Source organism: Streptomyces sp. NPDC001339 (genome assembly GCF_042895955.1).
In the GTDB taxonomy this organism is placed as follows: Bacteria; Actinomycetota; Actinomycetes; order Streptomycetales; family Streptomycetaceae; genus Streptomyces.
The window spans coordinates 118,874-175,304 of record NZ_JBIAWT010000001.1; the positions used below are offsets into that span (position 1 = coordinate 118,874).

Consider the following 56,431-nt stretch of genomic DNA (forward strand, 5'->3'; position numbering starts at 1 on the left):
CTGCGGGCTGCGGGCTGCGGGCTGCGGGCTGCGGGCTGCGGGCTGCGGGCTGCGGGCTGCGGGCTGCGGGCTGCGGGCTGCGGGCTGCGGGCTGCGGGCTGCGGCGCTAACGAGGGGTGGGGGTGGAGGTGGGAGGGCGGGGGGGGAGGCCCCCCGGGTCAGGGGTGGGTGACGCCGTGGAGGGCCATCGCGACCGCCGCCTCCGTGATCTCGCTCGGGTCTTCCGCGGCACCCAGCTCGATCCGCCGGACCGCGGCATCGACGACACCCTGAAGGAGCATCGCCGCGAGCCGGGGCTGTTCGTGGCCGAGGGCGGCGAGCGCTTCGACGATCATGGCGATGAGTCCGCCGTGCGCGGCGCGGATCTTCTCGCGGGCACCGGCGTCCAGCTCGCCGGCCGAGATGGCGACGACGGCGCGGTGGCGCCGGTCGCCGACCAGCGCCAGCTGCCGGCGTACGTACGCCTCGACCTTCTGCTCGGGCGTGTCGACGCGTTCCATCGCCGCCTCGACCTCGGCGGCCCATACGGGGAAGTCGACCGCGCACAGCTCTTCGACGACGGCCGCGCGCGAGCGGAAGTACTCGTAGACGGATGAACGCGCGAGACCCGTGCGCTCGGCGAGGGCGGGGAAGGTCAGCGCTTCCGTTCCGCCCTCGGACAGCAGGGTGCGGGCGGCGTCCAACAGGGCGCCGCGCTGCATCGTCCGGTGCTCGGCCACAGAGGCCGCTCGAATCCTGGGCACGGCACCACTCTACGGATGGCGTACCGGTCGCGGCACTCCGCATGCGACACGACGTGGATCGGCAGGGCCTCCGGGCGGTGGATCAGCGGCCGACGTCGGCGAGCTTCGCCCTGAGCTGCAGTACGGACTTGGTGTGGATCTGACTGACCCTGCTCTCTGTGACGCCGAGCACATTGCCGATCTCGGCGAGCGTGAGGCCCTCGTAGTAGTAGAGCGTGACCACGGTCTTCTCGCGGTCGGGGAGGGTGTTGATGGCGCGGGCGAGCAGCCGGCGCAGTTCGCGGTCCTCGGCGATCTCTACGGGGTTGTCGGCGGCGGTGTCCTCAAGGGTGTCCATCAGGCTCAGCCGTTCGCCGCCCTCGCCGCCGACGTGCAGCAGTTCCTCCAGTGCCACCACATTCGCCAGGGACAGCTGGCTGAACACTCCGTGCAGCTCCTCGAGCGCGATGCCCATCTCCGCGGCGACCTCCGCCTCGGACGGGGTGCGCCGCAGCTGGGCTTCGAGCGTGGCGTAGGCGCGTTCTACGGCGCGGGCCTTCTGCCGTACGGATCGCGGGATCCAGTCCAGCGCGCGGAGCTCGTCGATCATCGCGCCGCGAATACGGGTGATGGCGTAGGTTTCGAACTTGATGGAGCGTTCGGGGTCGAACTTCTCGATTGCGTCGATGAGTCCGAAGACTCCGGACGAGACGAAGTCGGCCTGCTCGACATTCGGCGGCAGGCCGACGCTGACGCGGCCGGCGACGTACTTGACCAGCGGGGAGTAGTGCAGGATCAGCTGCTCCCGCAGCCGCCCGTCGCCCGATGCCTTGTAGGAGCGCCACAGTTCATCGAGCGAGCTGGGCGGGGCGGGGCGCACGCTGCCGCGCGCGGCGGGTGGTACTGCCGCACGGTCAGACCCGGAGGTGTGCTGGGGCATTCGTCGCCTTGAGCCGTTCTGCCGAGACATGGGTGGATGGATGTATGGGGGTTGAATGTGGCTGTGAGCGTAGCGTGACCGGAGTGTCGCGGTGCGCGAGGAGACAGGTTCGGGCGTGCGCAGATACGTTCCGCTGCCCGCACCCCAGGGTTACCTCGCACGGCGTGTCGACACCCGCAAGCGGTACCGGGTGCGGGGCGGGCCGTGCGGATGGACGCGGTGGCGCGGCGGACGGGCGCCCGTGTCTCCGCTGCGCCACATCGCCGTCTCCTCACGGTCAGGACTCCCGCGCCAAAGCACGGCAAACCTGGATTCTGCGGTCATTCCCCTCACCCTTTCACCCGTTCGCTCCAGGTCAAGTACCGCCTCGCCGGGAACCGTCGGCCGACGCGGCGCGTCGCGCCAACTCCCAGCGGTCGCCGCACCTTTGAACGAATCCGAGGGACTGCAGCTCGAGGAGTTTGACGTGCGTGGCATCGCGGGGTGTGCCCGCTTCGCGCGCCAGGTGGGTGGTGTCCGCGCTGCCGCGTGCGGGCAGCGCTTCCAGCACGCGGGTCGCGACGGGGTCCAGGAGGTCGCGGACGAGGGTCGGCCCGCGGTGCTGCGGGGCCAGCTCGCCGATGCTGCCGACGAGTTCGATGACCTCGTCGGCGTCGGTGACCAGCGCGGCCTCCCCACGCAGGAGTTGGTGGACGCCGGCGGACAGGCCGCTGGTGACGGGTCCGGGCACGCCCATCGTGAAGCGTCCGAGGGAGAGCGCCCTCCGCGCGGTGACCAGGGAGCCGCTGCGGAGTTCGGCCTCCACGACAACGGTGCCTCTGGTGAGCGCGGCGATCACGCGGTTGCGTTGGATGAAGCGGCTGCGGGTGGGGTGGTCGCCGGGCGGTAACTCGGCTACCACCAGACCTTGTTCGGCGATGCGTCCGATCAACTCGGTGTGACCGCTGGGGTAGACGCGGTCGACGCCGGAGGCGAGGACGGCGACGGTGGCGCCGTCCGCGGCCAGTGCGCCGCGGTGGGCCGCGCCGTCAACTCCGTAGGCGGCTCCGGAGATGACGGTCCAGCCGCGGTCGGTGAGTCCGGCGCTGAGGGTGGTGGCGAGATGGGCGCCGTACTCGGTGCAGGCCCGGGCGCCCACGACGGCGACCGAACGCAGTGCCCAGAGCCGGAGGTCGGCTTTCCCGCGCACCCAGAGTCCGATGGGCCGGGCGTCGCCGAGGTCGTCGAGCTGGCGCGGCCATTCGCCGTCGCCGGGGCAGACGAACCGGCCGCCGAGCGCGCTGACGGCGGCGAGGTCCTCGGCGGGGCGGGCCCGGGCGGCGCGCAGCCTCAGGCCCGCCAGCTTGGCGGGGGTGGCCCCCACGGGCGGGTCCGCCGCCTCGTCGGAGAGTGCGTGCCACAGGGCCACCGGGCCCATCTCGCGCAGCCAGCGGCCGGCCGTTTCGTCGCCCGGTTCGAGGATCCGGGTGAGGGCGGCGCGGGCCGTACGCTGCGGTTCGTACGTCCGGCGGGACGGCGCCGTCGGCCGGCCGGGTGGGGTGTGCGTTCCGGGGTGCGGTCCGGCCTCGGCCCGTTCGGGGCCGGCGGGTTCGTCGGTGGGCCCGGGCGGGCGGCCGCGCTGGTGGTGGCCGTTGCGGTGGTCCGGGGCCTCGGCCGGCTCGCTGGCGGCGAAGCCCCACTCGTCGACTCCGTTCATGGCTCACCTCCCCTTGCCGGGCGGCCGCGTGGTAGCGGTCTCGCGCGCGTTGTCGGCTGTGCCCGGGCCGATCGGCGGCACCGCTCCGCGCCGTACGCCGGTGCGCAGTTCCAGCGCCCAGTTGACGTCCTCTTTGGTGGGCCGGTCGCGGCCGGCCAGGTCGGCGGCCGTCCAGGCGACGCGGAGGACGCGGTCAAGGCCACGGGCCGTCAGGAGGCCGCATTCCAGGTCGCTTTCGGCCTGGGCCAGTGCGCCGGGGTGGACCTGCCACCGGGTTCTGAGTTCGTGGCCCGGCACCTCGCTGTTGGTGTGCCAGGGAGTGCCGGCGAGGCGGGCCTCGGCGCGTTCCCGGGCGGCCCGAACCCGTGCGGCGACGGTGGCGGTGGTTTCGCCGCCGCCGAGGGCGATCAGTTCGGAGCGGGCGACCGGTTCGACGGCGATCCGCAGGTCCACGCGGTCCATCAGCGGCCCGGAGAGGCGGGAGCGGTAGCGGCGGATCGTGGACGGCCGGCATTCGCAGCCGCCGATGGTGGTGCCGTGTCTTCCGCACGGGCACGGGTTTGCGGCGAGGGCGAGGAGGAAGCGGGCGGGCATCCGCAGCATGCCGGCGGCCCGGGCGACGATGACATGGCCTGATTCCAGTGGCTGGCGTAACGCGTCCAGGACGGTGGGGCTGCATTCGGCGGCCTCGTCCAGGAAGAGCACGCCGTGGTGGGCGAGGGATACGGCCCCGGGGCGGGGCAGTCCGGGCCCGCCTCCTACGAGGGAGGCCATGGTCGCGGAGTGGTGCGGGGCGCAGTAGGGCGGGCGGTGCACCAGGGGCTGTCCCGGCGGGAGGGTCCCGGCGACCGAGTGGACGGCGGTGACCTCCAGGGATTCCTTGGGGGACAGCGGCGGCAGCAGGCCCGGGAGGCGCTCGGCGAGCAAGGTCTTGCCGGCTCCGGGCGGGCCTTTGAAAAAGATGTGGTGGCGTCCCGCGGCGGCCACTTCCAGGGCGCGGCGGGCGGTGTGCTGGCCGGCGACATCGGCGAGGTCGGGCGCGTGGTCGCCGCGTGGCAGGCCGGCGCTGATGCCGGTTCCGGGCACGACCAGACCGGCCAGGAGGGGGTCGGGGCGGCCTTCCTCCGTCGGCTCCTCCTCGTCGGGCACCGGTTCGTCGGCGAGGACAGCGATCAGCTGGCGCAGACTGCGGACGCCGAGGACGGAGATGCCGGGGACGAGTGAGGCCTCGGCGGCGGTGCGTTCCGGGACGACGACCTGGCGGTATCCGGCATCGGCGGCGGCCAGGACGGCCGGCAGCACTCCGCGTACGGGGCGGACGCGGCCGTCCAGGCCCAGTTCGCCGATCATCATCAGGTCGGTGAGCTCGCGGGGGTCGAGGCGCTCGGCGGCGCCGAGTACGGCGCAGGCGACGGCCAGGTCGAATCCGCTGCCGCTCTTGGGTACGGAGGCGGGGCTGAGACCCACCGTGAGCTTCTTCTGCGGCCACTCGGCACCGGAGTTCACCACGGCGGCGCGGACCCTGTCCCTGGATTCGATCAGGCTCTTGTCGGGGAGGCCGACGAGGGTGAAGGCCGCGACGCCGGGTTCGAGGTCGGCCTGGACCTCGACGACGACGCCTTCGACACCGACCAGGGCGACGGAGCAGGTGCGGGCGAATCCCATCAGGCCACCCCCCGTACGTGCTGCACGACGGGGGCGCCGCGGGCCGGCAGGAGGACACCGATGACGTCGATCCGTACGCCGCCGGGTGGTGGGCCGCCGTGGCGTTCCAGCCAGCGTTCCGCGAGTCGCCGCAGCCGGGCGGCTTTTTCGGGGCGTACGGCGGCCATGGGGTGTTCGTAGCGGCCGGCGCGGCGGGTTTTGACCTCGCACATCACCACGGCGTCACCGTCGGCGGCGACGATGTCGACCTCACCCTCCTGGCACCGCCAGTTGCGGTCCAGGATCCGCATGCCGGTGTCGGCGAGGCGTCGGGCGGCCAGATCTTCGCCGTAGCGGCCGAGGGCGCGTCGCCGGACGTCCTTGATCCGTGCCCCGCGGCCGGTCCGGGCTCGGCCTCCGGCTCGTACGTCGGCGGTCTTCGCCGTGTGTGCGGCGTTCGTGGTGCTCGGGGCAGGCCTGGCGCTCCGGCTGCGCGTCGGGCTCTGACTGTGCGTGGCACCCCGACGATGGGTAGCGCTCCGGCGACTCGTGGCGCCGGGGGTATTCGTAGCGCCGGGGATATTCGTAGTGCCAGGGGTATTCGTGCTGCTCGTGGCGTTCATGCGGTACCACCTCCGGCACCGACTGTGACGCCCCCGCACGCACCTGTTGGATCTTGGTGGATAAGGAGCCGGGTGTGGATAACTTGGTCACCCACACGAGTGACAAAGGCCCTCGATGGCAAAGGCCCTGAACGCCCGGGGTGACGACCGCCGCAGGTGACCGGCCGACTGCGGCAGCCGCCCCGGCTCAGCTCCCCGGAACCTCCAGATCGCTCTTGTTGAGCTCCTCGATGTTCACGTCCTTGAACGTGAGCACGCGCACCTGTTTGACGAAACGGGCCGGCCGGTACATGTCCCAGACCCAGGCGTCGGCCATCGAGACCTCGAAGAAGACCTCGCCCTGGACCGAGTGCACCTGCATTTCGTAATCGTTGGTGAGGTAGAAGCGACGCTCGGTCTCGATCACGTATTTGAACAGCCCGACGACGTCGCGGTACTCCCGGTAGAGCTTCAGCTCCATCTCGGTCTCGTACTTCTCGAGGTCCTCGGCGCTCATGGCAGATCCCCTTCAGCCGTGCGTCCCCCCATTGTGCGTCAGACCCGCTCGGTCTCCAGGCGCACCGGCGCGTTGGGGGGCCCTTCGTCGAGCAGTGTGCGCAGCAGCTCGGCGAGTCTGGTTGGATACACCGTCTCATGTGAGGCGGAGAGTTCCTCCGAAGTCCACCACCTCAGCCCCGAGACGCTGCGTCGCTCCAGGTCGGTGTGCCCGGCCAGGTGGGTGTCCGTCCGGTCGGTCCTGCCCAGGTAGTACCACTCGTCCTGCTCCCAGCGCCGCCCGTCGAAGGGGAAGGCACAGCGGCGTTTCCACAGGACGGGGCCGAGGACGGCGTCGGTGATCCCGGTCTCCTCGGCGAGTTCGCGGCGGGCGGCCTCTTCGTGGGTCTCGCCGCCTTCCAGGCCGCCACCGGGGGTGAACCACCAGGTGTCCGCGGGGTTGTCCGGCTCGAAGCCGTGCAGCAGCAGGATCCGGTCGTCGGGGTCGAGCAGCACGATGCGGGAGACCTGGCGTACCTCCGCCGGATCCGCCCCGGAACCGCCCTGCCAGGAGCCCTTCCCCGAGCCCCGCCCATGCCGCTCAGCCATGGGTACGCCCCTTCCGCCGGGCGATCGGTCCGTAGGCCGCGCCGCCCAGGACGAGGACCGCACCGGTGATCACGCAGAGGGTGAGGAGCCGCAGCGGGCCGGGCTCGGAGATGCCGCCGGGGAGGGCGGAGAAGGCGGCGGGGCGCTCCACGATGCCGATGCTGCCGAGCGGCCAGGCGCGGGCGTCGACCCGGGCGCTGACGGCGCTGCGGGGTACCGCCCCGCGGCCGCCGTCGGTGAGGTGGCCGCGGGAGTCGAGGGAGTCGCCGCGGTGGTCACCGAGCAGGAAGAGCCGGCCGGCCGGAACGGCGGCGGTGAAACCGACGGGCGAGGCGGGCCCGCTGCCCTGGAGGTAGGGCTCCTCGACGGGGGTGCCGTTGACCGTCAGCCGCCCGTCCCGGGTACAACAGGAGATCTTGTCGCCGCCGACGCCGACCACGCGCTTGACCATCGGCAGGTCGCCCCACGCGGAGTCCTGGAAGACGACGATGTCGCCGCGGCGTATCTCGGAGCCGTCGACCTGCTGGGCGAGGACCCGGGCCCCGGCCTCGATCGTCGGCGTCATCGAATCGGTCGGCACCGTGTACGGGCGGTAGACCAGCGCCGCCCAGAGGAAGCCGCCCAGGAACAGCACACAGCCGACGGCCACGGTCAGACCGGACAGCACTCTGCCCGTCGTCCGGCCGTGGCCGTCGGTCCCGCCTTCCGTACTGCCGCTCATCCCAGCTCCCGCCCCGCGGACCGGCCCGCGTCGAAGATCCGGGACGGCACCTTACCCGGGGTTGCGCGATCCGGTCAGCCTCCGGCGACGCCACAGCACGATCGGCACCGCGCCGGCCAGTCCGAGGGCTGCCGGGGCCGCCGCCATCGCCTTGTCGATCCCGGGCTGGTCGAAGGTGTCCGGCACGGGCAGGGTCGACCAGCGGTTGACGGGCCAGGCGATGGTGAACGCCCGGCCGACGACCTCGTCCTCCGAGACCGTGCCGTTGCCCTCGAGGTTCTGGTGGTAGCGGGAGTCGAGGGAGTCGTCACGGTGGTCGCCCATCACCCAGATCCGGCCTTCGGGGACGTGGATCGGGCCGAAGGCGCGGTCACCGCAGGGAGTGGCACCGGGGAAGATGTACGAGTCCTCTTTGAGCGCCTTGCCGTTGACCATGACCGGGCCGCTGCCGTGGCACTCGACGGTGTCGCCGCCGACCGCGATGACCCGCTTGATCAGGTCCTTCTCCTCGGCCGACGGCATCAGGCCGATGAAGCTGAGCACCTTCTGGACGGGGTTGGGCTCCGGCGTCGGGGTCTCGTTCAGCCAGCCGCCCGGGTCGTGGAAGACGACGACCTCGCCGCGCTGCGGCTTGGAGCCGAACCACGGCGTCAGCTTGTCGACCAGTACCCGGTCGCCGCGCTGCAGGGTGTCCTGCATCGAGTCGGACGGGATGGAGAACGCCTGCACCAGGAACGTCTTGATCAGCAGGGCGAGGAGCAGGGCGATGCCGATCAGGATCGGCAGCTCCTTCCAGAAGGCGCGCGGCTTCTTGCCCTTCTTCACGCCGCTCGTCCCTTCCCCCGCTGCCGCGTCCGGCGTACCGGGCTCGCCGGGGCTCCCGGGCTTGTCCAGCGACACGGAGCGCTGTGCCTCCGCCCGTGGCTCAGCCGGTGTCCGTGATCGTGACTGTGGCTGTGACTGATGCGCGGAGCTCGCCGCCGGCTGCGGGGTGTCACCGCTATGTGCCGGCTCTTCGGGCTCTTCGGTTCCGGACCGCGCGCCGACCGCCAAGTCCCCCACATCTGCTCCTCACTCCACGCACTCGCCCACCCGTCAACCGGTGCAGGCCCACCACTCCCATAACGAGCGGGAGTTCCGCAGGGGTCGGGAGTACGGTCAAACTGTCGGGTGACACCCTATGCGGCACAGCCGCTGCGGACGCCTTGGCGCCCGGCGCGTCGCGAACGGCCGCGAACGTGTCCGGCTCCCCGAGACGACGCCAGTGGCCGAACGGCCAGGCGATCACCACGGCCCGGCCCACGACGTCGTCCTCCGAGATCGTGCCACGGTACGGCCCGTTCAGGTGGAAGCGCGAATCGGCGGAGTTCGAGCGGTGGTCGCCCATCACGAAGATCCGCCCGGTGGGGACGTTCACGGTGAACTTCATCAGGGACGGCGGGTTGCCCGGACGGACGTACGGTTCGGTCAGCGGGGTTCCGTTGACCGTGACCCGCCCCTGCTTGTCGCAGCACGCGACGGTGTCGCCGCCAACCGCGATGACCCGCTTGATCAGGTCCTGTTCATCGGCCGACGGGAGCAGCCCTATGGCAGCCATGGCGTCCTTGACGGGCTGCAGGGCGCCCCCGTCGTCGGCGGGCCGGTGCTGTTCCCCTCTGAGCCAGTTGCCCGGGTCCTTGAAGACGACGACGTCGCCGCGCTCCGGCTTCGAGCCGAACCACGGCGTCAGCTTGTCGACCAGCACCCGGTCGCCGATCTTGATCGTCTGCTCCATGGAGCCGGACGGAATGACGAACGCCTGGACCAGGAAGGTCTTCAGGACGAGGGCGATGGCCAGCGCCACGCCGATGAGGATCGGGATTTCCTTGAGGTAGGAGCGGCGCCTGCGCCGCTTGATGCGCTTGGCCTGGCGCCGCCGCTCGGCGCGTCCGCCGGTCGCCGGCCGACGGGGGCTTGGCGCACCGCCGCCGGACTCCCGCGTACCGCCATGCCGCGGACGTCCGCGGCTACCCACGGGAGCCTGCCGCGGCGGGTATCCGGTCGAAGGACCCGGGTGCGCCGATCGTGCGCCAGCGGCTCACCGGCCAGGTGATCAGGTCCGCGCGGCCGATGACCTTGTCGACGGGGACCGTGCCGCCACCCGGGTCGCCGAGGTGGTCGCGGGAGTCTCGTGACCTGCTGCGGTGATCTCCCATGACCCACAGCTTCCCCTCCGGCACCACGATGTCGAAGTCCGCCGAGGACGGCGCGTCCCCTGGGTGGAGGTAGCCCTCGTCCACCGGCTCACCGTTCACTTCGATCCGCCCCCGTTTGTCGCAGCAGGCCACATGGTCACCACCGATGCCGATCACGCGCTTGACGTAGTCGGTGCCGGCGGGCCGGGCCAGTCCCAGCGCCGCGCCGGCTCCGCGCAGCAGCCCGGTGACGGGATTCTCCCCCTGTTCCCTGTGAACGAAGGAGCCGGTGCCGTCGAACACCACCACATCACCGCGCGCCGGCTCGGTGCCGAAACGGTACGCCAGTTTGTTGACCAGCACCCGGTCCCCGATCTGCAGGGTGTTCTCCATGGAGGAGCTGGGGATCAGAAAGGGCTGTGCGACGAACGCGCTGAGCAGCAGGAGGAACGCCAGGCACAGCGCGAGCAGGGCGACCGGACGGCGGCGCAGGCGGGCCGCACGGGCGCGGAAACGCGCGGAGCGCGACCCCTGCTCCGGCCCCGTGACGGGGGTGGGAGAGCGGTCGCGCTCCGTGTGGTGTGCGTCGGTGTCCATGGGGCCCTGAGCCTATCCGGACGCGTCCGGACACCGGCCGCGAGAGGCGCGTTGCGTTGCGCGGGCGCAAGAAACCGCGCCCGGCGGAACCGCTCAGCTCTCGCGCTTCTCCTTGATCTTGGCGGCCTTGCCGCGCAGGTCGCGGAGGTAGTACAGCTTGGCGCGACGGACGTCACCGCGGGTCACGACCTCGATCTTCTCGACGATCGGGGTGTGCACCGGGAAGGTGCGCTCGACGCCGACGGAGAAGCTGACCTTGCGGACCGTGAAGGTCTCGCGCACGCCGGAGCCCTGACGGCGGATGACGACGCCCTTGAACTGCTGCACACGGGAGCGGTTGCCCTCGATGACGCGGACGTGGACGTTGACGGTGTCACCCGGGCGGAAGGCCGGGACGTCGCTGCGCAGCGACGCGGAGTCGACGGTGTCGAGCAGGTGAGACATTTCGTCTGCTTTCTTCGCTGATGCCACAGGTCATCAACGGGATATCGGAAGAGGATCGTTCGGTTGCCGTTCCGTCGGGCGGGCGTCGTTCCCCCTGTGGCAGGGGCGCACGCCGGACGCACACAGCAGCGGCCTATTCTTCCACGGCCTCGCTCGTACGCCCAAATCGGCCGTCCTCACCCTGCGACCAGCCCAGGGCGGCGAGGATCGCCCGGTCCTTCTTGTCGAACGCGGCGGGGTCGGCTCGCTCGATCAGATCGGGGCGGTTGCGGTCGGTGCGGCGGAAGGCCTCGTCGCGGCGCCAGCGGGCGATCTTGCCGTGGTGGCCGCTGACCAGCACCTCGGGGATCGTCCGGCCGCGCCACTCGGGAGGCTTGGTGTAGACGGGCCCCTCCAGGAGGTCGGCCATCGCTCCGGGGGCGAAGGAGTCGTCCTGGTGGGAGGCGGCGTTGCCGAGGACTCCGGGCAGCAGCCGGGCCACCGCCTCGACCATGACCAGCACCGGGGCCTCGCCGCCGGCCAGGACGTAGTCGCCGATGGAGACCTCGCGGACGTCCAGCCGGTCGCCGTACTCCTCGATGACCCGGCGGTCGATGCCCTCGTACCGGGCCGGGGTGAACACCAGCCAGGGCTTGGCGGAGAGCTCGACGGCGAGCTGCTGGGTGAACGGCACACCGCTCGGCGTGGGCACGACGACGACCGGCTCGCCCTCGCCGGAGGCCAGGACCGCGTCGAGCGCCTCGCCCCACGGCTCGGGCTTCATGACCATGCCGGGGCCGCCGCCGTAGGGGGTGTCGTCGACGGTGTGGTGCTTGTCGTGGGCCCACTGCCGCAGGTCGTGCACGCGTACGTCGAGCAGGCCGCCGGCCCGGGCCTTGCCGACGAGGGAGACGTTCAGCGGTTCCAGGTACTCGGGGAAGATCGTGACGACGTCGAGCCGCATCAGCTGTCCTCGCGGCTCGAGTCGATCTCTGCCTGGCTGTCGTCGAGGAGGCCCGGCGGCGGGTCGATGACCGCGCGCTGCTCCTCCAGGTCGATCTCCGGGACGATCTCGGCGACGAACGGGATCATGACCTCGCTCCCGTCGGGCCGCTCGACCACCAGCAGGTCGTGGTAGGGCAGGTGGGAGACCTCGGAGATCCGGCCGACGGCGGTGCCGTCACGGGTGACGACGTCGAGGTCGATCAGCTGGTGGTCGTAGAACTCCTCGGGATCCTCGGGGACCTCGTCGGGGTCGACCTCGGCGATCAGGAGGGTGTTGCGCAGCGCCTCGGCGGCGTTGCGGTCCGCGACGCCCTCGAAGCGCAGCAGCAGACGGCCGCTGTGCACCCGGCCGGTGGCGATGGTCAGCGGCCCGACGGACGACGGGTCGGTGGCGAGGACGGCGCCCGGGGCGAGCCGGAGTTCGGGCTCGTCGGTGCGTACCTCGACGGTGACCTCGCCCTTGATGCCGTGGGCGCGCCCGATTCGGGCAACTACCAGCTGCACTGCGCGATTCCTTCTGTACGGTCCACGGCAACGGGCCGGGGACGGCTCGAAAGCCCTCCCCGGCCCGAGCCGGTGTTCAACGTGTCAGCGGACCTGGTCCACGTCGACGAGGTCGACGCGGATCCCCCGGCCGCCGATGGCGCCGACGACGGTCCGCAGGGCACGGGCGGTGCGGCCGTTGCGGCCGATCACCTTGCCGAGGTCTTCGGGGTGGACCCGGACCTCCAGCACCCGTCCACGGCGCAGGTTGCGCGAGGCCACCTGCACGTCATCGGGGTTGTCGACGATGCCCTTGACGAGGTGCTCGAGGGCTTCCTCGAGCATGCTCAGGCCTCGGTCGACTCGGAGGTGGACTCAGCCGCGGCCTCGTCCGCCTTCTTGTCGGCCTTCTTCGCCTTCGGGGTGATGGCCTCACCCTTCGGCTCGTTGCCGGAGTCCTTGGCGGCGGCCTCGAAGAGGGCGCGCTTGTCGGCCTTCGGCTCGGCGACCAGCAGCGGCGCCGGGGCGGGCTCGCCCTTGAACTTCTGCCAGTCGCCGGTCTTCTTCAGGATGGCGAGAACCGGCTCGGTCGGCTGTGCGCCGACGCTCAGCCAGTAGGCCACGCGCTCGGCGTTGACCTCCATGCGCGAGGGGTTCTGCACCGGGTGGTACAGACCGATCTCCTCGATGGCCCGGCCGTCACGGCGGGTACGGGAGTCGGCGACGACGATGCGGTAGTGAGGCGCACGGATCTTGCCCAGACGCTTCAGCTTGATCTTGACTGCCACGGGAGTGGTGTCTCCTGGTCTTGACGTGGTGGGGCACAACGAGATGCCACGTGGGGTTGCGGTACTCGGGGCCCCGATGGACGCGTCAGCCGGAGGAGAGAGGGGTCCTGTGCGACTGTCGAGTACAGCTAGCCATTGTGCCACACGCCCTGCGGTCAGCCGACCGCGGCCACCTCGGGGATCCGGAACGGCTTGCCGCAGCCGCCGCAGACGATCGGCGCCTGGGCGAGCACGGACGGTACGACCCGGACATTGCGCCCGCAGTCGCAGACGGCCTTGACGCGGACGCCTCCACCCGAGGAGCCGTGCCGAGCGGCCGGTCCCCGGAAGCTGCGGGCGGTGTCGGTGGCCGTGGCGGCGGTATGCGCCTTGAGCGCTCTGGCGAGGCGTTCGATGGTCGGGCGGTAGCGCCTCCTGGCTTCCGGACTGAGGGTGACCAGCGAGAAGCCGCTGCTGGGGTGCGGCTCGTCGGAGTGGTCCAGGCCCAGCTCCTCGGCGATCGCCAGGAACCGGCGGTTGTGGTAGCGGCCAGCCCTGGAGGTGTCGCGGATGCCGCGGGCGGCGGCGATGCCGTGGACTGCCTCATGGAGCAGCCGTTCGAAGGAGAGCTCGGCGCCACAGGCGGACGAGGACTCTCCGATCAGGGACTCGGGCGCGGCCAGGTCGGGCAGCTCGGGGTGGTGCCGTTGAATGTCGGCCCACGCGAGTGCCAGCTCGGCGGCGAGAACAGGCGGTGTCGTGCTCACGTCGTGACAACGAGCAGGGGCCGTCCAGTGTTCCGATTCCGGGGCATCCCAAATAATTTGCACGTACCGGTCAGTTTCCGGTCATGGGCCGCGCCCGGGGCGGGTGCGCTGATCTGCACAGAAGACGCCCAGTGCACCGCAAGCCGGTACGTATCCCCGCGTACGCCGCACGGCCCCCGGCGCACACCGCATGATCCGCGCTCCGCATGGCCGCGCCCGTACGCCGCATGGCGTAGTGCACCGTATGCGCCCGTACGCCACGGAACGATCACCGCGGCGATGGTATGGCGGAAACCTGTGCCCGGCCGCACCGGCCCGTACCCCACCGTAGGGGCTCGCGGACAGGGCGGCCGAGCGGGGACCAGGGGGCGCGCGGAGCATCCACGTGGCGGGTGTTGCCATGGCGCCACGGCGCGGGCCGGGGCACGCTGGAACGGCGCTCCGGGGAGCGGGCCCGGCGCATACGGGGCGCTCGGGAGGCATCCCCGGCGCACCCCCTGGACGCCCGGACGGTTGCGCAGTTGTCTGGATTCCGGGGGCGCACCACGCGCGGACACGGGGGCGATCGGTACGGAACAGCTTCGGGTTCTCGGCGAATAGGGGCACTTTCGATGTCACCCACGCTCGTGCGGCACCAGCTTCCGGACTCCGCTTCCCCGCACCGCACCGGTCCGCCCGCGCACGCCGGTTCGCGCTCCCGCACCCGGGACTGGGCCGAGATCCAGGAGCGGATGCTCGTACCGCTCTACGAGGCCGCGTACGACCGCCTGGGCGTCGGACCCGGCACCCGGCTGCTCGGGCTGGGCTGCGGCACCGGTCTGGCGCTGCTGCTCGCGGCGGCCCGCGGGGCGCAGGTGAGCGGGGTGGACGCGGACGAGTGCCGGCTGGAGCTGGCACGCGAGCGGCTCACGCCGGACGAGGTGCCGGAGCACACCCGGGTGGTCAGCGGCGGCCCGGAGGCCGCGGCGTCCGGGGGCACGGCGTTCAACGTGATCACCGCCTTCCACCCGGTGGGGTGCGTGAGCACCGTCGAGGGACTGGCAGCGTCGCTCACCGCGGCGGTGGAGCTGGCGGAGCGCGGCAGCGCGGTGGTGCTGGGCGGCTGGGGCCCGGTGGAGCGGTGCGCCACGGCCGGGGCGCTACGGGTGGCGCAGCGGCTGGCGGCATCCGGAGAGGGCCCGGAGCACGTCCCCTCCAGCTGGCGCCCGGCCGGACGGGACGACCTGGAGGAACTGGCGGACCGGGCCGGGCTGCGGCCGGACGGCTCGGGACGGGTGGCCTGCCCGTTCGGGTACGCGGATCTGGCGAGCGCGGTGCGCGGGCTGATGTCGACGGGGCTGTTCGACGCGGCGCTGGAGGCCGCCGGGCAGCGCCAGGTGGAGAAGGAACTCGCGGAGGCACTGCATCCGTATCAGCGGGCGGATGGCGCGGTGTGGATGCCGAATGTGTTCCGGTACGTGATCGCGCGGACCCGGTGACGGCGCGCGGACCCGGTAGCGGCGGAACGGACGCCCGGACCCGGTGGCGGCGGAACAGCGGACCCCGGTAGCGGCGGGCCGACGGCCCCGGGCGCGCCCGAGCCCCCGGCCATGGTGGTGGCCAGGGGCTCGGGAAGCCGGGTGTCGCAGCCGGCTCAGTTCATGAACTTCTTGAATTCATCGGGAAGTTCGAAGTTCTGCGGGCTCTGCTCGCCGCCCTGCGGCAGACCCAGCGGGTTGCCGGACTGAGCGGCCTCGCGGCGGGCGGCCGCGGCCTCCTCCTCGGCCTTGCGCTTCATCGGGTTGCCGCTCTTGCGCTTGCCCTTGGCCTGCTTGACCTGCTTCTTCTTGCGGGAACCGCCTCCCATGCCCGGCATGCCGGGCATCCCGGGGATGCCGCCGCCCTGGGCCATCTTCGACATCATCTTGCGGGCGTCGAAGAACCGCTCGACGAGGTTCTTGACCATGCTGACGTCGACACCGGAACCCCGGGCGATACGAGCCCGCCGCGAGCCGTTGATGATCGTCGGGTCCTGGCGCTCGCCCGGCGTCATCGACTTGATGATGGCGGCGGTGCGGTCCACCTCGCGCTCATCGAGGTTGTTGATCTGCTCCTTCATCTGGCCCATGCCGGGCAGCATGCCGAGCAGCTTGGAGATGGAGCCCATCTTGCGGACCTGCTCCATCTGGGCCAGGAAGTCGTCGAGGGTGAACTCCTTGGGGCCCTTCGCCAGCTTGGCCGCCATCTTCTCGGCCTCTTGCTGGCTGAAGGTCTGCTCGGCCTTCTCGATGAGGCTGAGCATGTCGCCCATGCCGAGGATGCGGGACGCCATGCGGTCCGGGTGGAACGCGTCGAAGTCGTCCAGCTTCTCGCCGTTGGAGGCGAACATGATCTGCTTGCCGGTGACGTGCGCGATGGAGAGCGCGGCACCACCGCGGGCGTCGCCGTCGAGCTTGGAGAGGACCACACCGTCGAAGCCGACGCCGTCGCGGAACGCCTCGGCGGTGTTGACCGCGTCCTGACCGATCATCGCGTCGACGACGAACAGGACCTCGTCGGGGCCGACGGCGTCGCGGATGTCCGCGGCCTGCTGCATCATCTCGGCGTCGATACCGAGGCGGCCGGCGGTGTCGACGATGACGATGTCGTACTGCTTGGTGCGCGCGTACTCGATCGAGTCCTTGGCGACCTGGACCGGGTCGCCGACGCCGTTGCCCGGCTGGGGCCCGTAGAAGGCGACGTCGGCGCGCTCGGAGACGACCTGGAGCTGGTTGACGGCGTTCGGGCGCTGGAGGTCGCAGGCGACCAGCAGCGGGCTGTGGCCCTGGCTCTTGAGCCAGCGGCCGAGCTTTCCGGCCAGGGTGGTCTTACCGGCACCCTGGAGACCCGCGAGCATGATCACCGTCGGCGCCTGCTTGGCGAAGCGGAGCCGGCGGGTCTCGCCGCCGAGGATGCCGATGAGCTCCTCGTTGACGATCTTGATGACCTGCTGGGCGGGGTTCAGCGCCTGGGAGACCTCGGCGCCCATGGCGCGCGTCTTGACCTGCTTGATGAAGGCCCGGACGACGGGGAGGGCGACATCCGCCTCCAGCAGCGCGATGCGGATCTCGCGCGCCGTGGCGTCGATGTCCGCCTCGCTCAGGCGGCCCTTGCCCCGGAGGTTTTTGAAAGTACTCGCCAAGCGGTCGGAAAGCGTATCGAACACGGCGGTCGTCGATCCTCGGGGTCGGGGGCAGGTGCAGTCGGGTTCTAGGGTATCCGGCCGGGCAAGCGAACCGGTCCGGGGCGGCCGGGCCGGCGGCGGGCGGGCCGGCGAGCCGGCTGGGGGAGGCGTGCCCCTAGGGGGTGGTCGAACAGATCCCCTAGGGGGAGCGGGGGCCCCTTGCAGGCCACAAGGTGAGGATGACGGGAAGTATTCCCACTGCTACGTCAGCATTCCCGCGGCATTCCCGCGGCATTCCCGCAGCATTCCCGCTGCTAGGTCAGCGCGGCCTCCACCGCTGACGCCACCTCGTGCGCTGCCGCCTCCGTCAGAGGCTTCCCGTCGGGCGACGTGACGTAGAAGGCGTCCACCGCGTTCGCCCCCAGCGTGCTGATGTGCGCGCTGCGGACCATGACACCGGCCGTCTCCAGGGCGCGGCCGATGCGGTGCAGCAGGCCGTGCGCGTCCTGGGCGCGGACCTCGATGACGGTGGCGGTGCGGGAGCTGCCGGTGGCGACGGTGACCTGGGGCGGCGGGGCGAGGGCGGCGCGGGAGCGGCGGGCGTAGGCGCGTTCGCGTTCGGCGAGGCGGGCCGGGACGTCCAGGGAGCCGTCGAGGGCGCGGACCAGGTCGGCGCGGAGCCGGCCGGCCTCGGGCAGCGATCCGTACTCGGCGGCCACCCGCCAGCTCAGCAGCAGTACCGGGCCCGCACCGAGGGGGTCGAGGAAGAGCAGGTCGGCGGCGCGTACGGTCAGGCGGTGCAGGGCCAGCACACCGGCCGCGGCGGGCAGCACACCGGGCCGGTCCGGTACGGCCATCACCAGCTCGACACCGACCGGCTCCTGGTCGGGTGCGCCGTCCCCGGCCGCCCCGCTCCCCGCTGCCCCGCTCCGGGCCCCGGCGGGCGGCTCGGCGCCGGTGTGCGGCGCCAGGACGCCGGTGTGCAGGGCCAGGACCGGGCCTCCGGTGCGGCCGGCCTCGACCGCCAGCCGTTCCTGCTCGGCGGTCGGCCCGGCGGCGCGCGCCGCCGGCTCCGGTTCCCCCGCGAGCCGGGCGCCGACCCGTTTGACCAGGTCGGCGACGAGCCCGGCGCGCCAGGCGCTCCAGGCGGCGGGCCCGGTGGCCAGCGCGTCGGCTTCGGTCAGGGCGTGCAGGAGCTCCAGGGTTCCGGTGTTGCCGACCGCCTCGGCGACCGCGCCGACGCTCTCCGGGTCGTCCAGGTCGCGCCGGGTGGCGGTCTCGACGAGCAGCAGGTGGTGCCGTACGAGGGTGGCGATCACCTCAGTGTCATGGGTGCCGAAACCGAGCCGGGCCGCCATATCGCGGGCGAGGGTCTCGCCGGCCACCGAGTGGTCGCCGGGCCGGCCCTTGCCGATGTCGTGCAGCAGGGCGGCGATCAGCAGCAGGTCGGGGCGGTGCACCCGGCGGGTGAGGGCGGCGGCGCGTACCGCCGTCTCGACGAGGTGGCGGTCGACGGTCCAGGTGTGGACGGGGTTGCGCTGCGGGCGGCAGCGGACCCGCTCCCATTCGGGCAGCAGCCGGGTGACGATCCCCTCGGCCTCCAGGGCCTCCCATACGGGCACGGTGCACGGGCCGGCGCCCAGGAGGGTCACCAGTTGTTCCCGGGCCTCGGCGGGCCACGGTACGGGCAGCGGACGGGCGGCGTACGCGGTGGCGCAGCGGCGGATGGCGTGGGTGGCCAGCGGCAGCCCGGCCTGGGCGGCGGCGGCCGCGGCGCGCAGCACCAGCACCGGGTCCCGCTCGGGCCGCGCGGTGCGGGCCAGCACCGCCTCGCCGTCGAGCTCGACGACGCCGTCGGCGAGCGGTGAGCGCTCTCCCCCGGCCATGCCGGAGGTACCGGTGGCGCGGCGGGTGAGCAGGCCGCGCAGTACGGGCCGGACGGAGCGGGCGCGCAGTACCCGGCCGACCTCGCGCCAGGTGACGTCGGCCGCGTAGGAGATCGTGCGGGCGGCTTCGTAGACCTGCCGCAGCAGGGCGTCCGCGTCCGGCAGGCCGAGGGCCTCGGCGACCTGGGCCTGTTCCTGGAGGGCGAGCCGGTCCGTGGCGCGTCCGGTGGCCAGGTGCAGGGCGTCGCGGGTGTCGAGCAGGCGGGTACGGGCGGCTTCCAGGCCTTCGCGGGGGGCGTCGGCGAGCCAGGACGCGGCGACGGCGCGGAGCGCGGTGGCGTCGCGCAGGCCTCCCCTGGCCTCCTTGAGGTCCGGTTCGAGAAGGTACGGGAGTTCGCCCTGCCGCTCGGCGCGCTCCTGGCACAGGGCGTGCAGCTCCGGCAGCCGCTTGGGGGCGCTCGCGCGCCAGTCGGCGTACGCCGCGGCGCGCAGTCCGGCGCTGAGCCCGGGGTCGCCGGCCAGGTGGCGGGCGTCGAGCAGGCCCAGCTGGACCTTCAGGTCGTCGCGGGCGGCCTTGCGGGCCTCGGCGACGGTGCGTACGGAGTGGTCGAGGGCGAGGCCGAGGTCCCAGACGGGGTACCAGAGGTGATCGGCGAGCGCGGCGAGGGCGCGCGGGTCGGCGTGTCCGTCGTGCAGCAGCACCAGGTCGAGGTCGCTGCGCGGGGAGAGTTCGCCGCGCCCGTAGCCGCCGACGGCGACCAGGGCGGTGCCGGACAGCCCGGGCGCGGTGGCATGCCGGGTCAGCAGGCCGGCCAGCCAGTCGTCGGTCAGCCGGGCGAGGGCGGCGCGGCGCTCGGGTCCGGTGGGCGCCGGATCCTGGAGGAGCCGCAGCCGGGCCGCGGGGTAGCCGCCTTCCGGGGCGGGCTCGTCCTCCGGGCGCGGCGCTCCGGCCGGTTCTGCCGTTTCCTCGACGCTCTCCGTCAACTCCGGTGCTCCTTGGTCGTGTTGTCCCCCGCGTCGTTGGGTCGTTCCCCCGCTGCCAGGGCTCCGGCCTCCGGGGCTGCCGCCACGGGACCGGAGCCTCGCTTCGGCTACAGGGCGTCCGGCCCGCGCTCGCCGGTCCGCACGCGTACCGCGTTCTCGACGGGCAGGGTCCACACCTTCCCGTCGCCGATCTTGCCGGTGCGGGCCGTCTCGACGATGAGGTCCACCAGCTGCTCGGCGTCCGCGTCCTCGGCCAGGACCTCGATGCGGATCTTGGGCACCAGGTCGACGGTGTACTCGGCGCCGCGGTACACCTCCGTGTGCCCGTGCTGCCGGCCGTAGCCACTGGCCTCGGTGACGGTCAGACCGTGCACCCCGAAGCCCTGCAGGGCGTTCTTCACCTCGTCCAGCCGGTGCGGCTTGATTACCGCCGTGATGAGCTTCACGCGTCCACCTTCTTCGTCAGGGCCTCGCCGAGTGCCGGTCCCTTGCGGGCGGCGCTGCCGCCGCCGGCACCGGTGAAGTCGTACGCGGTCTCCGCGTGCGCGGCCTGGTCGATACCGGAGATCTCGTCGTCCTCGCTGACCCGGAAGCCCATCACCAGGTCGATGGCCTTGGCAAGGACATACGAGACGACCAGGGAGTACAGCAGCACGCAGACCACACCGACGCTCTGCTTGCCGAGCTGGGCGAACCCGCCCCCGTAGAACAGGCCCTTGGCCTCGCTCTGCACCCCGCCGGTGGCGAACAGGCCGATCAGCAGCGATCCGGCGACCCCGCCGACGAGGTGGACTCCGATCACGTCGAGGGAGTCGTCGTAGCCGAGCCGGTACTTCAGGTTGACGGCCATCGCGCAGAGCACACCGGCGATCACCCCGATCGCGAGGGCGCCCAGGGGGCTGACCGAGCCGCAGGCCGGGGTGATGGCGACCAGTCCGGCGACCGCGCCGGAAGCCGCGCCGAGCGTGGTGAAGGAGCCGTGCCGGAGCTTCTCGTACGCCAGCCAGCCGAGCATCGCGGCGGCGGTGGCGGCCTGGGTGTTGACGAAGGCGACCGCGCCGACGCCGTCGTCGTTGCCGAGCCAGGAGCCGGCGTTGAAGCCGAACCAGCCGAACCACAGCAGTCCGGCGCCGAGCATCACCAGGGGCAGGCTGTGCGGCCGCATCGGGTCCCGCTTGAAGCCGATGCGCTTGCCGACGACGAGGAGCACGCCGAGGGCCGCCGCGCCGGCGTTGATGTGGACGGCCGTCCCGCCGGCGAAGTCGATGACCTCCAGCTTGAAGAGCCAGCCGCCCTCGCCCCACACCCAGTGGGCGACGGGGAAGTAGACGACGGTGACCCACAGGGCGATGAACAGCGCCCAGGCGGTGAACTTCACCCGGTCCGCGAGGGCGCCGCTGATCAGTGCGGGGGTGATGATCGCGAACATCAGCTGGAAGGCCGCGAAGACGTAGACGGGGATGGTGCTGGTGCCCCACAGCTGGGTCAGGCCGATGCCGCTGAGGCCGGCGAAGTCCCCGTCCCAGCCGATGAAGCCGCCCTTGTCGGTCCCGAAGGCGAGACCGAAGCCGTACAGGATCCACAGGACGGTGACGATGCCCAGGCTGATGAAGCTCATCATCAGCATGTTGAGCACGCTCTTGACCCGGACCATACCGCCGTAGAAGAAGGCGAGCCCGGGGGTCATGACCATCACCAGTGCGGAGGCGATCAGCATGAACCCGGTGTTGGCCGGACTCAGCTCCGCCTTGTCTGCTGCGAGCATCAGGATGCCTGGGGGCATCGGCGTCTCCTCGTCGTCGATGCGGCCCGTGCGGGCGTGATTCTGGTGGGCCGACTTCGCGAAGAGGTTGTCGCAGGGTGGTTTCGGCCAAACCTTGCCGGTGTTTCAGCGCAGTGACGAACCCGCCGCCGGTGTTACGCCGCGGTGAATTCCCCGCTCGCCGCCACACCACCCGGACACCCCACGGAAACCCCTCCATTCGCCCACCCCACAGCAACCGTCAATCGAGCCCCCCACGGCGGCCGGCCACCTCCGCGAGAGCGGCGCCGGTTCAGGCGCAAAAGACAGCCCGGCCGCGGCTGCCCGCCCGTGCGACCTGGCAGGGGGGGAGCCGAGTCGGGCTGTACGGGGCGGCGGCCGCGGCCGGGGGTCTTGGGGCCGTCGGGCGGCGAGCGTCGGGGCCTGGGGTACGTGGGGATACGGGTGCCCGGGGGTACGGGGTGCGGTCAGACGGCCTCCGCGGTCTCCGGCATCTGACGGGCGAGTGCCTCGGTGAGCCGGCCGACCTCGGCGACACCGCCGAACTCCCGGGCGGCGGTGTCCACGGTCTTGCGCAGCCGGGTGTTGACCCGCTCCGAACGCACCTGCCGGGCGAACGGGATGGCCTTCTGCGCCATCTCCGCGCAGGCCTCCGGCTCCTTCTGGAGCAGCCGTACGGTGGCCATCCCGATCAGGTTGAGCGCATACGACCGCTGGTGCTCGGGGTCCTTGCCGAACAGTTCCACGGCCCGCGCCATGACCGGCTCGGCGAGCGAGGCGTAGGTGGGGCTGCGGCCCGCGACGTAGGCGAGATCGCGGTAGGAGTGGGCGTTCTCGGCGTTCAGCTCGGCCTCGGAGAAGAAGCGGATCCAGTCCGGCTCGGGCTCGCCGGGCGCGACGTCGGAGAAGGTGTCCTCGGCCATCCGGACGGCCCGCTTGACCTTGCTCGGCTGGCCCATCCCGGCGTAGGCGCGGGCCTCCATCGCATACAACATCGCCTGGGTACGGGCGGTGGCGGTCTCCCGGCCGCCGTACTGGGCGAGGTGGATCAGCTCCAGCGCGTCGTCCGGCCGGCCGAGGTGGATCATCTGCCGGCTCATGCTGGAGAGGATGTACGAGCCCAGGGGGCGGTCGCCGGCCTCCTTGGAGGCGTGCAGCGCCAGCACGAAGTACTTCTGCGCGGTCGGCTGGAGCCCGATGTCGTAGCTCATCCAGCCGGCGAGCTGGGCGAGTTCGGCGGCGACCTTGAAGAGCCGCCGGGAGACCTCCGAGGGGTGCGACTCCTGGAGGAGGTCGGTGACCTCGTGGAGCTGGCCGACGACCGCCTTGCGCCGCAGCCCGCCGCCGCACTGGGCGTCCCACTGGCGGAACATCGCGGTCGTCGACTCCAGGAGGTCCAGCTCGGGCTTGGAGAGCCGGGTGTGCCGCCGGACACGGTCGGGCTCCTCCGGACCGCCCCGGCCCGCGGGGACCGGCACCAGCCAGCGCTGCATCGGCTCGATGAGGCTGGGCCCGGCGGCCAGCGCGAGGGAGGTACCGAGGAAGCCGCGGCGCGCCAGCATCAGGTCGCTGCGGGAGAACTCGCTGATGAGACTGACGGTTTGGGAGCCGGCCCAGGGCAGGTCGACGCCGGAGACGGAGGGCGACTGGCGTGCGGGGCGCAGCCCCAGCTCCTCGATGCCGACCACGCAGCCGAAGCGCTCGGAGAACAGCTCGGACAGGATCCGGGGGATGGGTTCGCGGGGCTGCTCGCCGTCGAGCCAGCGGCGCACCCGCGAGGTGTCGGTGCTGATGTGATGGGCGCCCATCTGGCGCGCCCGGCGGTTGACCTGTCGCGCCAGCTCGCCCTTGGACCAGCCGCTGCGCATGAACCACGAACCCAACTGCGCGTTGGGCTGCTTGACGGCGTCCGTGCCGTCGGTGCCGCCGCCGTTCCCGCCCACTGGAAGCCCCTCCCGGTCGCTGCCTCGGTGTGATGCCCGGTGCCCGCTCGGCACCGCTCGCCGTGAACCCCCCGCGGACCGGCGCCCGTTGCCACGCCTGCCCGGGGTACATCTACCCGATCACGGATTCCGGGCACACCTTTTGGCCTGCGCTCGACCGGTGCGTTGCCATCGGCATAACCGTGCGAATGATGCCTCTTCAGAGTTCGTGCACCGAAAGTAATCCTACGATCACGCCCCCCGCGAGGGCGATTACGGAAACGCCACCATTCGCCACCCCTTCGAATGAACTCCCGGGCCGGGACTCGCGATTGACTTGACACAGGTCGAGCACGGCCGGGCGGAACAGAGCACTCGGGGGCTCATGACGTGCACCGCACCACCCCGGCACACCACGTCGCACCACCGCCACCGCGGGCCGTCGACGGAGCGTGAACGGCGCCCGTCGTCAACCCGCCGACTCGTAACCACCGGCACACACCACCCGTTGGAGGGGGCATGGGCTTCACGATCGGCGGCATCCGGGAGATGCGATCCGCCTCCCGGCGGCGCGGCCGCTCGACCGAGATCACGGCGGTGGCGGAGTACACCGGACTGTGGGGCTGGGACGTCGTCCCCGGCGCACGCGCGGTGCGCGCCGGCAGCGGCCGTACGGAGTGTTCCTGCGGCGCCGCCGGCTGCGCGTCCCCCGGCGCCCACCCGCTGGCCTTCGCCACGGAGCTGCCGGCCGGCGCCACGCTGGAGAAGGCCGCCGCGGTCTGGGCGGAGACCCCGGGCGCCGCGGTCCTCCTCCCGGTGGGCCGGTCCTTCGACGTCCTCGACGTACCGGAGGCCGCGGGCCGCAACGCGCTGGCGCGCCTGGAACGGATGGGCCTGCCGCTCGGCCCGGTGGCCGCCGCCCCGACCGGGCGCGCGCTCTTCTTCGTCGCGCCGGGCGCGGCCGCCGAGCTCCCCGCACTGCTCTACCGGACGGGCTGGGACGACGCCACGCTCGACCTGCGCCCGCTGGGCCCGGGCGACCACCTCACCGCGCCCCCGTCCGACCACGGCGGCAGGGGCCCGATGCGCTGGCTGCGCCCGCCCACCCTGGACACGGCGGGCCGCCCGCCGCAGGCACGGCTGGTCGTCGGCACCCTCGCCTATGTGTGCGCGCGGCTGTGCGCCTGACCACGTACGCCGTGGCTGTGCGCCTGATGACGTGCGCCGCGGCTCCGTGTGCTCTGCCGCTGTCGTCGGCATGCCCTGGGTCGACATGCCGCTGTGTCGACATGCCGCTGTTCCGAGGCCTCCCGTCTCGACCGGGGGCCCGTCCCGGGTGACGGGCGCCTCCCCCGCCCGTCCCCCTCCGCGTACGACATCGGCCCCTGGTACCCGCGTGCGGGCGGGACCGGGGGCCGAGGGTGGCCGAGCGGGACCGGGCTCAGTCGATAAGGGCGTCAATGAACGCCTTCGGCTCGAACGGGGCCAGGTCGTCCGCGCCCTCGCCCAGGCCGACCAGCTTGACCGGGACGCCCAGTTCACGCTGGACGGCGATGATGATGCCGCCCTTGGCGGTGCCGTCGAGCTTGGTGAGCACCACACCGGTGATGTCCACGACCTCGGCGAACACCCGGGCCTGCACCAGACCGTTCTGACCGGTGGTGGCGTCGAGGACGAGCAGCACCTCGCCGACCGGACCGTGCTTCTCGACGACCCGCTTGACCTTGCCGAGCTCGTCCATCAGACCGGTCTTGGTGTGCAGCCGGCCCGCGGTGTCGATCAGCACGACATCGGCGGACTCGGCGATACCTTCCTTCACCGCGTCGAAGGCGATCGACGCCGGGTCGCCGCCCTCGGGCCCACGGACGGTACGGGCGCCGACGCGCTCGCCCCAGGTCTGCAGCTGGTCCGCGGCCGCGGCACGGAAGGTGTCGGCGGCACCGAGGACCACGGACTTGCCGTCGGCGACCAGGACCCGGGCGAGCTTGCCGGTGGTGGTGGTCTTGCCGGTGCCGTTGACGCCGACGACCATGACGACGCCGGGGATCTCGTCGCCGCCGTTGCCGATGCCGTTGGCGGTGTGCACGGTGCGGTCGAAGTCCGGGCCGATCAGGGCGAGCAGCTCCTCGCGGAGCAGTTCGCGCAGGTCATCGGGGGTGCGGGTGCCGAGGACCTTGACCCGCTCGCGCAGCCGGTCGACCAGCTCCTGGGTGGGCGTGACGCCGACGTCGGCGGTGAGCAGGATGTCCTCGATCTCCTCCCACGTCTCCTCGTCGAGGTGTTCGCGGGAGAGCAGGTTGAGCAGGCCCTTGCCCAGGGTGTTCTGGGAGCGGGAGAGCCGGGCGCGCAGCCGGACCAGCCGCCCGGCGGCGGGCTCGGGAACCTCGATCTCGGGCGCGGCGGGCGCCTCGGGCTCGGCGGCCGGTGCCTCCGCCACGGGGGCCTCGGGGGCCTCGGCGGTGGGCAGCGCGACTTCTTCGATGGTGCGACGTTCCTCGTCGCGGGGGGTCTCGGCCTCCTCGCCGACATGCGGTTCGGCGGGGGGCGCGGTAACGGAGGGCTTGGGGGCGGCCGGCGGAGACGGCGGCAGCTGCTTCTTCTTGCGGCCGCTGACGACGAGCCCGGTGATCGCGCCGAGCGCGAGCACGGCGATGACTACGGCAAGGATGACGAATTCCATAACCCCTCCAGTATCGACCAACCGCTGCGCCTGTCCGCTGCGCCTGTCCGCTGCGCTTGGCCGGCTTCCCACGTTGTCGGCCGTCCCGCCGTGCTCGTTGCTCGCCGTTGCGCCTGCGGCGGGCGTGGGTTTGTCGGGCGCGGGTCCGCTCCTCCGGACTTCGTCCTGCGGAGCGGCCCCTCCCGGGAGTGGGAGGAAAAACGGTGAGTGGGGGCGTGCGTGGTGGTCCATTGCCCGCACGTAAGGGATGACGTACACCCCCATTTGTCTCTTCCCACAATCCACGGGAGGGGGCGGACCGCAGAACGAAGTTCGGAGGGGCGCACCCGTGACGTACAGCCCCGCGCAGCGGTAACGGCCCGCCGCCAAGCGAAACGGCGGGACAGCCAAAAACGAGCAGTGCGCCGCGACGGGCGCAACGGCGAAACGGAGGTACGGCGCCGCAGCCAAAAACGTGGGAGGCAAGCCAAGCGCAGCGGAACGATGGGAAGAAAACCCAACGGCCCACACCGGAAGAAGTTGGATCAAAGTACGATGGTCTACGGCCTCGCAACGCGCGTAGAGTCCTGGCAGTCGATTTCTGGCCAGGCACCAGAGCCGCTGCCTGCACCTCCTCCCCGGGGGTGCCCCCAGATCCCCGCACGGAGACACCTGCACCCATGGGCACCAGCACCACGTCCGCGTCCACTCCCGTATCCGAAGGCGCCGTCGAGACCCGCGGCATCGAGCCCGTTCCCGATCACGAGCGCCGGGGCCGCGTCCGCGAGCTCTTCCCCACCTGGGTCGCCGCCAACATCAGCGTGTTGTTGCTCACCATGGGCGCCTCGCTGGTGATCAACAACGGCCTGAACCTCTGGCAGGTGCTGGTGGTGGCGGCCATCGCGTCCACCGTCTCCTTCGGCATGGTCGGCGTGCTGTCGGTCTCCGGTAAGTGGGGCGGCGCTCCGGGCGCGATGCTCTCCCGCGCGGCCTTCGGCGTGCGCGGCAACTACTTCCCCGGCGCGATCCTGTGGGTGGCCCGCTTCGGCTGGGAGACGATCAACGCGGTCACCGGCGCGTACGCCATCCTGACCGTGCTGGACCTGGTCTTCGGCATCAAGGCCAACAACGTCCTGATCGTCGTCACCCTGCTGGCCTTCGTCGCCTGCACGTTCCTGGTGAGCGGCATGGGCCGCAAGGCGCTGAACCTGTGCAACAAGTACTCCACGTACCTCTTCAGCGCGATCAGCGTGGTGGTGCTCGGCTATCTGATCGTCGAGATGCCGTGGAGTGACATCCTCCACAAGTCGCCGGGCAGCGCGGCCCTGATGATCGCGGGCATCGGCACCATCGCCGCCGGCGGTATCAGCTGGGTCCCCACCGGTCCGGACTTCGCGCGCTACCTCCCGCACGCCGCCTCCGGCAAGAAGATCGTCGGGACCACCATCTCCGGCGCGGCCCTGGTGCTGGTCCCGATGGTGCTCATGGGCGGTGTGATGGCCGTCTCCAACCCGGAGCTGGCCAACCAGAACACCGACCCGATGTCGTTCCTCGGCCAGGCCCTGCCGCGCGCGATCGCCATCCCGTACCTGATCACCGCGCTGATCGGCATGATGCTGATCAACAGCCTGTCGATGTACTCCGCGGGCTTCACCGCCCAGACCATGGGCGTCAAGCTGCCGCGCGCCCTGGCGGTCAGCATCAACGCGGTCATCAGCCTGGTGGGCGGCCTGTTCATGATGCTGGTGGCCAAGGACTTCATCGGCCAGTTCATCACCTTCCTGACGCTGCTCGCGGTGTCCTTCTCCGCCTGGATCGGCGTCTACGGCATCGACATGGCCCGCCGCCGCAAGCTGGCGGTCCGGTACGACGCCGAGAGCCTGATGAACACCGGCCGCACCAGCCGCTACTGGTACCACGGCGGCTTCTGCTGGCAGGCCATGACCGCCTGGTCCGTGGCGCTGATCGCGGGCCTGTGCTTCACCAAGGTCCAGTGGTTCACCGGCCCGCTGGCCACCACCTGGATCGGTGAGCACGGCCTGGGCTGGGCGGCCACGATCGCCCTCTCCGCGGTGATCTTCGCCGTACTGCCGACGCCCAAGGAGTCGGAGCCGGCGCCCGCGGCCGAGCCGCGGTCCGACCGCCGGCCGGTCGAGGTCGACTGACCCCCGCAGCCCCCGGCCCCGACCGACGCGGCGCCGGATCGCCCCCCGCGATCCAGCGCCACATCAGCCCACGTCCCCTTCGCCGCCTGCCTGGCGAAGGGGACGTGGGCTATGCCGGCCGCTCCCGCCGGACGAGGTGCTCGTCAGCCCTCGGGGTAGAACACGAAGAGCGTGCAGCCGGTCTCCGAGCGCGGAATGTGCCAGGAGCCCGCGGGCGCGTGCAGGAACGAACCCGCCGGATGATCGCCGAAGCCGTCGTTGAACGTGCCCGAGACGACGAAAACCTCCTCCGGCCCCGGCTCGTGCACATCGATCCGCTCCCAGGCGCCACCCGGGTCGATCTCCAGTACCTGGGCCTTCGCCCCGTTGTCCCCCGTCCACAAGGGACGGATCCGGACGCCGGGGAAGAGCTCCTTCACCGGTGCGCCGGCCACGTCCGACCACACGTAGCCGGCCATCTCCTGACCGCTGACCGGGGTGCGGTGCGGCAGGTTCCGCTGGTTGTCGCGCTGCTGCTGTGTGCTGTGCTGGGTCATGTCCCCACCCTCGCCGTGCGGCCGCCCGCCCCTCCAGCGTCAGAAAAGACGTGCTGGGGTACTTTCCTGCCATGGTTGCCGTGGATGCCGGGGATTCAGCTGATGCCAGGGGCGCGGAGCGCCCCGGTGAGGACGGCGGCGGACCGCCGCACCGCGTGGTGGCCCTGGTCCACCCGCCCCAGGGGCCCTTCGAACTCGGCTGTGCCGCCGAGGTCTTCGGCACCCGCCGCACCGGCCTGTCCACCGCCTACGACTTCACGGTGTGTACGGAGGTGCCGGGCCCGGTACGGACGACAGCCGGTTACGACATGCTGGTCGCCGAGGGGCTGTCCGCGCTGGCGTCGGCGGACACGGTCGTCATCCCGGGCTGGATCCCGCCGGACGAGCCGCTGCCCCCCGCCGTGCGCGAGGCCCTGCTCGGCGCGCACGGCAACGGCGCCCGCCTGATCACCCTCTGCTCCGGCGTCTTCGCCCTGGCTCAGACCGGCCTGCTCGACGGCCGCCGGGCGACCACCCACTGGGCGCGGGCGGCCGGGCTGGCGGCGCGTTTCCCCCGGGTGCGGGTCGACCCGGGGGCGCTCTACATCGACCACGGCGACGTGGCCACGAGCGCGGGGGCGGCAGCCGGGGTCGACCTGTGTCTGCACCTCGTACGCACCGACCACGGCGCGGCTCACGCGGCCAGGATCGCCCGTCACATGGTCATGCCGCCACACCGCGAGGGCGGCCAGGCCCAGTACGCGGCACCGCCCCCGGCGGACCCGGTGAACCCCGCGCGGGCCATGGACGAGTCGCTGGCCCCGCTGCTGGAGTGGGTGTCGGGCCGGCTGTCCGAGCCGGTCTCCGTCGAGACCATGGCCGGACGTCTGCGGGTCTCCGAGCGCACCCTGGCCCGCCGCTTCGCCGACCAGCTCGGTACCAGTCCCGGCCAGTGGCTGCTGGGACGGCGGATCAACGTGGCCCGGACTCTGCTGGAGGAGACCGATCTGCCCGTCGAGGCGATCGCCCTGCGCGTCGGCCTGTCCTCGGCGACGAACCTGCGGCGCCGCTTCCAGCAGGCACTGGGCACGACCCCGGGGGGCTACCGCAGGACGTTCCGTACGGCGGGCGGCCGTCCCTGAGCGGCGCGAGAAGCCCGCAAAAAAGCTACTGCCCCGGCTCGCTCGTCGAGCCGGGGCAGTACCAGTACTGAGGAGAAGGGCTGGCGGGGGGTGTTAGCCCATCTCCTCCAACGCCTTGCCCTTGGTCTCCTTCACGTACTTGAGCACGAAGGGGACCGAGAGCAGGGCGAAGATCATGTAGATCACGTAGGTACCCGAGAGGTTCCATTCGGCCAGGCTCGGGAAGGTGGCCGTGATGGCCCAGTTGGCGATCCACTGCGCGGAGGCGGCGACGCCCAGCGCGGCGGCGCGGATCTTGTTCGGGAACATCTCGCCGAGGAAGACCCAGACCACGACGCCCCAGGAGAGGGCGAAGAAGAGGACGAAGCCATGGGCGGCGATCAGGGCCACGGTGCCTTCGAGGGACGGCAGAGTGCCGGCCGCGGTCTTGGCGGAGAAGGCCCAGGCCTCCAGGCCGAGCGCGACGGCCATACCGACAGAGCCGATCAGGGCCAGCGGGCGGCGGCCGATCCGGTCCACGAAGATCATGGCGATCACGGTGCCGATGATGTTGATGATCGACGTGGTGAAGCTGTAGAAGAACGAGCTCGCGGGGTTGATCCCGACGGACTGCCACAGCGTGGACGAGTAGTAGAAGGCGACGTTGATGCCGACCAGCTGCTGGAAGACCGACAGTCCGATACCGACCCAGACGATCGGCAGGAAGCCCATCTTGCTGCCGAGGAGGTCCTTGAACGTCGACTTGTGCTCGCGGCGCATCGCGTCCTGGATCTCGGTGACCCGGGTGTCGAGGTTGACGGTGTGGCCCTCGACCTCGGCGAGCACCTCCTTGGCACGGGACACCTTGCCGACGGAGATGAGGTAGCGCGGCGACTCGGGGATCGCGAAGGAGAGCAGACCGTAGAGCACGGCCGGGACGACCATCACGCCGAGCATCCACTGCCAGGCCTCCAGCCCGGCGACAGTGCCGCGCTGGTCGCCGTCGGCGAGGTTGAGGATGCCCCAGTTGACGAGCTGGGAGACGGCGATGCCGATGACGATCGCGGCCTGCTGGAAGGAGCCGAGCCGGCCGCGGTAGGCGGGCGGGGAGACCTCGGCGATGTAGGCCGGGCCGATGACCGAGGCCATACCGATCGCGAAGCCGCCGATGATCCGCCAGAAGGCCAGGTCCCACAGGGCGAACGGCACGGCCGAGCCGACCGCGCTGATGGTGAAGAGCACCGCCGCGATCTGCATCACACGGATCCGGCCGATCCGGTCGGCGATCCGGCCGGCGGTGGCGGCGCCGATGGCGCAGCCGATCAGCGCGACGGCGATGACCTGGGCGAGTACGGCGGATCCGACGTCGTAACGGCTGCGGATCGCCTCGACGGCACCGTTGATGACGGAGCTGTCGTATCCAAAGAGAAAGCCGCCCATCGCGGCAGCCGCGGTGATGAAGATGACGTGGCCGAGGTGGTCGGGATGGGCCTTGCGGCCTTCCGGAACCGTCGGCTGCGCGGTGCTGGTCAACGTGAACTCCAGTGGCCCGGCTGCGCTGCCGGGCGTCGGGGGCTGGCCCTTCCAGTGGTGCACAGGTGGGGGGTGGGGACCACTTGAAGGTAAAAGCAACGTTGCAGAGACTATTCCTTCAAGTTTCGAAGTCAATAGGGTGTGACGGATTCGTTTTCCCCCGAGTTCAGGGGACGTTCTTTCAAGTTATGAAGCGATACGGAACTGACGATCTGTCGGGTACTCCGTGCGACCGCACCGCTACGGAAGAGCGGGAATGCGGGAGAGAGGCGGGAGAGAGGTGGGAAAGAGGGACGGCTGAGGAGAGGCCTGAGGAGCGGGCCGGACAGAGTCAGCGCAGCCGCTGACTGATCACCTTCGAGACGCCGTCGCCCTGCATCGACACCCCGTAGAGCGCGTCGGCGACCTCCATCGTGCGCTTCTGGTGCGTGATCACGATCAGCTGGGAGGCCTCCTGCAGCTCCTCCATGATCCGGATCAGCCGCTGCAGATTGGTGTCGTCCAGCGCCGCCTCGACCTCGTCCATCACATAGAAGGGGCTGGGCCGCGCCTTGAAGATGGAGACCAGCAGGGCCACCGCGGTCAGCGAGCGCTCCCCGCCCGAGAGCAGGGAGAGACGCTTGACCTTCTTGCCCGGCGGGCGCGCCTCCACATCGACCCCGGTCGCCAGCATGTCGTCCGGGTCGGTCAGGACCAGCCGCCCCTCGCCGCCCGGGAAGAGCCGCGCGAAGACGCCCTCGAACTCCCGCGCGGTGTCGTGGTACGCCTCGGTGAAGACCTGCTCGACCCGCTCGTCGACCTCCTTGACCACCCGCAGGAGATCCGCCCGGGTCTTCTTCAAGTCCTCAAGCTGCTCGCTGAGGAACTGGTGCCGCTCCTCCAGCGCCGCGAACTCCTCCAGCGCCAGCGGGTTCACCTTCCCGAGTCGCTGATACGCCCGCTCGGCGGCCTGGAGCCGCTTCTCCTGCTCGGCCCGTACGAAGGGCACCGGCTCGCCCGCGACAGAGCCGTCCTCCCCCGCGGTGCCGGGTGGCGTCTCCCCCGCCGTGCCGGACGGCGTCCCGTCCTCCGCCGGCGACGACGGGGGTACGGGCTGATCGGGGCCGTACTCGGCCACCAGCGCGGCCGGCTCCACCCCCAGCTCCTCCAGCGCCCGGTTCTCCAACTGCTCGATCCGCAGCCGCTTCTCCGCACCGAGCACCTCGCCCCGGTGCACCGAGTCCGTCAGCTTGTCCAGCTCGGACTTCAGCTCCCGGGCCGCGGTGCGCTCGGCCGCCAGCGCCTGCTCCCGTCCGGCCTTGGCCCGCTCCGCGGCGGCGCGCTCCTCCTCGGCCCTGACCACCGACTCCTCGATGTGCGCCAGCAGCTGCCGGGCGCCGGAGGCGACCGCGCCGGCCACCTCCGCCTCGTGCCGCAGCCGGGCGCGCCGCTGCTCGGCCCGCGCCCGCGCCTCCCGCTCGTTGCGCGCCCCCCGGTCCAGTGCGTCCGCCCGTCCGGCCAGCGCCTTCACCCGCTCCTCGTGGGTACGCGCCTGGAGCCGGGCCTCCATCTCGGTCTGCCGGGCATTGGCCCCGTCGGCCGCCAGCCGGTCCCGTACCGAGGTGTCGGGCTCCTCCTCGGCGGCGCCGGTGTCCTCCTGGGCCACCGCCAGCCGCTCGGCCAGCTCCTCGGCCTCCTCGGTGGCCCGTTCCAGCGCCTCCTCGGCCCTGGCGGCCGCCGCGGCGGAACGCTCCGCCTCGTCCGCGGCCGCCCGCGCCTGCCCGGCGAGCCGTCCCAGGTCCCCTGCGACCTTCGACTTCGCGCGGTCCGCCGCCCGGCACCGCTCGGCCAACTCCTCGACCAGTGCGGCACACTCCGTACGCCGCCCGGCCGCGGTCCGCTGCGCCTCGGCCAGCCGGTCGCACTCCGCCGCCAGCTCTTCCAGCTCGGCCGCCGCCTCGTCGACCGACGCCTGGACCTCCAGCAGGCTCGGCGCGCCGGCCGAACCGCCCTGGGCGAAGTGCGTCCCGAGCAGATCGCCCTCGCCGGTCACGGCGGTCAGCCCGGGCCGCGCGGCCACCAGGTCCTCGGCGTCCTCCAACGTCCCGACCACCACGATGTCGCGCAGCAGCCGGGCCACCGAGGCAGTCAACTCCGGCGGCCCCTGGACGAGTTCGGCGGCCGGTACGGGCGCGGAGCGGGGGCCGGGGATCCGCGCGGCACCGCCGGGCACCGGGCCCGTACGTCCCGCCCCGTCCGCCTCCGGGTCGACGGAGGCCAGGTGCGACCCGGCGCCCAGCACCATCGCGGCCCGCCCGGCGTCCTGCTTGCGCAGCAGCCGGATGGCGTCGGCGGCGGTCGCCGGGTCGGTGACGGCGACCGCGTCCGCCGCCGCGCCGAGGGCGGCGGCCACCGGGATCTCGAAGCCGGGGGTGACGGTCAGCAGTTCGGCGGCCGGCCCGAGCAGCCCGCTGAGCCGGTCGGCCGCGGCCAGCAGGGCTCCCGTGCCGTCCTTGCGGCGCAGCCCGAGCGCCAGTGCGTCGTGCCGGGCGGCGGTCGCGGCGCGTCGGCGCTCGGCCGTGGTCAGCGCCTCCCGTGCGGCGGTCAGCGCGGCCTCCGCCTCGGCCAGGTCCCGGCGGGCCGCGGTATGCCGCTCCGCGGCTTCCGCGTCGTCCGCGTCCAGCCCGTCGACCTCGGCCCTGAGCTGCTCGTACGCCTCCTGGGCGGCGGCCGCCCGGCTCCGGGCGCCGTCCCTGGCCTCGGCGAGCCGGCCGATCTCCGCCCGGGCGGAGGCGGCTCGTCCATGGGCGGCGGTGACCTGTCCGCCGAGCCGGGCCAGGCCCTCGCGCCGGTCGGCGAGGGCCCGGGCGGCGTCCCGGAGCCGGTGCTCCTCCTCGGCCAACTGCCGCTCCAGTCCGGCCCGGTGCTCGACGGTGTCCTCCAGCGCCCGGTGCGCCGCCTCCAGCGCGGCCGTCAACTCCGCCTCCTGCTGACGGATGCGGGCCGCCTCCCGCTCCATGTCGCCGGGGTCCCGCCCCTGCCGCTCGTCCGGCGGGGCCGCCGTGGCGCTCCTGACCCGGGCCTCGGCCAGCGAGATCGTGCCGCGCACCCGCTCGGCCAGCTGCGACAGCTCGTACCAGGTCTGCTGGGCGCGCTCCACCCGCGGGGTGAGCGTGCGCACCTCCTCCTCCAGCGCGGCCTCCCGCCGCTGGGCGGTGCGCAACCGCTCCTCGGCGGCCTGCTTGCGTTCCTTGAGCGCCGCCTCGTCGGCGATTTCGGCCCGCAGCGCCTCGCGCAGGGTGACCAGGTCGTCGGCGAGCAGCCGCAGCCGGGCGTCGCGCAGATCGGCCTGGATGACGGCGGCGCGCCGGGCCACCGCGGCCTGCCGGCCCAGCGGTTTGAGCTGGCGCCGCAGCTCGTCGGTGAGGTCCTGGACGCGGGCGAGGTTCGCCTTCATCGCGTCCAGTTTCCGCAGCGCCTTCTCCTTGCGCTTACGGTGCTTGAGGACGCCGGCCGCCTCCTCGATGAAGGCGCGGCGGCCCATCGGGTCGGCGTGCAGCACGGAGTCGAGCTGGCCCTGGCCGACGATGACATGCATCTCCCGGCCGATTCCGGAATCGGAGAGCAGTTCCTGGATATCGAGCAGCCGGCAGGTGTCCCCGTTGATCTGGTACTCGCTGCCGCCGTTGCGGAACATGATCCGGGTGAGGGTGACTTCGGCGTACTCGATGGGCAGCGCGCCGTCGGAGTTGTCGATGGTGAGCGAGACCTCGGCGCGGCCGAGCGGCGGCCGCCCGGTCGTCCCGGCGAAGATGACGTCCTCCATCTTGCCGCCGCGCAGCGACTTGGCGCCCTGCTCGCCCATGACCCAGGACAGCGCGTCCACGACATTGGACTTGCCGGAACCGTTGGGGCCCACGACGCAGGTGATGCCCGGTTCGAAGCGCAGCGTCGTGGCGGAGGCGAAGGACTTGAAGCCTCGCAGGGTCAGACTCTTGAGGTGCACGCCGTGGGACTCTACCGGCCGCTCCCGGGAGGACGATCCCCACATTCCGGTCCGCCGCCGGTCCGGCCCCCGGCCGGGTACGGGCCCCGGGTATACGGGGCCGTTCGTTTTCGGTTTCGCCGGGGAAAGGGCAGGGCACACCATCCGGTAAGGAACGGACGGCCCGGCTGACATGGCATTCGGGATCGGAAGACGTGCCGGAATCGAAGAGCCGGATACGGCGCCCCGGATACGACGAAGGGACGCCGGAGCGTCCCTTGAGATCTTGAAGAGAGCGGTGCCTCAAGCGGCTGACGAGCAGCCCTACCGGCCCTGGAGCGAGGGGTCAGGTGAGCGCGGGCTCCGCCTGGGGTACGTCGATGTCGAGCACCGACTCGTCGCGACGTGCGGCAGCGGACAGCATGTCGTTCTCGGCCTGCATCCGGATAAGTTCGGATTCAAGGTCTTGAACGCGCTGCTGGAGCCGCCGCATCTCGGAGAGGACTCGGGGGTCGGAGCCGCCGACGTAACCGAGAAGCGCCTTTGCCATGATGGATGGTCCTCCACAATGAGTGACCGACCGATGCGGTGTGGGTCGTGAGGGATTCGCACCCGCGGCTTGTCATTCTCTGTGGTGTACTCAATGCCAAACAGCTAAGGTGCGCGGGGATTCCAGAGTCTCACCAAACGGTTTGACGGTCAACACGATCACGCCCCGTATCCTCGGGCACCTGAGAGTGCGCGGCCGCGAGGGCGCGGCGCCGACTCCCCAGAAAGGTCCCGCGGGGGCGTAGAGATCATCCGTACAGCGGCAGCCTTGCACGGGTCGGCCGAGTTGGCAACCACCAGGCCTTATCTCCCGTAAGCAGCTGACGAAGTCGCACCGCCGAGACCGCCGGTAACCGGCGCGCGGAGGGTTTCCGAGGCCCGTATCAGCGGATCTCGAAGCCGTCGTAGCCGCCCCGGGGCGTGTCCCAGATCTCAGTGACTCCGTCGACCCGCCCGGGCGTGTCTCCGGTCCGCAGCCACTCCAGCAACTGATCGCATCGGTCCTTGGGGCCCTCGGCGACCACCTGGACGCGGCCGTCGCCGAGATTGACCGCGAAGCCTGCGAGTTCACCGATGCGCAGGGCGTTGGCGCGGGTGAACCAGCGGAAGCCGACACCTTGGACCCGGCCCCGCACCCATGCGGTCACACGGACATCTTCGTTCATGTGTGCACGTTAACCGGCCAATTGCTCAGTGGGCACTTCGCCCCCTTGCGTCATGGCGTACAGTCCCGCGACAGCGCTTCACCCTTTCGGGTGAGCTGTGTTGACGCCGAGGAAGACTGTGCGGCGGTAGCCGCTCCAGGGGAGCCGGTGCGTGCGCCGGGGGAAGGACGACCGCGGATGGGCCGCCATCGACGCTCTGCCCCGCAGGGGCCCGAAGCCCCTGGCGCGCGGCTTTCTGACGCTCCGACGGGAACGCGGACCGGTGCGCCGGCCGCCGCGGCCCGGCCCCGCTCCCACCGCGCGGCGCGCGGCCACGGCGCGGCACCGCTGCGCACCGGGCTGCTCGGCGCGTCCGCGGCGGTGGCGATGGGGGCCGTGGCGGTGGCGTCCGGACTGATCCCGGGCGACGGCCGGTTCGACGGCGGGACGGGCGACGACCACGAGCGCGTCCGCACCGGCGCCCTGCCGGGGACCACCGCGCCGCTGAGCGGCCGCTCCGCCACGCCCGCCGACCGCGCCTCCGAAGAGCCGGGCCATGGCACAGGCCGCGCCACCGCCCCGGACTCCGGCCGCCCCACCACCCCCATGACGCCCTCGACGTCCCCCTCGCCCGGGCGGACCGCCAAATCCCCCACCGCGGGGCCCGGTTCGCAGCACACCGCCGAGCCCACCGGGCGCCCGTCCTCCGCCGCCCCGAGCCCCACCGCGTCCCCGCCGGAGACCCCGGACGCCCCGGACACCCCGCCACCCGCCGCGGACCGGGTGCTGGACCTGGTCAATCAGGAGCGCGCCCGGGCCGGCTGCTCCCCGGTGGCCGCGGACCGGGAATTGGGCGCGCTCGCCCAGCGGTTCAGTGACGACATGGCGCGGCGCGACTTCTTCGGTCACACCGACCCGGACGGCGACACCCCCTGGGACCGCGCCCGCGACCTGGGCATCGGCAACCTCGGCGGGGAGAACATCGCCCGCGGCCAGGCCGACGCCGAAGCCGTCATGGAGACGTGGATGGACAGCCCCGGCCATCGCGCCAACATCCTCAACTGCGAGTACCAGGCCCTCGGGGTCGGCGCCCACTTCGGTCCGGGCGGCCCCTGGTGGACCGAGGAATTCGGCTTCTGAGCCGGCCGTACCCGCCCCGGAGCCCCGGCGCCGCCGCGATCAGGCGCGGGGCGGCCGCTGGCAGCGGGGGCAGAAGTAGCTGGAGCGGTTCATCCAGGGGCGGCGGCGGATGGGGGCACCGCAGCGGCGGCAGGGTTCGTCCTCGCGCCCGTAGGCGTCCAGCGAGCGGTCGAAGTAGCCGGACTCGCCGTTGACGTTGACGTAGAGGCTGTCGAAGCTGGTGCCGCCGACGGCGAGCGCGGCGTTCATCACGTCCCGTACGTGGCCGAGCAGCTCGGCGGTGCGCGGGCGGGTGAGGGTGGCGGTCGGCCGGTCGTAGTGCAGTCTGCTGCGCCACAGCGCCTCGTCGGCGTAGATGTTGCCGACGCCGCTGATCAGCGTCTGGTCGAGCAGCGCCCGCTTGACGGTGGTCCGGCGGCGGCGCAGCGCGGTGTGGAAGGCGGCGTCGTCGAAGGCCGGGTCGAGCGGGTCGCGGGCGATGTGCGCGATGGCGTCGGGCAACTGGTCGGGGTCGCCGGGAACGGTGTCGTGCAGCGAGAGGCCGCCGAAGGTCCGCTGGTCGACGAAGCGGAGCTCGGTGCCCTCCGCCCCGGCAGGGGCCGGTGTCACCGTGTCGGCGAACCGGATACGGATGCGCAGATGCTTCTCGACGGGGGCGTCCTCCGGCTGGACCAGCAACTGGCCGCTCATGCCGAGGTGGGCGAGGACCGCCAGGCCGTGGGTGACCGAGGGCGTGACGATCGGGGCGATGCCCTCGGCGGCGGTCTGCGCGGCCGGGCCGCCGCCGGTCACCGGAAGCCAGAGGTACTTGCCGCGCCGGTGGGCCGCGCCCATGCGCAGGCCCTGGAGCCGGGCCGCGAAGTCGGCGGCACCGGCCGGGTGCCGGCGGATCGCGCGCGGGTGGAGCACCTCGACTTCGGCGATCGTCCGGCCGCTGACCCAGCGCTCCAGTCCGCGGCGGACAACCTCGACCTCGGGCAGCTCGGGCACGGACGCTCCTCGGGACAGCGGATCAGCGGGGTTACGGGTTACGGGTTACGGGTTACGGGTTACGGGTTACGGGTTACGGGTTACGGGAGGGAACGGCGGCGGGGACGGGGACGACAGGGGCGGCCGGAAAGACTTCTGACCCCGTACGACGCGGCGTGCGGCCGCCCCGTACGGGGTCAGAAGCGGTGTTTCAGCTCGACGGCGGGGTGCCGCCGGGAGCAGGAGCCGAGTCCTTGCCGCCGGGCGACGCACCGTCGCCGGAAGCTGCCGCCTTGGCCGCCTCGTCCGCCGCGGCGCGGATGGCGCGCCACGCGGACTCGGCCGCCTGCTGCTCGGCTTCCTTCTTGCTGCGGCCGGTGCCGGTGCCGTACGAGACACCACCGACGCGGGCGGCAGCAGTGAAGGTCTTCTCGTGGTCCGGGCCGGTCTCGCTGACCAGGTACTCCGGGACGCCGAGACCTTCGGTCGCGGTGAGTTCCTGGAGGCTGGTCTTCCAGTCCAGGCCGGCGCCCAGACCCGCGGACTTCTCGATGAGCGGGTCGAAGAGCCGGTGTACCAGCTCTGCGGCCGCGTCGAGGCCCTGATCGAGGTAGACCGCGCCGATCACCGCTTCAAGGGTGTCGGCGAGGATGGAGGCCTTGTCCCGGCCTCCCGTGCCCTCTTCGCCCCGGCCGAGGCGGATGAAGGCACCGAGGTCGAGGCCGCGCCCCACCTCGGCGAGCGCGCGCGAGTTGACCACCGCGGCCCGCAGTTTGGCCAGCTGGCCTTCCGGCAGGTCGGGGTGGGTGCGGTACAGCGTGTCCGTGACCACCAGGCCGAGCACCGAATCCCCGAGGAATTCCAGCCGCTCGTTGGTGGGCAGACCGCCGTTCTCGTACGCGTACGAGCGGTGCGTCAGCGCACGCACCAGAAGGGCGGACTCGAGCTTGTACCCGAGCCGCCCTTCCAGAAGCGTGAGAGACGAGGCCGTGTCCGCCGGAGTCGGGTCATCCCCGCAGGTGCGGGAAGTCGATGTGGCGTCTGACATAGAGCCTGTCACCAGCCGCTCAGACCTCGAGGACCTGGCGCTTGTTGTAGGTGCCGCAAGCGGGGCACGCGATGTGCTGCTGCTTCGGCTCGTGGCAGCGCTCGCACGCCACCAGGGTGGGGACCGCAGCCTTCCACTGCGACCGGCGGTGGCGCGTGTTGCTGCGCGACATCTTCCGCTTCGGAACAGCCACGGCTACTTCTCCTGCTTCTCGTCGACGCCCGCTTCGGCGCCGCCCATGTTGTCCTTCTCGCCGTCCTTGACGGTCCCGGCGAGTCCCTGCAGTGCCGCCCAACGGATGTCGACGGCGTCGTGGTGGTGGTCCGGGTCGTCCGCCAGCCGCACTCCGCAATCGGAGCACAGGCCCGGGCAGTCGTCCTGGCACACCGGCTGCATGGGCAGTGCGAGCACTACCGCGTCACGCAGCACGGGTTCGAGGTCGAACAGGTCGTCCTCGAGGAAGAGGGTGTCCTCCTCGTCCTCGGCGTCGTCACCGGCGTCCTTGTCGTGAACGCGGGTGTCGGCGTCGGGGTAGGCGAACAACTCCTGGAAGTCGCTGTCGAGCTCTCGCTCCAGCGGCTCCAGACACCTTACGCACTCCCCCTTGACCGTTGCACGGACGGTGCCTGTGACAAGCACCCCGTCCATGACCGATTCCAGGCGGAGGTCGAGCTCGATCGGGGCGCCCTCGGGCACTCCGATGACCTCGTTGCCGAGGTCCCGGGGGGCCTCGGCGGAGCGGGAGAGCCGCTTGAGCGCACCGGGCCGCCGGCCCAGCTCACGTGTGTCGAACACGAGAGGGGAACGGTGGTCGAGGCGGGCGTTGATGGCTTCCTGCTTTCTACGGGGTCGTCGCGCCGCCCGTACACCGCCGGTGAGGACACCGTCGGGATTCGGGCAGCAGGGATCGCGAGAATACGCGCGACCGAAGAGCCAGGATACTGGACCGGCCCCGATAGGCCCAATCCGCACCGGACGTACCCGGCCGCACCGCGGTACCGCGCGGCGGGCCGTCCACGGGCACCGGACCGCCTACGGGCGGCGGCCCTCCTCGTACTGCCGCAGCTGATCCAGGTTGATCATGCTGGTGTCGAAGAGGCTGGTCTCGTCCAGCGCGCCGGGCTGCGCGGTGTGGGCGTGCCCGCCCTGCTGCGGCACTTGCTGCTGGGGGTAGGCGTTCGGGTCGTAGCCCTGCTGATGAGCCTGCTGGTGGGCCTGCTGCTGCCAGTCGTAGCCGTACGGGTCCTGGTGCTGCTGGGCGTACGGGTCCTGCTGGTAGCCGTAGACGTCCTGCTGCGGGTAGCCGCCCGGGTCCACGTAGTAGCCCTGCTGCGGGGCCTGGAGCGGCTGCTGGTGCGCCTGGGGCTCGGCCTGCCGGTGCCGGTCCGGCGCGGCGGGCGCCGGGGGGTCCTGGTCGGCGCCGATGCCCGCCAGCTCGGCGAGGTAGTCGGCGTCCGCCTGCGGCCGGTGCCCGGACTGCGGCTCACCCGCCGTCGCCATATGCGCCGCGAGGTCGTCGATCGCCCGGGCGCCCTGGAGCTTGTCCCGGCCCCGGCCGACCGCCTCCAGCGTCTTGGCCAGCACGGCGTGGAAGGCGCCGAACTTGGCGTCCACATAGGCGTCGGCACGCTGCCTGAGGACCTCCGGGTCGGCGCTGCGCTCGGGGACCTCGGCGTCCTCGTCCCCGCCGTGCCCCGCCTCGTCGGGCCCGGGGTCGCGGCCGAGCAGCTTCTCGCGGCCGCGGTCGACGGATCCGATGGTCTTGGTGAGGACGACCTCGAAGTTGGCGAGCTTGCTGTCGACGTAGTCGTCGGCCTCGGCGCGGATCTCCTCCGCCTCCCGGCGGGCCTCGGCGAGGATCCGGTCCGCCTCGTCCTGGGACTGACGGGCGACCTCGGTGTCGGAGATCAGCGAACCGCGCTGGGCGTGCGCGGACTCGATGATCCGCTCCGCCTCGGCCCGCGCCTCCTCGACCATCTGCTCCCGCCCGCCGAGCAGCTCCCGTGCCTGCGCGAGGGAGCCGGGCAGCGCCTCGCGGACCTCCTCCAGCAGGGCGAGCAGCTCGGTGCGGTTGATCACGCACGAGGCCGACATGGGCATGGACCGGGCGCCGGCGACGGTCGCGACGATGTCGTCGAGCTTCTTCTGCACGTCCACCTTGGACTCGCCACTCTCTGGGTGTTGGAACGACGGAACGGGACGACTGTACGTCCACGGACCCTCCGTCCGACACCAACTGACGTGGCGTCAGGCGAGGTCCGTGGAGCCGGTGTGCCGGGCGTGCGGTCAGCCCTTCTCGCGCAGGCGCGCGGTGAGGGCTTCGAGGACGCACGGCGGGACCAGGTGGGAGACGTCTCCGCCCCAGGCGGCGACCTCCTTCACCAGGCTGGAGGAGAGGAAGCTGTAGGTGGGGTTGGTGGGGACGAAGAGGGTCTCCACGCCGGAGAGGCCGTTGTTCATCTGGGCCATCTGCAACTCATAGTCGAAGTCGCTGACGGCCCGCAGGCCCTTGACGATCGCGGGGATGTCGCGCTCCTTGCAGAAATCCACCAGCAACCCGTGGAAGGACTCGACCTCGACATTGCCGTACCCGGCGGTGGCGCGGCGGATCAGGTCCATGCGCTCCTCGACCGTGAACAGGCCCTTCTTGGACTGGTTGATCATCACGGCCACATGGACGACGTCGTACAGCTTGGAGGCACGGGCGATGATGTCCAGGTGCCCGTTGGTGACGGGGTCGAACGACCCCGGGCAGACGGCGCGGCGCAACTTCGGTTCCTCGCTCTCCGGTCCGGTCATGACACGCTTGCTGACGTCGTTTCGGCGGACGTCGAAGCGGCGCGACCGTACCAAAGCGTCCCCTCGCCGTAGCGACGGGCCTTGATCGCTTCAAAAGCGTCCGGCCAGGGGAACGCGCCGCCTCGAGTGCTCCGCTCCACGGTGACGAGTGCCTGCTCGGCCAGCCACCCCTGGGCACGGAGTGTGATCAGGATCTCGCACAGGTCCTGGTCGGTCACCGCGTACGGCGGGTCCAGGAAGACGATGTCGTACGGTCCGCCCGCGGCCGGTGCGGCGGCGATCTGCTCGGCCTTGCCGGGCCGTACCTCGACGCCGGGCAGGCCGACCGTGCGGACGTTGTCCCGGATGGTGCGCACCGCGCGGGCGTCGGCCTCGACCAGCAGCACATGCCCGGCGCCACGGGAGAGGGCCTCCAGACCGACCGCGCCGGAACCGCCGTAGAGGTCGAGCACCCGGGCGCCGGCCAGCGGCCCGTCGAGCGACTCCCAGGTGGAGAACATGCCCTCGCGGGCCCGGTCGGAGGTCGGGCGGGTGCCGTTTCCCGGCGGTACGGCGAGGCGGCGGCCGCCGGCCGTACCGGCGATCACGCGGGTCATGGGCCCGTCCTTACGTGGTGCGTGGTCGGTGGGTGGAGCGCTGACGGGGGCCGGCCGGCCTCCGCTCCTCCACGATATTCCGTCGCCCGTCGCCCCGGTGCGTCAGCCCTTCTCCGGATACCTACGGCTCCCGTGTCAGCCCCTCTCCGGATACCTACCGCTCCCGTGTCAGCCCTTGTCCAGATACTGCTCCCGTTCCTCGTCCAGCAGGGCGGACAGGGCGGTCCGCAGCTCCGGGCAGCCGGTCAGCTCGGGGTCGTCGCCGACCAGCGCCGTGGCCTCCTCGCGGGCGGCGGCGATGATCTCCTCGTCGTCGATGACCGTGAGCATCCGCAGCGAGGAGCGGACGCCGGACTGCGCCTGACCCAGTACATCGCCCTCACGCCGCTGTTCCAGGTCGACGCGGGAGAGCTCGAAGCCGTCGAGGGTGCCGGCCACCGCGGCGAGCCGGGCGCGGGCCGGGCTGCCCTCGGGCATCTCGCTGACCAGCAGGCACAGGCCGGGCGCGGCACCCCGGCCGACCCGGCCGCGGAGCTGGTGCAGCTGGGAGACGCCGAAGCGGTCGGCATCCATGATCACCATCACCGTGGCGTTGGGGACGTTCACCCCGACCTCGATGACCGTCGTCGCGACCAGGACGTCCAGCGCGCCGGCGGCGAACCGGCGCATCACGTCGTCCTTGTCGTCCGGCGCCATCCGGCCGTGCAGCACCGCCACCCGCAGGCCGGCCAGCGGTCCCTCGGCGAGCTGTCCGGCGATGTCGAGGACCGCGAGCGGCGGACGCTTCTCGGCCTCGTCCTCCGGTGAACTCGCCTTCGCCGCAGCCCCCTTGGCGCCGGCCGCGCCCTTCTTCGCCCCCTTGGGCGCGTCCTCCTCGTCGTCGCCGATCCGCGGGCACACCACATAGACCTGGTGCCCGGCTGCCACCTCTTCACGGATCCGCTCCCAGGCACGGGCGAGGAAGTGCGGTTTGTCCTTGGCGGGCACCACATGGCTGGCGATCGGGGAGCGCCCGGCCGGGAGCTGGTCGAGGACCGAGGTCTCCAGATCGCCGAAGACGGTCATGGCGACCGTGCGCGGGATGGGCGTCGCGGTCATCACCAGGAGGTGCGGCGTCTGCTTCTCCCGCTGGGTGTGCCCCTTGCCGCGCAGCGCGTCCCGCTGCTCCACACCGAAGCGGTGCTGTTCGTCGACGACGACCAGCCCCAGGTCGTGGAACTGCACCTTCTCCTCGATCAGCGCATGGGTGCCGACGACGATCCCGGCCTCGCCGGTGACCAGATCGAGCAGCGCCTGGCGACGGGCCGCGGCCCCCATGGACCCCGTGAGCAGCACCACTTTGGTCCCCTGCTCGGCCCCGCCCAGCATCCCTCCCTCCGCCAGCTCCCCCATCATCTCGGTGATCGAGCGGTGGTGCTGCTGGGCGAGCACCTCGGTGGGCGCCAGCATCACGGCCTGGCCTCCGCTGTCGACCACGCCGAGCATGGCGCGCAGCGCGACCATGGTGTTGTGGGTGACCGTGAAGTGGTCGGTCACATAGGCGCGTTCGGGGTGCGCCACGCTGATGCACTGGACGGGCTTGCGGCCGACGTACTCGATGGCCTCGATGGCGCGCCGGAAGCCGCCGGTGCCGAGGGCCCCTTCGTCCGGCAGCGCCACGGAGACGTCGTAACCGTATGCGCCGTCCCGTAGGGGGCTCAGCTGCGCCCGGCCGCCCAGGGAGCGCACCAGCCAGGCGAGGTCGGCGGCCAGCGGTGCGGGCACCGCGCGGAACTCCGCGCCGTCCGCCGCCCCCTCTCCCCCGGCGTCCATCAGGCCCCGCACCACGGCCAGCCGGTCCTTGAGGGGCGCGTTGCGGTAGGCGTCCGGGACGCGGCCCCGCCGCTCGGCCGGCAACCGGCCCAGCTCGTTCGCCAGCGACCGGCCCACCTCGTACGGATCGAGCGGCCGGTCCTCGCCCCCGTCGAGGTCGACCGGTACGGCCGGTGCGATGGACCACTTGGGCCGGCCGTCGGCGGTGCGTGGATCGGCGCGCAGCTCACGGGTCGTCAGCACCCGTTCCGCCGCGACGCCGTCCCCGACGATCCACAGGTGCTCGTCATCGCACTCGACGGCGCTGCCGTCCGACAGCACCAGCCGCCACACCTCCCGCTCCCCCTGCGGGAAGACGCCGTCCACCACGGCGAGCTCGCCGCTCGGTACCACCACTTCCGTGCCGACGGTCATCTCCCCCATGGGACGGAAGCCGCGCGGGGTGAGCACCAGGGCGTCCAGCGGCTGCGCCTTGCCGGAGCCCACCTCGCCCTGGAGGAGGCGGTGCATCGGGTGTGCGGTCGCCAGGTCGTCGAAGATCTCCCGGCTGACCTTCTGCTGGCCGTCGGTGAGCGTGAAGGGGAGCTTGGCGTCGAACGCGTCGAGGATGCCGCCCTTCACCGCTTTCCGTGCGACGGCCGGGAGTTGGGTGTCGGCGAGGCGGCGGCGGGCGAGCGCGGCCTGCATCACGAACGCCTCGTCCCACTTGAGCCGGGCGCGGGCACCGGCGACATCGGCCTTGTTCGCCGGCCGGTGGATCTTGAGCAGCGCCTCGGTGAGCGGGAGCAGCCCACGGCTCTCGCGCAGCGCCGGCGGCAGCGGATCGACGGCGTCCTGCGCGCTGGGCAGCACCGCGTCCACCGCCTTGGCGATCTTCCAGGACGCCATCTGCTGGCAGGCCGGGTAGATCGGCATCAGCTGATGGGCGAAGGCGTCCACGGCCTCGCTGTCGGCGGTGCCGTCGAGGAGCTGGTACTCGGGGTGGGCGAGCTGGAGCTTGCGGTTGAAGACCGACACCTTGCCGGCGAACATCGCGCGGCGCCCCGGGAGCAGCTCCTTCTGCGGCTTGTGGATGCCCTTGCCGAAGAAGACCAGCTGGAGGCGGCCGCTGCCGTCGGTCAGCGTCACCTCGAGGCGCTGCCCCCGGCCGGCGTTGAAGGTCAGCGCCCGGGAATCGGCGACCTGCGCGACGACGGTGACGTGTTCGTCCAGCGGGAGGTCGGCGAGGCGGGTCAGCTCACCGCGCTCGGCGTAGCGCCGCGGGTAGTGGTGCAACAGGTCACCGACCGTGTGCAGGCCGAGGTGTTCGGCCAGCACCTTCGCGGTGGTGCCGCCGAGGATTTTCTTCAGAGGTTCGTCGAGCGCTGCCACGCGTCTATTGCACACCACGCCTGTGACAATCGCGCCGATCCCGGCCGCGGGCGCCGCTGCCCGGTGCCGTTCGGTGTCACCGTCGATGCCGTTCGGCGGCGCCGCCGGTGCCGTTCCGGTGCCGCTGCTCCACGCCGATGAGCGGTGGCTACTCCACGCCGATGAGCAGCGGCGCGGCGTACTGACCGCCGTCGTAGACGACCGTGTCGACGGCCAGGTGCCGTTCGCGGACGTGCCGTTCCAGCCGCTCGCCCAGGGAGTCGGGGGCCTCCGCGCCGAGGACCAGGGTCACCATCTCGCCGCCCGCGGAGAGCATCCGGTCGAGGACGGTCGCCGCGGTGCGCACGAGATCCGGGCCGATCACCGCGACATCGCCGTCGATCAGACCGAGGACGTCACCGGCCTGGCAGACCCCGGCCATCGTCCAGGACTGCCGCTCGGCCACGGCCAGCTCGGCGTAGCGGGTGGCGCCCGCCGCCGAGGTCATCGCGACCACGTCCTCGTCGAAGCTGCGGCCCGGCTCGTGCACGGCCAGCGCCGCGATGCCCTGGACCGCGGACCGGGTGGGGATCAGGGCGACCCGTACACCCTCGGTACGGGCCTGTTCGGCGGCGGCTGCCGCGGTATGCCGCAGCTCGGGGTCGTTGGGCAACAGCATCACCTCACGGGCGCGCGCCTGCCGGACCGCCTGCACCAGCTCACCGCTGGCGGGCGGCTCCCCGGGGCGTACGGACACGACGGTGGCGCCCGCTTCGGCGCACAGTCCGGCGAGCCCGGGCCCCGGGACCACCGCGACCACGGCCCGGTCCGCCAGCGCCGGCTCCTTGACCCGGCCCGCGCCGCCGAAGTGGGTGATGCCGATCCGGTACGGGCGGCCCGCCTCGATACCGGCCTCCACGGCGGCGCCCGCGTCGTCGACATGGACGTGGACGTTCCACAGGCCGTCCCCGCCCACCACCACCAGGGAGTCGCCGAGCGCGTCGAGCCGGGCCCGCAGTTTCGCCACGGCGGCGTCCTCGGCCTCCAGCAGGTAGATCACCTCGAAGGCGGGCCCGTCCGGGTCCCCGCAGCCGTCCGCGGCCACCCGGGCGGCGGCCTCGCAGCCGGCCGCCACCGGGAGCGGGGCATCGACCCGTACGGCGACCGGGGTCACCGGGACCTCCCCGGACAGCGCGTCGGCGAGCGCGCCCAGCAGGGCGACGAGGCCGCAGCCGCCGGCGTCCACCACGCCCGCCCGGCCGAGGACCGCGAGCTGCCCGGGGGTCGCCCGCAGGGCGCTGCGGGCGCCTTCGTGGGCGGCCCGGGCGACCTCGGCGGCATCGGCGGCACCGGCGGGGCCCCCGGCCCCGCGGCGGGCCCGCTCGGCGGCGTCGGCGGCCGCGGTGGCCACCGTGAGGACGGTCCCCTCCACCGGGTGCGCGACCGCCTCGTACGTCGCGGAAGCGGCCCGGCGCAGCGCCCGCCGCAGCGCGTCGGCCGAGCCGTCACCCACGCCGTCACCAACGCTGTCACCGGCGCCGTCGGCGGTGCTCTCCGCGCTCTCCGCGGCCGCCAGTACCTCGGTCATCCCGCGCAGCAGCTGGGCCACGATCGTGCCGGAGTTGCCGCGCGCCCCCACCAGGGCACCGTGCGCCATGGCATGGAGGGCATCCGCGAGGCGGGGCACGGTGCCGGCGGAGGCGTGCCCGTCGAAGGCGGCCTCGACCGCGCGGGCGGCCGACTCCAGCGTCAGATAGAGGTTGGTCCCGGTGTCCCCGTCCGCCACCGGGTAGACGTTGATCGCGTCGATCCGCTCGCGTTCCCGGCCGAGCGCCTCCAGGGCCAGCCCGCACCAGGAGCGGACGGCGGCGGCGTCGAGCGGGTACGGCACATCATCCTCCTGGGGTCGCGGGACGCACCGCACAGTAGCCGCGCTGCGACAGGGAGGCCGGAGCGGGGGTCCTGGGTGCGTGATAGTTTCGTTCTGCGGGAGCGGTCGTTGTATGCTGCTCCGGTTGCCCGATGAGAATCGGGCCATTTCCTCTCCCGGCGAAGCCGGTCGGGTAATGCACTCGGCTCGTCGGGTTTTCACCGTAAGTGCATCTGAAGTCTTTGGAGTGACCCGTGGCTGCCAACTGCGACGTCTGCGGCAAGGGGCCGGGCTTCGGCAAGAGTGTCTCGCACTCGCACCGCCGTACCAACCGTCGTTGGAACCCCAACATCCAGACGGTGCGTGCAGTGGTCGGGCGCACGCCGAAGAAGCTGAACGCCTGCACCTCGTGCATCAAGGCCGGCAAGGTCTCGCGCTGACGCCTTAGCCGTAGCGCAGCCCGCCCGGTTGCTTGTGAAGCCGGTCCACCCTCGGGTGGGCCGGCTTCTGCCGTTGCCTCCGGGCCCGGCTTCCGGGCGTCCGGGCTCGGCCTTCCCCGGCTTCCGGGAGCGCGCCCGCCGTATCAGCGCCCGGTACGCAGCCGCCAGCCGTGGTCGACGGGGCCGATGCCCGCGCCCAGCCGGAAGCCGGCCGCGATGGCGCCGGTGACGTAGTCCTTGGCCGCCGCGACGGCCCGGGGCACGGTGTCCCCCTTGGCGAGCCGGGCCGCGATCGCGCTGGCGAGGGTGCAGCCGGTGCCGTGGGTGTGCCGGTTGTCGTGCCGGGTGGCACGTAGCCAGTGCTCCTCGGTGCCGTCGGTGAGCAGATCGACGGCGTCGACCGCGCCGTCCGCGGCGCCGCCGTCCCCGTCCGTCAGATGGCCGCCCTTGATGAGCGCCCAGCGCGGCCCGAAGTCCAGCAGGGCGGCGGCGGCCCCGCGCATGTCCGCCTCCTCCCGGACGCGTACGCCGGTGAGCTGGGCGACCTCGTCCAGGTTGGGGGTCGCGACGGTGGCCGTCGGCAGCAGCTTGGTGCGCACCGTGTCCAGTGCGGTGGCGGCGAGCAGCGGATCGCCGTGCTTGGAGACCCCCACGGGGTCGATGACGACGGGGACGGCCCGTTCCACCAGTTCCGCGAGGAGCTCCGCGACGGTCCCGGCGAGCTCGGCCGAGGAGAGCATCCCGGTCTTGACCGCCTGGACGCCGATGTCGTCGACGACGCTGCGGAACTGGGCCCGTACGGCCTCGGCGGGCAGCTCCCACGCCCCCTGCACGCCCAGCGAGTTCTGGGCGGTGACCGCGGTCAGCACACTCATCCCGTGCGTGCCGAGCGCCAGCATCGTCTTCAGGTCGGCCTGAACACCGGCGCCGCCGCCGGAGTCGGAGCCGGCGACGGTCAGCACGCGGGGCGGTGTCTGCATGCCGCCGAATCTACTCCGTAGCCCCTCGGCGTCCCATCGGCGTCCGCCGGGCGGCTACTCGGCGTCCCCGGTGTCCCCGAAGTGGTCCCAGCCGGCCTTCAGCCAGGGGGCGCCGTCCACCGTCACCTGCGGCAGCGCGGACGGGTGGAGCACCTCGCCGATGACCTTCCACCGGGCGGGCAGCTTCACATCCGGCGGGAAGGTGGCCACGATCGCGTGGTCCTCACCGCCGTTGAGCACCCACTGCATCGGGTCCACGCCGACCGCCGTGCCGATGTCGGACATCTGCGTGGGAATGTCGATCGCGGCGGACCGCAGATCGATCCGGACCTTGCTGGCGTCGGCGATGTGCCCGAGGTCGGCGACGAGGCCGTCGCTGACGTCGGTCATCGCGGTGGCGCCGAGGCCGGCGGCCGCCGGGCCCGCGTGGTACGGCGGCTCGGGGCGGCGGTGCGCCTCCACGAAGGCGCGCGGCGAGCGGAAGCCGCGGGAGAGCACCGCGTGTCCGGCGGCGGACCAGCCGAGCCAGCCGGTCACCGCGACCACGTCGCCGGGCTGGGCACCGGCCCGGGTCACCGGCTCCTGGTTGCGCAGATCGCCGAGCGCGGTGATCGCGACGGTGATGGTGTCGCCGCGTACGACATCCCCGCCGACGACCGCGGCGCCGGCCACCTGGCACTCGTCGCGCAGCCCGTCCATCAGCTCGGTCGGCCAGGTCGCGGGCAGCTCCGCTGGGACGACCAGGCCCAGCAGGATGGCGGTGGGCACCGCGCCCATCGCCGCGATGTCGGCGAGGTTCTGCGCGGCGGCCTTGCGGCCGACGTCGTAGGCGGTGGACCAGTCGCGCCGGAAGTGCCGGCCCTCCAGGAGGATGTCGGTGCTGGCGACCACCCTGCGGTCCGGCGCGGTGACCACCGCGGCGTCGTCCCCCGGCCCGATGCGTACGGCCGGAGTGGAGGTGAGCCGGGAGGTGAGCTCCCTGATCAGCCCGAACTCCCCCAGCTCGCCCACGGTGCCCTTCATGCTGTTGCCCTTCCCATGTGTACGGACGGTCCGTACGTGGCTGACGACTGCGCCGCACTTGCCGAGTTCACCGCGCGGGTCTCCCCGCTCCGCACGGTGACGCGGTACCGTGGCGTCCCTTCTTCCCCCATGATCCTCGTAGCCGCCCTGGAGGTCCCGTGGTACAGGCCTATATCCTGATCCAGACCGAGGTCGGCAAGGCCTCGGCGGTGGCGGAGGTGATCTCGAAGATCCACGGCGTGCTGCAGGCCGAGGATGTCACCGGTCCCTACGACGTCATCGTGCGCGCACAGGCCGACACCGTCGATGAGCTGGGCCGCATGGTGGTCGCCAAGGTCCAGCAGGTGGAGGGGATCACCCGCACCCTTACCTGCCCGGTGGTTCATCTGTAGCTCCCCCGTATGCTCGGCCGGGTGACCTCCGCACGCCGCCGGTACCTGACCCCGCCCCTGCTGACCGTGGCGTTCGCCGCGGCCGGCTGTGCCGCGTCCGGGGACGTGGCGGCGCCCGCCCCGACGGGCGAGACGGCACGGTACTGCCGGGCGCTCCACCAGGAATTGCCGCGGACCGTGGACGGGCTGACGCGGGGTACTCCCGAGCCCGTCTCCGACTTCACTGCCATGTGGGGCGATCCTGCCGTGAAACTGCGCTGCGGGGTGCCGAAGCCCGACGTCCTGAGGCACGGGAGTGAACATTACAACCCGAATCCCGACGCGGCGGAAGTCAACGGCGTCGGGTGGCTCTTCGAGAAGCGGGACGACGGCTATCGCTTCACGACCGTGCTGCGCAAGGCCCATGTCGAAGTGACGGTCCCCGGGGAGTACGCCCCCGAGGTCGATGTGCTCACCGACCTCGCGGACGCCGTACGGAAGACCGTGCCGAAGGGCGTCTAGCGCCCGGCAGTGCCCCGGCGGGCAACGCGCCTGGACGCGGCGGCCCGTGGAGTGCGCTAGCGCAGCCCCGTGGAGCGCCGCAGCGCGGCCTGGAGGAGCCGGTCGATGAGCTCCGGGTAGCTCACTCCGCTCTCCTGCCACATCCGCGGGTACATCGAGATGGGCGTGAATCCGGGGAGCGTGTTGATCTCGTTGATCACGAACTCCCCGTCGTCCTGGAGGAAGAAGTCCGCGCGCACCAGGCCCTCGCAGGACGCCGCCTCGAACGCCGCGACGGCCAGCTCCCGCACCTCGGCGGTCTGCGCGTCGGTCAGCGGCGCCGGCACGATCCCGCTGGCCGAGTCGATGTACTTGGCCTCGAAGTCGTAGAAGTCGTGCGCGGTGACCGGCGGGATCTCGGCCGGCACACTGGCCCGCGGGCCGTCCTCGAACTCCAGCACCCCGCACTCGATCTCGCGCCCGCTCAGCAGCGACTCCACGATGATCTTGGGGTCGTGCGCGCGGGCCTCCTCGATCGCCTCGTCCAGACCGCCCAGGTCGTCGACCTTGCTGATGCCCATGGACGAACCGGCCCGGGCGGGCTTCACGAAGAGCGGCCAGCCGTGCTCGCCGGCGAAGTCCACGATCTTCTTATGGGCCGCCGCGGGGTCCTTGTCCCACTCCCGGGGGCGGATGACCTCGTACGGGCCGACCGGCAGCCCGAAGGAGGTGAACACCCGCTTCATGTAGTCCTTGTCCTGGCCGACGGCCGAGGCGAGGACGCCCGAGCCGACGTAGGGCACGCCGGAAAGCTCCAGCAGGCCCTGCAGGGTGCCGTCCTCGCCGTAGGGGCCGTGCAGGACGGGGAAGACGACGTCGACCTCACCGAGCGCCTTGGGGACCGCACCGGGTTCGCTGTAGACGACCTCGCGGCTGGTGGGGTCGACGGGGAGCACCACGCCGCCGTCCACGGACTCGGCGAGCTCGGCCACGCTGGGCAGCTTCCGGTCCGCGATGGCCATCCGGGCGGGGTCGTCGGCGGTCAGCACCCAGCGGCCGTCGGTGGTGATGCCGATGGGCAGCACGTCGTACTTCTCGCGGTCGATGGCGCGCAGTACGGCTCCGGCGGTGACCACGGAGATGGCGTGCTCGGAGCTGCGCCCGCCGAACACGACGGCGACGCGGGGCTTGTGGGAGGGGGTCTGGCTGCTCATATCGGGTTGAGGGTACCTGCTGGTAGTGGGTGCGTCGGTGCCGCGGCGGCCGTCGGCGGCGTGGCGCCGCCCAGGCCCTCGTCCGGGCCGGCGTCCGGGCGGCGTCCGGTGGCGGTCAGTGCCGTTCGGACTTCGCGCTGCGCGCCATCAGCTCCTTGAGGGCGACCATCGGCGGCTTGCCGTCGTGGACGATGCTCACGACCGTCTCGGTGAGCGGCATGTCGACGCCGTACCGGCGGGCCAGATCCAGCACGGATTCGCAGGACTTGACGCCCTCGGCGGTCTGCTTGGTGACCGCGATGGTCTCCTGCAGGGTCATACCGCGGCCGAGGTTGGTGCCGAAGGTGTTGTTGCGGGACAGCGGCGAGGAGCAGGTGGCGACGAGGTCGCCCATACCGGCCAGGCCGGCGAAGGTGTGCGCGTCGGCGCCCATGGCGAGGCCGAGCCGGGTGGTCTCGGCGAGACCGCGGGTGATCAGGGACGCCTTGGCGTTGTCGCCCAGGCCCATGCCGGTGGCGATGCCGACGGCGAGCGCGATGACGTTCTTGACCGCGCCGCCCAGTTCGCAGCCCACCACGTCGGTGTTGGTGTACGGGCGGAAGTACGCGGTGTGGCAGGCGGTCTGCAGCCGGCGGGCGACCTCCTCGTCGGTGCAGGCGATGACCGCGGCGGCGGGCTGCCGCGCGGCGACCTCCTTGGCGAGGTTGGGGCCGGTCAGCACCGCGACGCGCTCCGCGGGCACCTTGGCGACCTCCTCGATGACCTCGCTCATGCGCTTGGCCGTGCCGAGTTCCACGCCCTTCATCAGGGAGACCAGGACGGTGTCGGCGGGCAGCAGGGGCGCCCATTCGGCGAGGTTGGCGCGCAGCGTCTGGGAGGGGACGGCCAGGACCGTGAACTCCGCGTCCCGGGCGGCCTCCGCGGGGTCGGTGGTGGCGCGTACCGACGCCGGGAGCTGGACCCCGGGCAGGTAGTCGGGGTTGGTCCGGCCCATGTTGATGGCGTCGACGAGGGCCGCACGGCGCCCCCACAGGGTCACCTCGCATCCCGCGTCGGCGAGCACCATCGCGAATGCGGTGCCCCAGGACCCCGTGCCGTAGACGGCGCAGCGCGTCACTTGCCTTCATCCTCCTGTGCCTGCTGGGTGCTTCGGACCTGCTGCGGGGCGACGGCGCCGTCGGTGGCGGCGGCCGGACCGTCGGCGGCCGGACCGGCGGCCCGGGCGGCCTTGGCCGCGGCCCGGGCGGCACGGCGCTCCTGGGCGACCGCCTTGCGCCAGTCGTACGGTTCGGCCGGCGCGGGCTCGTCGCGGAGCTGGGCGAGCTGCTCGGTGATGGCGCGCATGATGACTTCGGTGACCGCGCGCAGCACGTCGGCGGTCGGCTCCTGGTCGTAGTACGCGCTGAGATCGACCGGCGGCCCGGCCTTGACCCGCAGCGTCTTGCGGGGGAAGAGCCGGAGCTTCTTCTCCTTGGCGTACGGCGGCATCGCGTCGTTGGCGCCCCACTGCGCGACCGGGATGACCGGCGCCTTGGTCAGCAACGCGACCCGTGCGGCACCGGTCTTGCCCTGCATGGGCCACAGCTCGGGGTCGCGGGTGAGGGTGCCCTCGGGGTAGAAGGCGACGCATTCGCCCTTGTGGATGGCGTCGACGGCGGCCCGGAACGCGTTCGCGGCGTCGGTCGTTTCCCGGTAGACGGGGATCTGTCCGGTGCCGCGCATCACCATCCCGACAAAGCCGCTCTTGAAGAGCCCGGCCTTGGCGAGGAATCGGGGGACCCGCCCGGTGTTGTACTGATAGTGCGCATAGGACAGCGGGTCGAGATACGAGTTGTGGTTGACGGCGGTGATAAATCCGCCGTCGGCCGGAATGTGCTCCATTCCCTGCCAGTCCCGCTTGAACAGAACCAGGAGCGGCGGTTTGCAGAGGACCGCGGCGAAGCGGTACCAGAAGCCGATTCTGCGGCGGGACACTGGGACACCCTCCTTGTAGGGGCTGCGAAGCTGCTGCGGGCCGGCAGCCGCACAAGTGTCGCCCCAGGTACCCGCTATGTCGAGGACACCGTAACCCCGGCGCTCCCGGGGAGCGGCGGCGGCAGGTGAGAATGGCGCCGATACGACGAAAAGGGGGCGGGTGTGGGCTGGACCCTGGTGGTGCCGCTGAAACCGCTGGTACGGGCCAAGAGCAGGCTCTCGGCGGCCACCGGTGAGGAGTTCCGGCCGCGGCTGGCCCTGGCCTTCGCCCTGGATACCGTGACAGCTGCGCTGGCCTGCGCGGACGTGCGGGATGTGGTGGTTGTCACGGACGACCGGCCGGCCGGCGGGCGTCTGGCGGCGCTGGGCGCGCGGATCGTCCCCGACACACCGGCCCGGGGGCTGAACGCGGCACTGGCCCATGGCGCGGAAACGGTCCGGGCGCGCCGCCCGGGCGCCGCGGTCGCCGCGCTGAACGCCGACCTTCCCGCGCTCCGTCCGGCCGAGCTGGCCCGGGCCCTCCATTCCGCGGCGCTATTTCCCCGTGCATTTCTCGCCGATGCGGCGGATATCGGGACAACACTTCTGACCGCGACTTCCGGCACGGAATTGGCACCGGCATTCGGCGGGCCTTCGCGGGCCCGCCATCTGGCATCGGGCGCGCGGGAGATCACCGCGCCGGACGTGCCCTCGGTACGCCGTGACGTGGACACCGGCGAGGATCTGCGGGCCGCGCTGGCGCTGGGGGTGGGACCGCATACCGCCCTGGCGGCACCGGCCCTCCCGCCGCAGGTCAGAGCATCCGGAGTCAGAGCGTCCGGAGTCAGGGCATCCGGAGTCAGAGCGTCTGGAGTGTGATCAATTCGATATGCCGGGCGTCGTCCTGCCCGGTCACCTCGATGCGCACCCGCTGGCCGGGCCGCAGCAGGAGGAGCCCGCCGGCGTCGAAGGCCGCCGCGTCGAAGGGCAGCGGGGTGCCGTCGTCCAGCAGCACGCTGCCGGAGCGGGTCTCGGGGTCGTACGTGTACGCGGTGGCCTGCATGGCAGAGAGCCTAGACCCTGCAAGGGAGAGCGCCTGGCCCCTGCAAGGGAGGGAGCCTGGACGAGGACGTCCGGGGCTCCGGGGCCTGCCGGACGCACCGCGGGCCGGGCTCCCCGGAGGGAGACCGGCCCGACGCATGGCGTCGCCGCTGCTGGATTACCGCTTGCGGGCGGTCGTCTTCTTCGCGGTGGTCTTGCGCGCGGTGGCCTTCTTGGCGGGGGCCTTCTTCGCCGTCGCCTTCTTCGCGGGCGCGGTCTTCTTCGCCGTCGCCTTCTTCGCGGGGGCGGCCTTCTTGGCGGTGACCTTCTTCGCCGCGGCGGCCTTCTTGGCGGGCGCCGCCTTCTTCGCCGCCGCCTTCTTGGCGGTGGTCTTCTTCGCGGTGACCTTCTTGGCGGTCACCTTCTTCGCCGCGGCGGCCTTCTTCGCGGGTGCCGCCTTCTTCGCCGCCGCCTTCTTCGCCGCGGCCTTCTTGGCGGCGGCCTTCTTCACGGTGGCCTTGCCGCCGGTCAGGCTGCCCTTCGGGGCCTTCTTCACGGCGACCTCGCCGCCCTTGGGGAGCTTCTTCGAGCCGCTCACCAGGTCCTTGAAGCCCTGGCCGGCGCGGAAGCGCGGCACCGAGGTCTTCTTGACCCGCACCCGCTCACCCGTCTGCGGGTTCCGGGCGTAGCGGGCCGGGCGGTCGACTTTCTCGAACGAGCCGAATCCGGTGACCGAAACGCGGTCGCCGGCGACAACTGCACGGACGATTGCGTCCAGTACGGCGTCCACCGCGTCCGCTGCGTTCTGGCGGCCGCCGACCTTGTCGGCAATG

General features: G+C 72.1%; 53 protein-coding genes (1 of these 53 only partly in view). 9 read left to right on the top strand and 44 right to left on the bottom strand.

Going from position 1 to position 56,431, the window contains the following annotated elements:
- Positions 1-158: 158 nt before the first annotated feature.
- The 17 genes from ACFY12_RS00475 to ACFY12_RS00555 form a co-directional block, all read right to left on the bottom strand.
- The gene (locus ACFY12_RS00475; RefSeq protein ID WP_390714323.1) at positions 159-701 is read right to left on the bottom strand and encodes a TetR/AcrR family transcriptional regulator; all 543 of its coding nucleotides are present in this window, start codon (positions 699-701) and stop codon (positions 159-161) included.
- Positions 702-825: 124 nt separating this feature from the next.
- Complete coding sequence (gene whiG, locus ACFY12_RS00480) at positions 826-1,662, bottom strand: RNA polymerase sigma factor WhiG (protein ID WP_390713488.1); 837 nt, start codon at positions 1,660-1,662, stop codon at positions 826-828.
- Between the two features lie 355 nt (positions 1,663-2,017).
- Positions 2,018-3,358, bottom strand: coding sequence for a DNA-processing protein DprA (gene dprA / locus ACFY12_RS00485; protein WP_390713489.1), 1,341 nt, complete (start codon positions 3,356-3,358; stop codon positions 2,018-2,020).
- A 3-nt stretch (positions 3,359-3,361) separates the two neighbouring features.
- Positions 3,362-5,023: a YifB family Mg chelatase-like AAA ATPase gene (locus ACFY12_RS00490; protein ID WP_390713490.1), complete on the bottom strand. Its 1,662-nt coding sequence runs from the start codon at positions 5,021-5,023 to the stop codon at positions 3,362-3,364.
- Entirely contained in the window at positions 5,023-5,388 is a 366-nt protein-coding gene (locus tag ACFY12_RS00495; protein ID WP_066937198.1) for a YraN family protein, read from the bottom strand. Before ACFY12_RS00495 ends, ACFY12_RS00490 begins: the two co-directional genes overlap by 1 nt.
- A 424-nt stretch (positions 5,389-5,812) precedes the next feature.
- A complete protein-coding gene (locus tag ACFY12_RS00500) occupies positions 5,813-6,121 on the bottom strand; it encodes a DUF2469 domain-containing protein (RefSeq protein WP_066937040.1) in 309 nt (102 codons plus the stop codon).
- Positions 6,122-6,159: 38 nt separating this feature from the next.
- The gene (locus tag ACFY12_RS00505; protein ID WP_390713491.1) at positions 6,160-6,708 is read right to left on the bottom strand and encodes an NUDIX hydrolase; all 549 of its coding nucleotides are present in this window, start codon (positions 6,706-6,708) and stop codon (positions 6,160-6,162) included.
- Entirely contained in the window at positions 6,701-7,429 is a 729-nt protein-coding gene (lepB, locus tag ACFY12_RS00510; RefSeq protein ID WP_390713492.1) for a signal peptidase I, read from the bottom strand. Before lepB (ACFY12_RS00510) ends, ACFY12_RS00505 begins: the two co-directional genes overlap by 8 nt.
- Before the next feature lie 51 nt (positions 7,430-7,480).
- Entirely contained in the window at positions 7,481-8,482 is a 1,002-nt protein-coding gene (lepB, locus tag ACFY12_RS00515) for a signal peptidase I (RefSeq protein ID WP_390714324.1), read from the bottom strand.
- On the bottom strand, positions 8,430-9,443 hold the full coding sequence (gene lepB / locus ACFY12_RS00520; RefSeq protein WP_390713493.1) for a signal peptidase I: 1,014 nt from the start codon (positions 9,441-9,443) through the stop codon (positions 8,430-8,432). Before lepB (ACFY12_RS00520) ends, lepB (ACFY12_RS00515) begins: the two co-directional genes overlap by 53 nt.
- Entirely contained in the window at positions 9,436-10,200 is a 765-nt protein-coding gene (gene lepB / locus ACFY12_RS00525; RefSeq protein ID WP_390713494.1) for a signal peptidase I, read from the bottom strand. The genes lepB (ACFY12_RS00520) and lepB (ACFY12_RS00525) overlap by 8 nt, the downstream gene beginning before the upstream one ends.
- A 93-nt stretch (positions 10,201-10,293) precedes the next feature.
- Positions 10,294-10,644 (bottom strand): 50S ribosomal protein L19, encoded by a 351-nt coding sequence (gene rplS / locus ACFY12_RS00530; protein ID WP_390713495.1) that lies wholly within the window; start codon positions 10,642-10,644, stop codon positions 10,294-10,296.
- A gap of 133 nt (positions 10,645-10,777) precedes the next feature.
- Positions 10,778-11,587: a tRNA (guanosine(37)-N1)-methyltransferase TrmD gene (gene trmD, locus ACFY12_RS00535; RefSeq protein WP_390713496.1), complete on the bottom strand. Its 810-nt coding sequence runs from the start codon at positions 11,585-11,587 to the stop codon at positions 10,778-10,780.
- Positions 11,587-12,132, bottom strand: coding sequence for a ribosome maturation factor RimM (gene rimM, locus ACFY12_RS00540; RefSeq protein WP_390713497.1), 546 nt, complete (start codon positions 12,130-12,132; stop codon positions 11,587-11,589). The genes trmD and rimM overlap by 1 nt, the downstream gene beginning before the upstream one ends.
- 84 nt (positions 12,133-12,216) lie before the next feature.
- Positions 12,217-12,456 (bottom strand): RNA-binding protein, encoded by a 240-nt coding sequence (locus tag ACFY12_RS00545; RefSeq protein WP_030206382.1) that lies wholly within the window; start codon positions 12,454-12,456, stop codon positions 12,217-12,219.
- Between the two features lie 2 nt (positions 12,457-12,458).
- The gene (gene rpsP / locus ACFY12_RS00550) at positions 12,459-12,899 is read right to left on the bottom strand and encodes a 30S ribosomal protein S16 (RefSeq protein ID WP_390713498.1); all 441 of its coding nucleotides are present in this window, start codon (positions 12,897-12,899) and stop codon (positions 12,459-12,461) included.
- 155 nt (positions 12,900-13,054) lie between these two features.
- Complete coding sequence (locus ACFY12_RS00555; protein ID WP_390713499.1) at positions 13,055-13,645, bottom strand: hypothetical protein; 591 nt, start codon at positions 13,643-13,645, stop codon at positions 13,055-13,057.
- Positions 13,646-14,256: 611 nt separating this feature from the next.
- Between ACFY12_RS00555 and ACFY12_RS00560 the strand changes: the two genes are divergently transcribed.
- A complete protein-coding gene (locus ACFY12_RS00560; protein ID WP_390713500.1) occupies positions 14,257-15,123 on the top strand; it encodes a methyltransferase domain-containing protein in 867 nt (288 codons plus the stop codon).
- Positions 15,124-15,278: 155 nt separating this feature from the next.
- Here ACFY12_RS00560 and ffh read toward each other — a convergent pair whose 3' ends face one another.
- The 5 genes from ffh to ACFY12_RS00585 all read right to left on the bottom strand — a co-directional run bounded on the left by ffh (position 15,279) and on the right by ACFY12_RS00585 (position 23,362).
- The gene (gene ffh, locus ACFY12_RS00565; RefSeq protein WP_390713501.1) at positions 15,279-16,829 is read right to left on the bottom strand and encodes a signal recognition particle protein; all 1,551 of its coding nucleotides are present in this window, start codon (positions 16,827-16,829) and stop codon (positions 15,279-15,281) included.
- A 272-nt stretch (positions 16,830-17,101) separates the two neighbouring features.
- A complete protein-coding gene (locus ACFY12_RS00570; RefSeq protein ID WP_390713502.1) occupies positions 17,102-19,657 on the bottom strand; it encodes a [protein-PII] uridylyltransferase in 2,556 nt (851 codons plus the stop codon).
- A gap of 107 nt (positions 19,658-19,764) precedes the next feature.
- Positions 19,765-20,103, bottom strand: a complete 339-nt coding sequence (locus ACFY12_RS00575) for a P-II family nitrogen regulator (RefSeq protein WP_390713503.1) — start codon at positions 20,101-20,103, stop codon at positions 19,765-19,767.
- Positions 20,100-21,440: an ammonium transporter gene (locus tag ACFY12_RS00580; RefSeq protein ID WP_390713504.1), complete on the bottom strand. Its 1,341-nt coding sequence runs from the start codon at positions 21,438-21,440 to the stop codon at positions 20,100-20,102. Before ACFY12_RS00580 ends, ACFY12_RS00575 begins: the two co-directional genes overlap by 4 nt.
- Positions 21,441-21,886: 446 nt before the next feature.
- On the bottom strand, positions 21,887-23,362 hold the full coding sequence (locus tag ACFY12_RS00585) for a hypothetical protein (protein WP_390713505.1): 1,476 nt from the start codon (positions 23,360-23,362) through the stop codon (positions 21,887-21,889).
- Positions 23,363-23,860: 498 nt separating this feature from the next.
- On the opposite strand from ACFY12_RS00585, the gene ACFY12_RS00590 reads away from it, so the two are divergent.
- Entirely contained in the window at positions 23,861-24,529 is a 669-nt protein-coding gene (locus tag ACFY12_RS00590; RefSeq protein ID WP_390713506.1) for a bifunctional DNA primase/polymerase, read from the top strand.
- Positions 24,530-24,782: 253 nt separating this feature from the next.
- Here ACFY12_RS00590 and ftsY read toward each other — a convergent pair whose 3' ends face one another.
- A complete protein-coding gene (ftsY, locus tag ACFY12_RS00595) occupies positions 24,783-26,021 on the bottom strand; it encodes a signal recognition particle-docking protein FtsY (protein ID WP_390713507.1) in 1,239 nt (412 codons plus the stop codon).
- A gap of 659 nt (positions 26,022-26,680) precedes the next feature.
- Here ftsY and ACFY12_RS00600 point away from each other — a divergent pair.
- Complete coding sequence (locus ACFY12_RS00600; protein WP_390713508.1) at positions 26,681-28,165, top strand: purine-cytosine permease family protein; 1,485 nt, start codon at positions 26,681-26,683, stop codon at positions 28,163-28,165.
- 143 nt (positions 28,166-28,308) lie between these two features.
- On the opposite strand, the gene ACFY12_RS00605 is transcribed toward ACFY12_RS00600, so the two are convergent.
- Entirely contained in the window at positions 28,309-28,623 is a 315-nt protein-coding gene (locus tag ACFY12_RS00605; protein WP_390714325.1) for a cupin domain-containing protein, read from the bottom strand.
- Between the two features lie 149 nt (positions 28,624-28,772).
- Here ACFY12_RS00605 and ACFY12_RS00610 point away from each other — a divergent pair, with 149 nt between their 5' ends.
- Positions 28,773-29,822: a GlxA family transcriptional regulator gene (locus ACFY12_RS00610; RefSeq protein WP_390713509.1), complete on the top strand. Its 1,050-nt coding sequence runs from the start codon at positions 28,773-28,775 to the stop codon at positions 29,820-29,822.
- Positions 29,823-29,915: 93 nt separating this feature from the next.
- Here the strand turns inward: ACFY12_RS00610 and ACFY12_RS00615 are convergent, their stop codons facing one another.
- The 4 genes from ACFY12_RS00615 to ACFY12_RS00630 all read right to left on the bottom strand — a co-directional run bounded on the left by ACFY12_RS00615 (position 29,916) and on the right by ACFY12_RS00630 (position 36,512).
- Positions 29,916-31,334 (bottom strand): sugar porter family MFS transporter, encoded by a 1,419-nt coding sequence (locus ACFY12_RS00615; protein ID WP_390713510.1) that lies wholly within the window; start codon positions 31,332-31,334, stop codon positions 29,916-29,918.
- Positions 31,335-31,665: 331 nt separating this feature from the next.
- Positions 31,666-35,319, bottom strand: coding sequence for a chromosome segregation protein SMC (smc, locus tag ACFY12_RS00620; RefSeq protein WP_390713511.1), 3,654 nt, complete (start codon positions 35,317-35,319; stop codon positions 31,666-31,668).
- Between the two features lie 325 nt (positions 35,320-35,644).
- The gene (locus ACFY12_RS00625; RefSeq protein WP_033266895.1) at positions 35,645-35,848 is read right to left on the bottom strand and encodes a hypothetical protein; all 204 of its coding nucleotides are present in this window, start codon (positions 35,846-35,848) and stop codon (positions 35,645-35,647) included.
- Positions 35,849-36,230: 382 nt separating this feature from the next.
- Complete coding sequence (locus ACFY12_RS00630; protein ID WP_066937103.1) at positions 36,231-36,512, bottom strand: acylphosphatase; 282 nt, start codon at positions 36,510-36,512, stop codon at positions 36,231-36,233.
- 177 nt (positions 36,513-36,689) lie between these two features.
- Here ACFY12_RS00630 and ACFY12_RS00635 point away from each other — a divergent pair, with 177 nt between their 5' ends.
- The gene (locus tag ACFY12_RS00635) at positions 36,690-37,631 is read left to right on the top strand and encodes a CAP domain-containing protein (RefSeq protein WP_390713512.1); all 942 of its coding nucleotides are present in this window, start codon (positions 36,690-36,692) and stop codon (positions 37,629-37,631) included.
- A gap of 39 nt (positions 37,632-37,670) precedes the next feature.
- Here the strand turns inward: ACFY12_RS00635 and mutM are convergent, their stop codons facing one another.
- The 9 genes from mutM to ACFY12_RS00680 form a co-directional block, all read right to left on the bottom strand.
- Positions 37,671-38,621 (bottom strand): bifunctional DNA-formamidopyrimidine glycosylase/DNA-(apurinic or apyrimidinic site) lyase, encoded by a 951-nt coding sequence (mutM, locus tag ACFY12_RS00640; protein WP_390713513.1) that lies wholly within the window; start codon positions 38,619-38,621, stop codon positions 37,671-37,673.
- Between the two features lie 190 nt (positions 38,622-38,811).
- Positions 38,812-39,648, bottom strand: coding sequence for a ribonuclease III (rnc, locus tag ACFY12_RS00645; RefSeq protein ID WP_390713514.1), 837 nt, complete (start codon positions 39,646-39,648; stop codon positions 38,812-38,814).
- Between the two features lie 19 nt (positions 39,649-39,667).
- Positions 39,668-39,841 (bottom strand): 50S ribosomal protein L32, encoded by a 174-nt coding sequence (gene rpmF / locus ACFY12_RS00650; protein WP_028802425.1) that lies wholly within the window; start codon positions 39,839-39,841, stop codon positions 39,668-39,670.
- Positions 39,842-39,843: 2 nt separating this feature from the next.
- On the bottom strand, positions 39,844-40,443 hold the full coding sequence (locus tag ACFY12_RS00655) for a YceD family protein (protein ID WP_390713515.1): 600 nt from the start codon (positions 40,441-40,443) through the stop codon (positions 39,844-39,846).
- 237 nt (positions 40,444-40,680) lie between these two features.
- On the bottom strand, positions 40,681-41,805 hold the full coding sequence (locus tag ACFY12_RS00660) for a cell division initiation protein (protein WP_390713516.1): 1,125 nt from the start codon (positions 41,803-41,805) through the stop codon (positions 40,681-40,683).
- 129 nt (positions 41,806-41,934) lie between these two features.
- A complete protein-coding gene (gene coaD / locus ACFY12_RS00665) occupies positions 41,935-42,417 on the bottom strand; it encodes a pantetheine-phosphate adenylyltransferase (RefSeq protein ID WP_390714326.1) in 483 nt (160 codons plus the stop codon).
- A gap of 26 nt (positions 42,418-42,443) precedes the next feature.
- Positions 42,444-43,043 carry a 16S rRNA (guanine(966)-N(2))-methyltransferase RsmD gene (rsmD, locus tag ACFY12_RS00670; protein WP_390713517.1) on the bottom strand — a complete coding sequence of 200 codons (600 nt, stop codon included), beginning with the start codon at positions 43,041-43,043 and terminating at the stop codon, positions 42,444-42,446.
- Between the two features lie 168 nt (positions 43,044-43,211).
- Positions 43,212-46,226, bottom strand: a complete 3,015-nt coding sequence (locus ACFY12_RS00675) for a helicase-related protein (RefSeq protein ID WP_390713518.1) — start codon at positions 46,224-46,226, stop codon at positions 43,212-43,214.
- 148 nt (positions 46,227-46,374) lie between these two features.
- Positions 46,375-48,096, bottom strand: coding sequence for a DAK2 domain-containing protein (locus ACFY12_RS00680; RefSeq protein ID WP_390713519.1), 1,722 nt, complete (start codon positions 48,094-48,096; stop codon positions 46,375-46,377).
- Positions 48,097-48,329: 233 nt separating this feature from the next.
- Here ACFY12_RS00680 and rpmB point away from each other — a divergent pair, with 233 nt between their 5' ends.
- Positions 48,330-48,515, top strand: a complete 186-nt coding sequence (gene rpmB / locus ACFY12_RS00685) for a 50S ribosomal protein L28 (protein WP_043266286.1) — start codon at positions 48,330-48,332, stop codon at positions 48,513-48,515.
- A 143-nt stretch (positions 48,516-48,658) separates the two neighbouring features.
- On the opposite strand, the gene thiD is transcribed toward rpmB, so the two are convergent.
- Complete coding sequence (gene thiD / locus ACFY12_RS00690) at positions 48,659-49,495, bottom strand: bifunctional hydroxymethylpyrimidine kinase/phosphomethylpyrimidine kinase (RefSeq protein WP_390713520.1); 837 nt, start codon at positions 49,493-49,495, stop codon at positions 48,659-48,661.
- A 54-nt stretch (positions 49,496-49,549) separates the two neighbouring features.
- Positions 49,550-50,518, bottom strand: coding sequence for a thiamine-phosphate kinase (locus ACFY12_RS00695; RefSeq protein WP_390713521.1), 969 nt, complete (start codon positions 50,516-50,518; stop codon positions 49,550-49,552).
- 158 nt (positions 50,519-50,676) lie between these two features.
- Between ACFY12_RS00695 and ACFY12_RS00700 the strand changes: the two genes are divergently transcribed.
- A complete protein-coding gene (locus ACFY12_RS00700; protein WP_018087181.1) occupies positions 50,677-50,910 on the top strand; it encodes an Lrp/AsnC ligand binding domain-containing protein in 234 nt (77 codons plus the stop codon).
- A gap of 9 nt (positions 50,911-50,919) precedes the next feature.
- On the top strand, positions 50,920-51,411 hold the full coding sequence (locus ACFY12_RS00705; protein WP_390713522.1) for a DUF3515 domain-containing protein: 492 nt from the start codon (positions 50,920-50,922) through the stop codon (positions 51,409-51,411).
- A gap of 56 nt (positions 51,412-51,467) precedes the next feature.
- Here ACFY12_RS00705 and ACFY12_RS00710 read toward each other — a convergent pair whose 3' ends face one another.
- The 3 genes from ACFY12_RS00710 to ACFY12_RS00720 all read right to left on the bottom strand — a co-directional run bounded on the left by ACFY12_RS00710 (position 51,468) and on the right by ACFY12_RS00720 (position 54,578).
- Positions 51,468-52,604, bottom strand: coding sequence for a D-alanine--D-alanine ligase family protein (locus tag ACFY12_RS00710; RefSeq protein ID WP_390713523.1), 1,137 nt, complete (start codon positions 52,602-52,604; stop codon positions 51,468-51,470).
- Between the two features lie 115 nt (positions 52,605-52,719).
- Entirely contained in the window at positions 52,720-53,721 is a 1,002-nt protein-coding gene (locus tag ACFY12_RS00715; RefSeq protein ID WP_390713524.1) for an NAD(P)H-dependent glycerol-3-phosphate dehydrogenase, read from the bottom strand.
- Complete coding sequence (locus ACFY12_RS00720) at positions 53,718-54,578, bottom strand: lysophospholipid acyltransferase family protein (RefSeq protein WP_390713525.1); 861 nt, start codon at positions 54,576-54,578, stop codon at positions 53,718-53,720. The genes ACFY12_RS00715 and ACFY12_RS00720 overlap by 4 nt, the downstream gene beginning before the upstream one ends.
- A 162-nt stretch (positions 54,579-54,740) precedes the next feature.
- Between ACFY12_RS00720 and cofC the strand changes: the two genes are divergently transcribed.
- Positions 54,741-55,436 (top strand): 2-phospho-L-lactate guanylyltransferase, encoded by a 696-nt coding sequence (cofC, locus tag ACFY12_RS00725; protein WP_390713526.1) that lies wholly within the window; start codon positions 54,741-54,743, stop codon positions 55,434-55,436.
- Here cofC and ACFY12_RS00730 read toward each other — a convergent pair.
- Both ACFY12_RS00730 and ACFY12_RS00735 read right to left on the bottom strand, forming a co-directional pair.
- Complete coding sequence (locus tag ACFY12_RS00730; protein WP_390713527.1) at positions 55,417-55,620, bottom strand: hypothetical protein; 204 nt, start codon at positions 55,618-55,620, stop codon at positions 55,417-55,419. The two genes, cofC and ACFY12_RS00730, sit on opposite strands and share 20 nt — an antisense overlap.
- 156 nt (positions 55,621-55,776) lie before the next feature.
- Positions 55,777-56,431 carry the 3' portion of an HU family DNA-binding protein gene (locus ACFY12_RS00735; protein WP_390713528.1) on the bottom strand. 26 nt of this gene lie beyond the right edge of the window, so 655 of the gene's 681 nt are visible here — the last part of the coding sequence; the start codon falls outside the window, past its right edge — the gene reads right to left on this strand; the stop codon is at positions 55,777-55,779.

What these genes read in the sequence shown, in the direction of transcription:
- ACFY12_RS00475 (WP_390714323.1), bottom strand. Translation starts at nt 701, where the DNA reads ATGCAGCGCGGCGCCCTGTTGGACGCCGCCCGCACCCTGCTGTCCGAG.
- whiG (WP_390713488.1), bottom strand. Translation starts at nt 1,662, where the DNA reads ATGCCCCAGCACACCTCCGGGTCTGACCGTGCGGCAGTACCACCCGCC.
- dprA (WP_390713489.1), bottom strand. Translation starts at nt 3,358, where the DNA reads ATGAACGGAGTCGACGAGTGGGGCTTCGCCGCCAGCGAGCCGGCCGAG.
- ACFY12_RS00490 (WP_390713490.1), bottom strand. Translation starts at nt 5,023, where the DNA reads ATGGGATTCGCCCGCACCTGCTCCGTCGCCCTGGTCGGTGTCGAAGGC.
- ACFY12_RS00500 (WP_066937040.1), bottom strand. Translation starts at nt 6,121, where the DNA reads ATGAGCGCCGAGGACCTCGAGAAGTACGAGACCGAGATGGAGCTGAAG.
- ACFY12_RS00505 (WP_390713491.1), bottom strand. Translation starts at nt 6,708, where the DNA reads ATGGCTGAGCGGCATGGGCGGGGCTCGGGGAAGGGCTCCTGGCAGGGC.
- lepB (WP_390713492.1), bottom strand. Translation starts at nt 7,429, where the DNA reads ATGAGCGGCAGTACGGAAGGCGGGACCGACGGCCACGGCCGGACGACG.
- lepB (WP_390713494.1), bottom strand. Translation starts at nt 10,200, where the DNA reads ATGGACACCGACGCACACCACACGGAGCGCGACCGCTCTCCCACCCCC.
- rplS (WP_390713495.1), bottom strand. Translation starts at nt 10,644, where the DNA reads ATGTCTCACCTGCTCGACACCGTCGACTCCGCGTCGCTGCGCAGCGAC.
- trmD (WP_390713496.1), bottom strand. Translation starts at nt 11,587, where the DNA reads ATGCGGCTCGACGTCGTCACGATCTTCCCCGAGTACCTGGAACCGCTG.
- ACFY12_RS00545 (WP_030206382.1), bottom strand. Translation starts at nt 12,456, where the DNA reads ATGCTCGAGGAAGCCCTCGAGCACCTCGTCAAGGGCATCGTCGACAAC.
- ACFY12_RS00560 (WP_390713500.1), top strand. Translation starts at nt 14,257, where the DNA reads ATGTCACCCACGCTCGTGCGGCACCAGCTTCCGGACTCCGCTTCCCCG.
- ACFY12_RS00580 (WP_390713504.1), bottom strand. Translation starts at nt 21,440, where the DNA reads ATGCCCCCAGGCATCCTGATGCTCGCAGCAGACAAGGCGGAGCTGAGT.
- ACFY12_RS00590 (WP_390713506.1), top strand. Translation starts at nt 23,861, where the DNA reads ATGGGCTTCACGATCGGCGGCATCCGGGAGATGCGATCCGCCTCCCGG.
- ftsY (WP_390713507.1), bottom strand. Translation starts at nt 26,021, where the DNA reads ATGGAATTCGTCATCCTTGCCGTAGTCATCGCCGTGCTCGCGCTCGGC.
- ACFY12_RS00600 (WP_390713508.1), top strand. Translation starts at nt 26,681, where the DNA reads ATGGGCACCAGCACCACGTCCGCGTCCACTCCCGTATCCGAAGGCGCC.
- ACFY12_RS00605 (WP_390714325.1), bottom strand. Translation starts at nt 28,623, where the DNA reads ATGGCCGGCTACGTGTGGTCGGACGTGGCCGGCGCACCGGTGAAGGAG.
- ACFY12_RS00610 (WP_390713509.1), top strand. Translation starts at nt 28,773, where the DNA reads ATGGTTGCCGTGGATGCCGGGGATTCAGCTGATGCCAGGGGCGCGGAG.
- ACFY12_RS00625 (WP_033266895.1), bottom strand. Translation starts at nt 35,848, where the DNA reads ATGGCAAAGGCGCTTCTCGGTTACGTCGGCGGCTCCGACCCCCGAGTC.
- ACFY12_RS00630 (WP_066937103.1), bottom strand. Translation starts at nt 36,512, where the DNA reads ATGAACGAAGATGTCCGTGTGACCGCATGGGTGCGGGGCCGGGTCCAA.
- ACFY12_RS00635 (WP_390713512.1), top strand. Translation starts at nt 36,690, where the DNA reads ATGGGCCGCCATCGACGCTCTGCCCCGCAGGGGCCCGAAGCCCCTGGC.
- rnc (WP_390713514.1), bottom strand. Translation starts at nt 39,648, where the DNA reads ATGTCAGACGCCACATCGACTTCCCGCACCTGCGGGGATGACCCGACT.
- rsmD (WP_390713517.1), bottom strand. Translation starts at nt 43,043, where the DNA reads ATGACCCGCGTGATCGCCGGTACGGCCGGCGGCCGCCGCCTCGCCGTA.
- thiD (WP_390713520.1), bottom strand. Translation starts at nt 49,495, where the DNA reads ATGCAGACACCGCCCCGCGTGCTGACCGTCGCCGGCTCCGACTCCGGC.
- ACFY12_RS00695 (WP_390713521.1), bottom strand. Translation starts at nt 50,518, where the DNA reads ATGAAGGGCACCGTGGGCGAGCTGGGGGAGTTCGGGCTGATCAGGGAG.
- ACFY12_RS00705 (WP_390713522.1), top strand. Translation starts at nt 50,920, where the DNA reads ATGCTCGGCCGGGTGACCTCCGCACGCCGCCGGTACCTGACCCCGCCC.
- ACFY12_RS00710 (WP_390713523.1), bottom strand. Translation starts at nt 52,604, where the DNA reads ATGAGCAGCCAGACCCCCTCCCACAAGCCCCGCGTCGCCGTCGTGTTC.
- ACFY12_RS00730 (WP_390713527.1), bottom strand. Translation starts at nt 55,620, where the DNA reads ATGCAGGCCACCGCGTACACGTACGACCCCGAGACCCGCTCCGGCAGC.